This is a genomic window from Flavobacterium soyangense, assembly GCF_015277675.1.
In the GTDB taxonomy this organism is placed as follows: Bacteria; Bacteroidota; Bacteroidia; order Flavobacteriales; family Flavobacteriaceae; genus Flavobacterium; species Flavobacterium soyangense.
In genome coordinates this window covers 1-57,671 of the sequence record NZ_JADHEC010000020.1, presented here as the reverse complement: position 1 = coordinate 57,671, position 57,671 = coordinate 1, and the positions used below count along the sequence as shown (strand labels likewise).

Below are 57,671 nucleotides of genomic sequence, written 5' to 3'. Positions count from 1 at the left end.
CTATGATTTATAATAAAGTTTTAGATGGAAGTTTTATTGTGAGAACTGCAATTCCGGAAGATGCAATACGGATGGAATATGTTCAAGCGCAGTGTTTTCCAACTCTGCATGAATCAGAGTTGATGAATAGAGCGCATTTTGCTAATCATATCAAAGTGTTTCCAGAAGGTCAGCTGGTTGTGGAGAAAGACGGTTTAGTTATTGGTTCAGCCAGTACTTTTAGATGTGATTTTCCTGAGCATGAACACACATTTCTTGATTCCTGTGATAATTTATGGATTACAAATGCTCACAAATCAGATGGTGATTGGATGTATGGTTTTGATATGGGTGTTCTGCCTGAATATAGAGGATTAGGACTTTCCAGAGAAATGTACAAAGCACGGCACCAAGTTTGTCGAACATTGGGTATAAAAGTTCAAATAATTGCCGGAATGACCATTGGTTATGGAAAAGTAAAAGACCAAATGACCATAGAGGAATATTGTGAAAGATTAGAAAAAAAAGAATTTACTGATCCAACAATTACACCTCAAATGAGAGCTGGTTTTCGATGGATTAAACCTTTGTATGATTATATAAACGATCCTGAATCTGGTAATGCAAGCATCTTGATGTATTATCCGGTTGATGAGAATTTTAAATTAGAAGAAAAATATTTTAAATAAATAATGATTGGCTGCGGCTTTCGCCAAAGGTCTAAAAACAAAAAAAATGAAACATATTAAGAAAGTATCAGAAATTCCTGGTCCAAAAAGCGCATTAATATTAGCAAGAAGAATGGCAGCTTTGCCAGCGGGTTTGGGGAAATCTACCGAAGTGGTTGTTGAAAAAGCAGAGGGAGCTTTGGTGTGGGATGTTGACGGAAATCAATTAATTGATTTTGCCGGTGGAATTGGGATGGTGAATTTGGGTCATAGACCTGAAGGAGTTGTCAATGCCATCAAAGATCAAATGGAGAAATACATTCATACTGGTGCATTAGTAACTACTTTCGAGCCGTATATAGAATTTGCCGAAATGCTTAACGCTATAACTCCAGGCGATTTTCCAAAGAAAACTTTATTAGCTTGTTCTGGTTCTGAAGCAGTTGAAAACGCTATTTCTACAGCTAAATATTTCACAAAAAGACCAGCTATCATTTGTTTCGAGGGCGCTTATCACGGGCGTACGATGCTTACTTTGAGTTTGACCAGTAAATACGGTTTGTTTAAAAGAGGTTTCGGAAATTTCGCACCAGATATTTACCGTTTTCATTCACCAAATGTGTACAGAAAACCGGATTCTATGACCGAAGAAGAATATATTGATTTTTGTATCGAACGTTTTGACCAAAATCTAATTTCCCACGTTGATCCTTCAGCAGTGGCAGCAATTATCATTGAGCCAGTTCAAGGTGAAGGTGGATTTATCCCGGTTCCAAAACGTTTTCTTGAAAAGATAAGACAAGTTTGTGATCAACACGGTATTGTTTTCATTGCCGATGAAGTGCAGGCTGGAGCAGGAAGAACAGGAAAATTCCTTTCTATCGAACATTCTGGCGTAATTCCAGACATTGTAACAATGGCAAAATCTATCGGTTCAGGAATGCCAATTAGTGCAACTACTGGTAGAGCTGATATTATGGACGCACCGCATTTAGGTGGAGTGGGAGGAACTTATTCCGGAAGCCCGCTTGCAGTTGTAGCGGCTTTAGAAACCGTAAAACAAATCAATACACCAGAATTTTTGGCAAAAGCCACAAGCGTTGGGAACATCATTACAAGTCGTTTGACAGCAATGAAAGACAAATTTTCAATCATTGGTGATATTCGTGGAATAGGAGCAATGCTTGTCGTAGAATTTGTAAAAGACAGAAAAACCAAAGAACCAGATATGGATTTTGCAATGGCAGTAATCAAAAAATGTGTTTCTAATGGTTTGATTTTGATCCGTGCAGGTTTATACACAAACTGTATCCGTTTCTTGCCTCCTATTGTAATCACTGACGAACAATTAAACGAAGGAATGGACGTAATTGAACAAGCAATTGCTGACGTTTTAGCCGAAAGAAAATAGATTCAAATAACTTAAATACTCGACTTCCCTTTCCTTTGATGAGGGGTTGTGAGTGAAAAAAAAATGAATTTCAAGTTAATATATAACGCCAATATTATTACTATGGATGATGCTTTTCCAAAAGCAAATGCTATGGTAATTAATAATTTGGGCAAAATCGAAGGCATTGGAATTGAAAACGAATTGCGAGATAAATTCTTTTCTTTTTCTGCAGCAATAGATTTTCAAGGCAAAACTATCGTCCCAGGTCTTAATGATGCTCATATCCACGTATGGAAAATCGGTCATCTTCGCACTTATATGCTGGATGTTCGTGGCATAAAATCGATCGTTGAATTCAAAGAAAAATTAAAAGATTTCTCAGAAAAAAATCCAAATACCAATTGGATTATGGCTCGTGGAATCAACGAAATGGTGCTCGAAGAAAAACGATTGCCAACCAAAGAAGATTTGGATGAAGTGATTTCCGACAGGCCTGTTTTTGTTATAAGAACCTGTGCTCACATAGGTATTGCCAATTCAAAAGCCATTGAGATTTCGGGAGTTTCAGAAGCAACTGAAGTTCCTTTTGGTGGAGAAATTCGCAAAAATAAAGACGGAAGTCTACAAGGCATTTTTACCGAAAGAGCGTTGGGATTGATTATGAATAATATTCCCGCTTTTACTTTCGACGAATACAAAAATATGATTCTCGAAGCACATAATTATTTATTGAGTTTGGGAATTACAAGCGCTACGGATCCTGCTGCAAATGAAGAACTTTTGGATGCTTATATCCGATTGGATAAGGAAGGTTTGTTAAAAGTGAGAATGAATGTTTTCCCGCTCAGAATTCCTGACGGAAGTGACGAAATTCAGGTTTTGCCAGAAATTTATGAATCGGAATTTTTGCAAATAAAAACCGTAAAGTTCTTTTCTGACGGAGGTTTAAGTTCTGCAACAGCAGCCTTGAATGTTGCTTACAAGAATACGGATGGATACAAAGGTGTTTTGCGATTGGATTACGATAAATTTTATGAAACTGCCAAAGAAGCCGTTGACAAAGGATTTTCAGTGGCAACACACGCCATTGGCCATCAGGCAGTCGACTTGACTTTAAAAGTGTATCGCAATTTATTCAAAATTGACAACACTTTAAAACACAGAATAGAACACGTTGGATTTTTGTCCAATGAAAACATAAAGGATTTCCAGACGATGAATATGACTGCCGCAATGCAGCCGATTTTTATCTACGAATTGGCAAATAATTTCAAAAGTACCTTGCCGGACGATTTATTGGATGTAGTTTATCCTTGCAAAACCGTTTTGGATAACGGAATAAACTTGGCATTATCAACTGATGGTCCTGTTGTGAAAGAAATAAATCCGTGGGTCAATATGGAAACTGCTGTAACACGAAAAGCTGCCGATGGTTTTGTCATTGGCGAAACCCAAAAAATCACTTTCCAGCAAGCTTTAAAAGCTTACACGCTTGGAAGTGCCTTTGCCGATAATTTGGGACATATAAAAGGAAGTCTTTGCAAAGGGAAATTTGCCGATTTTATTGTTTTGGATAAAAATCCTTTTGAATTAGAAAATGTTTCTGCCGTTGAAGCCAGTGAAACCTGGATACACGGAGAATTAAAATATAAAAAATAGTTGTTGGTTGACAGTTGTTGGTTTATGGAAAATTAACAAGAACAACTGTCAACCAATAACCAACAACCAACAACCAATGAGCGCACTCGACGACGAATTAGATTACCAGATATTGAAACTGCTTCAAAAAGACGGCAGAATGTCATTTACGGAAATTTCGAAAGAAATTAATGTAGCTGTGAGCACGATTCGACACCGTTTTATAAATTTGGTCGAAGATGGCACTTTGAAAATAATTGGCAGGATTGATCCCAATAAAATTGGATTTAATGCCTATGCAAGTGTCTTAATTTCGGTTAAACCAAAGACGTTTATGAACTCTATTTTTGAAGAATTAATAAAGTTGCCGGAAATTAGTTTTTTGGCATTGGTATCCGGCGATTTTGACATTGAAGCCAATGTAATGTGCCGCGATATGGAACATCTCAATGAATTGATTGGCAAAAAAATACACGTTTTGGACGGTGTTTTTGATACCAAAACCAATATGTATATGAAAATATATAAAATTTCACAACCCAATTTAGAATTAGCAAAATTATCAAGCAAAAACAATGAATAATACAGACAAATTATACGAGAGAAGAAAAAAAAGTGTACCAAACGCTTTGGGAATTTTCAATCCTTCCAGCATTCAATCAGCCAAAGGAGCGATAGTAATTGACGCCGATGGTAGAGAATTAATAGATTTCGCAGGAGGAATTGGAGTAAATAACGCAGGACACGGTGTGCCCGAAATTATTGAAGCCATAAAAAATCAAGCTGATAAATTTATTCACGCTTCATTTAATGTTTCTGTCTATGAGCAATATCTGGACTTAACCGAAAAATTGTGCGAAATACTTCCTCACGGAGATTCCACCAAAGTAATGCTGACATTATCAGGAGCTGAATCTGTTGAAAACGCCATCAAAATTGCTCGTGCCGTAACCGGAAAATCAGGAATTATTTGTTACGACGGTTCGTTTCACGGACGCACAATGATGGCAATGACCTTGACATCTAACGTGAAATACAAAGAAGGTGCTGGACCGTATGCTCCTGAAGTGTATCGTTTGGAATATCCGTATTACAAACCGAGTATGAACGCCAGAATGACTCAGGATGAGTTTGATGATTTGATGATTATGAAGTTACACAAAACTTTTTCATCAACGGTTTCGATAACTCAAACGGCTACAATCATTATGGAATTGGTGCAAGGCGAAGGCGGATTTACCGTAGCGTCTAAAAAATATGTGCAGTATTTACGTAAATTCTGTACCGAAAATAACATTTTCTTGATTTTTGATGAGGTGCAATCCGGTTTCGGACGTACCGGAAAATGGGCAGCTTACGAGCATTTTGGAGTAACTCCGGATTTATCCACTTGGGCAAAATCTATGGGTGGCGGAATGCCAATGGGAGCTGTTATTGGCAAAGCCGAAATTATGGATGCTGTTAAACCTGGACTTATTGGAGGAACATACCCTGGTGGGCCATTGAGTTGTGTAGCTTCATTGGCAAGTATCAATTATATGCAAAATAACAACATCAATGCCGCCGGTCAAAAAGTGGGCGAAATTGTTCGTGAAAAGTTCAACCAATTGATGTCAAAATATCCAAATAACATTACTGATGTTCGCGGATTGGGCGCAATGTTGGCAATCGAATTTACAAATCCAACAACAGGAATTCCTGATGGAGTTTCAACAAAAGCAATTGTTGATAAATGTCTTGCAAAAGGATTAATTGTCATCACTTCCGGAACCTACGGAAATTGCATCCGAATATTGAGCCCTTTATTTATCGAAGACGAAATATTGGAAAAAGGGTTGGCTATTTTGGAAGAAACTATAAAAGAAGTGCTCTAATGAGAAAGCAATATATAAACGGAGAATGGTGTGACGCCATTGATGGTGCAACTTGGGATTTACAAAGCCCATCTACCGAAGAAATTTTAGACAAAGTTCCTTTCGGAAATGCTGCCGATTGTAAAAAAGCGATTGCTGCTGCCGATGCTTCTTTCAAAACTTGGAAAAACACGACGCCTTATTTTAGAGCTGAATTTCTGAAAAAGGCAGCCAATTATATGCGTGCCAATGTGGAGGCTTTCGCCAAAGAAACTTCGCTGGAAACGGGAAAACCAATGCTGGAATCCCGTGGCGAATGGCAAGTTTCGGCCAACCTTTTTGAATGGTACGCCGAAGAAGGAAAACGCAGTTATGGTCGAGTGATTCCGTCCAGCAGAATCGACAAACGTTCTATGGTAATTTACCAACCTTTAGGAGTTGTTGGGGTGATTACCGCTTGGAATTTCCCAGCTTATAATCCTGCAAGAGCGGTTGCGGCTGCTTTAGCAGCGGGTTGTAGCGTGATAATGAGAGGTTCAGAATTTACGCCCTTGTCTAGTTTTAATATGGCAAAAGCTTTGCACGAAGCCGGAATCCCAAAAGGAGTTTTCAACTTAATCAACACAGAACCTATTTCTACAGGAACAGAGATGGTTGAAAACCCATTATTAAAAAAAATAAGTTTTACGGGAAGCACCAGAGTTGGAAAAATTCTGATGGATGGCGCTTCAAAAACATCGACTAAATTGTCGCTTGAATTGGGTGGAAATGCTCCGGTAATTATCGAAAAAGATGTAGATGTGGAAGCAATTGCACATCAGGCTATTGTTGCCAAATTAAGAAATTGTGGTCAGGTTTGTGTTTCTCCACAACGTTTTTATGTTCATTCGGATATATTTAATCAATTTGTTTCCATTGTAAAAGATGATATTTCGAAATTGAAAACCGGAATTAATGGCGACGATATTGATTTTGTTGGACCATTAATTAATAAAACGCAGCAAAAACATTCCTTGGCAATGCTCGAAAAAGCAAAAAGGGAAGGAGCAACAATTCATATTGGTGGAGAAGCTTCGGATAAAGGATTTTTCGTTAATCCGGCTCTAATTGAAGCCAGACAAAATCAAGAATTCATCAAGACCGAAGTTTTTGGACCATTGATGATTGTAATTCCTTTCGAAACCAAAGAACAGGTGCTCGAATGGGCGAATGACACTGAATTTGGTTTGGCTTCTTACGTGTTTACGAATCACATCAAAACCGCTAATTTCTATGCTGAGAATCTAGAATTTGGAATGGTGGGAATCAATGAATGGGCGGCTCACGGAACAGAATTACCTTTTGTTGGAATAAAAAGTAGCGGAATTGGTCACGAATCGGGTTCTGAAGGATTGAAAGAATACCTAGAATTAAAATTAATCAGTTACGGAAATATGTCTTAATACAATGCCTGACAGGTTTTTAAAACCTGTCAGGTGTAAATACATCAAATTATGAAAAAAGAAATTTTGGGCAAATATATATTGCAAACAGCTACTCCAGAATATGCAAAACAAGAAGCTGAACTTCAAAAAATTGTTTTTCCAACTTTGTCGGAAGAGGAATTAATGACAGAAGCGCAATATAAAAGGCATATTGAAATTTTTCCTGAAGGACAAATGATTGTTTTAGATGGAGATAGAGTTATTGCTGCAACAACTACTTTGATGCAAAATTACCACAAAGGACATCATACTTTCTTAGAGATTTCAGATAATTTATGGCTAGGAACGCACGACCCAAAAGCGGATTGGCTTTATGGATTAGACGTTTCAGTTCATCCTGATTATCAAGGAAAAGGAATTGGACGGGAAATCTATAATGCGCGTCAGGAAGTTGCTAGAGCCATGGGAACTAAAGGCCAAATGACAGCCGGAATGCCTATTGGATTTGACAAAGTGAAAGACCAAATGAACATTGCCGAATATTGCGACAAATTAATCAAAGGCGAAATTATTGACCCAACGGTTACGGCTCAAACCAAATGTGGATTCATTTTGGTGGAACCATTATTCGATTATTTAGACGATCCACGAAGCGGAAATTGTTCGGTATTAATGTACTGGCCTTTGGATCCAAATACTAAATTAAGCGAAAATCACTAATTATTTTTCTATTAACAATAACCAATAAAACTAAAAAAATGAAAAAAATCGTAGTATCATTACTATTAATTGCTGGCTTGGTTTCAAGCTGTGGCAAAAAAACGGAAGAAGCTAAAACATTAGATTTAGCGGCATTAAAAGGTTCAACTTTGAATATTCTAGCTTGGGAAGGCTATGCCGATGCTTCGTTTACCAAAGCATTTGAAGAAAAATATGGAGTTACTGTCAAAGGAACTTATTTTGGTTCTTCGGATGAATTGGTTTCTAAATTACAAAGTGGTGGTGGCTCGAGTTATGATGTTATCACACCGTCGTCTGATGTTGCTGGTTATATTGTTGAATCTGGTTTGGTAGAGCCAATTGATGAAAGTCAAATTGCAGCTTGGAAATCACTTTCTCCAGTTCTCGTGGGAATGAAAGATGTTCAAAAAGACGGTAAAACTTATGGTATGCCTTTTACTTGGGGACCAGATTATTTAATCTATGATGCCGATGTGATTAAAGAAACTCCAACATCTTGGGATTTGTTTATGGATCCAAAATACAAAGGAAAAATTGCCTTGTACGATGATATTTCGACTATTTATTTAGCAGCTCAAATGTTGGGCTATGACAAAACAGACCAATCTGTTTTGTACAATATGACTGAAGAACAATTAGCTGCCTGTAAAGCAAAATTGGTTGCAATGAAACCTCAAGTTCGTAAAAACTGGGCTTCGGCAGGGGAATTAGATAACCTTTTTAAAAACAAAGAAATTGTTGCTGCTGTGGGTTGGCCGTTAACTCCAGCTAACTTAAACAAACAAGGAATGAATATCAAATCTGTGATTCCAAAAGAAGGAGCAACAGGTTGGATTGACCGTTTGATGATTGTAAAAGATGCTAAAAACAAACAATTGGCGCAACTTTGGTTGGATTATGTTTCTTCTCCAAAAGTTATGGCTAAAGTTGCTGAATTTACCCAATATTATGTTTCAAACCCAGAAGCTAATGCACTTTTGACTCCTGAAACCCAAAAATTAATGGGCGTGGCAAGTATGGATTCTATGTTTAAAACCTTGAATTTCTGGCAACCTGTAAAAAACAGAAAACGTTACAACGAAATTTGGAGCGAAGTAAAAAATCAATAAATTTTTTTTGATTCCATTATTTCTAGATGCAAAAACAAGAATTGTTTGCTGATTTAAAAGTAGTTGAGCTTGCAGGAGTTTTGGCTGGTCTAGCTGTTGGAATGTTCTTTGCTGAACTTGGAGCAAAAGTTCTAAAAGTTGAAAACCCTTCAAATAATGGAGATATAACGCGAAGTTGGCGTTTGGAAACAGAAAAAGAAAACCTTCAATCTGCCTATTATAGTAGTGTGAATTACAACAAAACTATTCTTTGGGCAGATTTAAAAAAGGCTGCAGATTTCGAAATGGTGTTGAATCATATTGCTTCGGCAGATGTCGTGATTTCTAATTTCAAGCCTTCATCAGCAAAAAAATTAGGATTGGATGCGATTGCTTTGCGCAAAAAATTCCCAAAACTAATTTATGCCCAAATTAGTGGTTATGGTATTGATGATGAAACTCCAGCTTTTGATGTAGTTCTTCAAGCCGAAGCCGGTTTTATGTACATCAATGGCGAAGCGGATGGGGTTCCATTAAAAATGCCAATTGCATTGATAGATGTTTTAGCTGCGCATCAGTTGAAAGAAGCGATTTTGGTGGCTTTATTGCAACGTTCCAAAACTGGTTTGGGAGCAACGGCTCACATTTCGTTATATAATGCAGCACTTTCGTCATTGGCAAATCAAGCGACGAACTATTTAATGGGTGGTGAAATTCCTCTAAGAATGGGAAGTTTGCATCCGAATATTGCTCCTTATGGAGAAACTTTTTATACCAATGATGGTAAAGCGATTGTGCTTGCTGTTGGGAATGATAAACAATTTTCATCGCTTTGTAAATGTCTGAATATGGAAAATATTAATGCTTTAGATTTATTTAAATCAAATTCTATTCGGGTTCAAAATCGAAAGAAATTGGGAAAAATATTGGCGAAAGCATTTTTAAAATTTGATAGTAAAACACTATTAAAGGAGCTAAAAAACAACAATGTTCCGTGTGGAGATATTCGTTCGATGGACGAAGTTTTAGACAATGAAACCGCACAAAAATTGATTTTATCAGAAACCTTGAAAGACGGCCAAATCACAAAAAGAATGGCTACGGCTGTTTTTGATATTTTTTAAATTACTAAAAGATTATAATGAAAAAAGCAAACAAATACTTCCTTCTGACACCGCTTTTACTGTGGTTGTTCCTGTTTTTGGTTTTACCCTATTGTTTTATTTTAACGCAAAGTGTTTTGACAACCGATGATTTTGGTAAAGTGATTTATCATTTCAATTTGGATTCGTATATCAAAATATTTACTAATCCGTTGTATTACGAAACGCTCACAAGAACCTTTATTTATGCCATAATCGTAGCTTTGGTTTGCATTTTGTTGAGTTTGCCATTGGCTTATTTTATTGCATTCAAAGTGCAAAAGCACAAATCATTTTATTATACACTTATAGTTTTGCCTTTTTGGATGTCTTACATTGTGAGGGCGTATGCTTGGAAAATCATTTTGGGAGAACAAGGAATTTTTAATTCTTCACTAATGAATTTGGGGATAATAGACAAACCCTTGAGGTTCGTTTTATATTCCGATTTTTCTGTAATTCTTTGTTTGATTTATATCTTTTTGCCATTTGTCTGTATTCCAATTTATACTTCATTTGAGCAAATTTCAAAATCATTGGTGGAAGCCAGCAAAGACTTAGGGGCCAATTCCTGGAAGACATTCTGGAAGGTGATTTTTCCTTTGATCTTGCCGGGAGTAATTTCGGGAGGAACACTAGCGCTGGTCTTAACCTTGGGCGATTTCCTTGCAGCATCACTTTTGGGAGGACCAAACACATTATTTATCTCGAATATTGTCCAAAATTTATTTGGAACATCCAATGATAAACCATTGGGTTCGGCAGTAGGAGTGGTTTTATTGGTTTTGGTTTTTCTATTATTGGAATTCTCATCGCGCTATGAAAAAAAACACGAAACACAATAATTATGAATAAACTTAGATCCTTTATCGTTTCCTTTTCTGCATTTTCAGTGTTGTGGTTTTTATATTTCCCGATACTCATTATTATTTGGTTTTCATTCAACAAAGAGTCGGTGAGTTCCTTTCCTATCGAACATTATTCGTTTGATTGGTACGTAAAATTGTTTCATAATAAATCAATGATTCAGGCAGTTCAAATTAGTTTTTTTATTGCTATTTCAAGTACAATTGCCGCTTTAATTATTGGAATTCCATCGGCTTATGCTTTGCATAAATACAATTATTTTGGAAAAAGTTTATTGTTAAAAATCATTTTATTACCAATAACCTTGCCTGGAATTGTAACTGGTGTGGCGATGTTGAGCTTTTTTCCAATGATAGGAATTCCGCTTTCGTTGACAGCGGTTTTAATTGGTCACACGACCTTTTTGATAGCAATTATGATTACGCAAATCTTGGCTCGATTCAAAAAATTAGATCCGTATTTAGAGATGGCGGCTTTCGATTTGGGAGCAAATCCATTGCAGGCTTTCTTCAAGGTGATTTTGCCAAACATAAAAACGGCCATAATTGGTGCTGTTTTATTGTCTTTGGTACTTTCGATGGATGAAATTCCGGTTACTTTTTTCTTGATTTCAAGAGAAAATACCCTGCCAATCGAGATTTACGGGATGATGCGTCGCGGAATAACACCTGAAGTAAATGCTGTGGCAACATTAGTGTTTTTGGTTTCATCAACGGCTATTTTTATGTCGTTAAAATTTAATAAAGAAAAGTAATAATAATTATAAATTTAAAATTGAATACAGTTGTAAAATCAATATTTATAATTCAAAATTTAAAATAATTTTTTAAAATGAGTAAATTAGAATTAAAAGCCATTAATAAATCGTTCGGGAGTTCTCATATCGTCAATAATTTGGATTTACAAATTAAGGATGGGGAATTCTTAACCATTTTGGGACCCAGTGGATGCGGGAAAACTACCACTTTGCGAATGATTGCCGGTTTTGAAATGCCTGACAGCGGGCAGGTTTTACTAAGTAATCTGGATATTACGAATTTGCCTCCTTATAAAAGGAACGTGAATACGGTTTTTCAAAACTATGCTTTGTTTCCACATTTGAACGTGGCAGATAACATTGCTTTTGGTTTGCACCAATTGAAATTGAGTAAATCGGAGATTAACAAAAGAGTAGATGAAATGCTGGAATTGGTTCAAATGGAAGCTTTCAAAACCAGAAAACCTTTTGAAATGTCTGGTGGACAACAGCAAAGAGTTGCCATTGCCAGAGCGATTGCTCCCGATCCTGAAATCTTATTGTTGGACGAACCGCTTGGCGCATTGGATTTAAAATTAAGAAAGCAAATGCAATTTGAATTGAAACAATTGCACAAAGATTTAAATAAAACCTTTGTTTATGTGACACATGATCAGGAAGAAGCACTAACGATGTCTGATCGAATTGCAGTGATGAATCAAGGAATTATTGAACAATTGTCTGATAGTCAGACTTTGTACAATCATCCAAAAACAAAATTTGTTGCCGGTTTTATAGGTGAAGCTAATTTGATTCCCGTGAAAACTGGAAATACGTCTTCGTTTACTTTCGAAGATAAAACATTTGATTTTGATCACAAAATCAATTCAGCTACAGCTATTTTGTTCATCAGACCTGAAAATGTTTCTTTCGATTCAATGACTAATATTTCTTTAAAAGTTACTATTGAAGACGTAATTTTCGTAGGGAATCATAGAAAATACAAATTGGTAACAGCTTCTGGACAAAAAATTATCAAAACCGAAGATTCATCAGTGGCATTGACAAAAATTATTGGACAGTCGGTGACTATTTATTTTTCACCTAATTTAATTCAGATTTATAATTAATAAAATAGAAAATATGTATAAAATGTATATCAACGGAGCATTTGTAGATTCTGTTTCCAAAAAAACACGAAACATACTAAATCCTGCTACAAAAGAGGTGATAGCAACCGTTCCGGAAGCACAAATTGAAGATGTGAATAGTGCTGTAGATGCCGCCAGAGCGGCTTTTGATGGTTCAGCATGGAAAAGTAAAACGGCGCAAGACCGTCAAAAAATATTGTTCTCCATTGCTGGAAAAATAAGGGAAAATTTCGAAGATTTAGTGAAACTAGAAGTTAAAAACAACGGTAAACCAGTTCGTGAAGCCGAATTTGATATTGATGATGCCGCTTCCTGTTTTGAGTTTTATGCAGGATTAACCACAAAAATTCACGGTGAAACAATGAATGTTCCCGGAAATTCTTTCAGTTATGTAACCCGCGAAGCGATTGGTGTTTGTGCGCAAATTATTCCGTGGAATTTTCCGTTTTTAATGTGTGCTTGGAAACTAGGGCCAGCAATCGCAGCAGGAAACACGGTGGTTTTGAAACCATCGGAAGTTACACCATTGACGGCTTTATTTTTGGCTAAATTAATAGATGAATTAGATATTCCAAAAGGAGTAATTAATATTGTAACCGGAGATGGTCCAATTGCTGGAAATGCTTTAGTCAGCAATACTAAAATTGATAAAATTGCTTTTACCGGCGGAACTTCGACAGGAAAATACATTGGAAAAATTGCTGCCGAAAATCTTAAAAAAGTAACCTTAGAATTGGGCGGTAAAAATCCAGTTGTGATATTTGATGATTGCAAAATGGATTTGGCTATAGATTGGGGATTGTTTGCGGCTTTCGCCAATAGCGGACAAGTTTGTACAGCGGGTTCCCGAATATTAATTCAGGATACGATTTATGATGAGTTTGTAAAACAATTTGTTGAAAGAGCAAAAAATATAAAAGTTGGTGATGGTTCAAATGCTGAAATTACGATGGGACCAATCGTTTCTCAAAACCATTTTGACAAAGTAAAAGCCTATATCGAAGTTGGGAAAGGTGAAGCAACCTTGGCTTTTGGAGGAAACTCTGATGATAGTAAAGGCTTTTTTATTGAGCCCACTATTTTTACAAACGTGACTCCAAATATGCGAATTGCCAGAGAAGAAATTTTTGGACCAGTTGTAGCGTTGCTAAAATTCTCTACCGAAGAAGAAGCTATTGCTATGGCAAATGACACAGAATATGGATTGGGTTACGGATTATTTACCCAAGATGTTACTAGAGTTCATCGCGTGATGCCAAAAATAAGAGCTGGAATTGGGTGGGTAAATTTCTATCATCCTACGTTCAATGAAATGCCTTGGGGTGGTTACAAACACTCTGGAACAGGTCGAGAATTAGGTCTGTACGGAATAGAAAACTATCTCGAAGTAAAACAAGTCAACATCAACTTAGATACGGATCCAGTGGGTTGGTATTAAATAAATTATGAATTAAAAATGTTTTAGAAGAAATTTTAAAATTTAAATTAAATAAAATGATAATCAAATCTGTTAATCCATATTCTCAAGCAGTAATTGCTGAACACGAAATTTTGACCAATGCACAATTGACTCAAAAAATTGAACTTTCGGAAAAGGCTTATAAAAGTTGGAGAACAACCACTTTTCATGAAAGAGCAGACAAAATGAAAAAATTAGCCAATATCCTTCGAGCTAGACAAGAGGAATTAGGCTTGTTGATTACTAATGAAATGGGTAAAATATTGTCCGAAGGTATATCTGAAGTGGATAAATCGGCTGGAAACTGTGATTTCTATGCGGAGAATGCGGAAAAAATGTTGAAAGAGGTGCATTATGACACGCCTTTTAAAAGTATGTCGGTTTATGATCCATCGGGAGCTGTTTTTGCTGTGATGCCTTGGAATTATCCTTTTTGGCAAGTTTTGCGTTATGCTGCACCGGCAGTTATGGCTGGAAATGTAACGATTTTAAAACATGCTTCAAATGTGCAAGGTTGTGCCAAAGCTATTGAAAGTGCTTTTTTGGAGGCTGGATTTCCTGAAGGGGTTTTTCAACAGGTTACTATTAGTTTAAGTCAGGTTGAATCAATAATTGCCTCTGATATTGTAAGCGGGGTAACACTGACCGGTAGCGAAATGGCAGGTTCTTCAGTTGCTTCATTGGCAGGAAAACATATCAAAAAAACGGTTATGGAACTTGGCGGATCTGACGCTTTTATAGTGTTAGACGATGCTGATATTGAAAAGGCTGCAACAATTGCTACCCAATCGAGAATGCTTAATGCAGGTCAGGCTTGTATTTGTGCCAAAAGATTTATTGTTACCGAAAAAATTGGTGACGAATTTGCTCATTTATTTGCTCAAAAAATAAATGCTTTAAATCAAGGTAATCCTTTGCAAAATGGAATCAATATGGGGCCTTTGGCTAAACTAGAGTTTGCAAATACATTGAGTTTTCAATTGGAAAAATCATTGCAACAAGGAGCTAAAATTTTAGTGGGAGGTGAGCAGGATAATTGCAATTTTCAACCGACATTATTAGATTTTGTAGACTCAAATAATATTGCTTTTCAGGAAGAAACATTTGGACCATTGGCAACTATAATTAGAGCAAAAGACGAAAATGATGCGATTGCAATAGCAAATAATCATCGTTATGGGTTGGCTTCAGCCATTTGGACAGAAGACAGACAAAAGGCTTATAGGTTAGCCAGAAAAATTGAAGCGGGCAATGTTTTTATCAATTCATTAGTGCGTTCTGATTCCCGTATTCCTTTTGGAGGAATAAAAAAATCGGGCTATGGAAGAGAATTGTCTGATATTGGAATGAAAGAATTTATGAATATGAAATCGATAATTATTGAATAATTAGTTGTTGAATAGTTGGGCTAAAATTCAATTTAATAATAACAATGTTAAAACACCCCCTTATTTTAGGGGTATAGAATATTAAAAAGTATATTTTAAATGCAATTAAATCATTTTTTTTACAATAAAATTTATTATTTGCACAAATAGCAGGGGTGTATTCAAATAATTTAATTATGAATATAGTAAAATTTGAAACTTTAATTATGGATTATCAATTTTTTTTAAATGATTTTTTGTAATTAATAATTCGAAGCGATAAAAGTCAAAAAAAATCTTTTTATGAGTTCAATTTAGATAAAAGGCAATAAATTCGCAGAATAATAGTGGTATTAATAATAAAAAAATAACAAAAAATAAAGAAAGTAAAACAATCGAATAACTAAAATAAAATTAATAATCAAAACCAATTTAATAATGAAAACTAATTTAAACATGAAAAAAATCGTAATTATTTTAGCCTTAGTGCTAACGAGTACAATGGCATTTGCTCAAGATGCACCTCCAGCTGCAGCACCTGTCGCAGACGCACCAGCTAGTAAATTTACTGCTTCTGTGGATGTTGTTTTGCCTTATTTATGGAGAGGGTTTTTACTTAATTCTACAAAAAAAGTAGCATTTCAACCTTACGCATCTTATGCTTTTACAGATAAGTTGACCGTGGGTGTTTGGGGGTCAACTAATTTAACAACTGATTCAACTCCAAATAATTTGTCTTACAATGAATTCGATTGGTATGTATCGTATCAAGTTTCTCCAATTGTAAAATTGATGGTAAGTGACTATTACTATGATTATCCTACAGCTAGACACAGTTATTTTGATTATCAAAAAACAAATCAAGCATTAGATTTATCTGTATTGCTTAATTTTTCTAGCAAAGGAGTGCCATTAGATTTTCAGTGGAATACTTTAGTTGCTGGCGGGGATTATAAGAGTAATGGAAAAAGAAATTTTTCTACTTATTCAGAATTGGGGTATACATTATCAGCTAAAAGTATTGGAGTTGATTTCAGACCATTTGTGGGAGCAGTTATAAATGGTTCTGGTGCAGGTGAGGCTTATTATTTAACAGATGGATTTAAGTTTACTAATGTTGGATTAAATGTTGCTAAATCAATTAAAATTAGTAGCAGTTATAGTATTCCAGTTTTTGTTAGATATACTTACAATGAAAACGGTAATTATAATACTAGCGGAGATTTAAAGAAAAATTTTATTTCTGGAGGTATGACTTTCAAAGTCTTTTAATATTAAAAATATTTTTTTTACTGCCAAAATGCTTTTTAGTGTTTTGGCAGTTTTTTTTGTAAAAGAAAAAGACTTTTTGAAAGAATCAAAAAGTCTTTTTTATTGTACTCCATAAAGAAAACTATTGCTTCATATAAATATTATAAATAGTATTGATGGTTTTTTCATCTAAAACACTATCAACTTCAGTTTGAATATAATGAAGTTTGAAGGCTGAGATAGCCGAAGGAAGATTTTTAGTATTATATCCTATGATTCGCAATGCTTGTTCCACATTGAAGTTAGCTGGTGCAAGTTCCAAAACTTGATCTGGCCAAATACCAAAACCATTTAAAGCTAAAATTTTCCAAGGGAATAACTTACTTGGATCTGTTTTTCGACTTGGCGCAATGTCTGAATGACCAATTATGTTTTGAGTTGGAATATTATAATCTTTTTTAAGTTTTGTTAGCAAAGCCAAAAGACTTATGATTTGCTTGTCAGAAAAAGGTTCAATGCCATTATTGTCTAATTCGATTCCTATTGATGCCGAATTAATATCAGTATTTTTACCCCAAGAAGCAGTTCCTCCATGCCAAGCTCTGAGGTAATCATTTACCATTTGAACCACCCTGCCATCATCAGCAATTACATAATGAGAGCTCACCTGAGTTTTTGCAACTGTGAAGGTTTTTAATGTTTGAGCTAACGAATCTTGGGCAGTATGATGAATAATAATAAAATTTGGTTTTCTAAGATTGAAGTTTACAGCACTAATCCATTCAGTACTAATGCCATTTTGTAAAGCAATAGGTGCTTTTATGGATAGAGTATCCTTGTAAAGAATTAGAGGGTCAATAGGAGCCAGTTCAGGAGTTGGCAAAATAGTAGTACTGCTGGTTTCCAACTTTGCCGATTCCATATTTGAAATCGTTTTTTTATAATCATGAAGCTGCTCTTTATATGATTTTTCGCTTGCTTTATATGGATTTGTTGAGCAGGAAGTCATGATAATTGCTATTATCAGGAAATAAAAAAAGGATGTAGAAAAATGTTTCATACCGTTTAATCGTAGGTGACTTTTTGAAAAAGGAATTATTTCTTTTTTTCTTTAGATTTTGATTTTTTAGGATTCTTTCTATCTTCTTTAAAAGCGAGGTATTTTTCTTTTTGAACTGTATTCAAAAAATTCATTATCTGTCTGTCTGTATTTTCTGAAAGAGCTTGAAAATCTTTCAGTTGTTCCTCTTGAGTAGTATCTTGCTTTAGAATTCTACCTTGTGTGTTGAGACTTTCTATTAGGACATTTGATATGGCTATTACTTGAAGTTCGTCAAGTTCAACGGCAGGTTTCATGTCTTCCAATACTTTAGCTACAGTTACTTCTGCAGGGATTTCTTTTGGTTTTTCGGGTTCACTTCTTTGGTTTATCCCTCCGCCACTTCCATATCCATTTCCTCCGTAACCATTGCCATATCCATTGCCACCGTATCTATTACCACCGTATCCACTATTTCCATATTGTGCAGAAATTGTTGTAATTGATAATAGCATAAATATGCTTGCTAAAAATGTTTTTGTAGTTTTCATATTTAGAATATTAAAATTGTAAATTTAAACAGGTTCTGCGAATAAATCAAATTCAGTTGCATCAGTAATTTTTACCATTACAAATTCTCCAGTTTTCACATAATGTTTTGAAGCTTCTATAAGTACTTCATTGTCAACATCTGGACTGTCGAATTCTGTTCTTCCCACAAAATGCTCACCTTCTTTTCTGTCGATAATGCAACGAAAGGTTTTGCCGATTTTTTCTTGGTTTAAATCCCAAGAAATTTGAGATTGAATTTCCATAATTTCGTTGGCACGATCTTGTTTCACATCTTCGGGAACATCGTCAACCAAATCATAAGCACCTGTATTTTCTTCGTGAGAATAGGTAAAACAGCCCAGCCGCTCGAATTTCATTTCCTGAACCCAGTCTCTCAAAATTTCAAAATCTTCTTGAGTCTCGCCAGGATAACCCACAATTAATGTGGTTCTAATGGTCATTCCGGGAACAGCTTTGCGAAATTCTTGCAATAATTTAGTCGTTTTTTCTTTCGTAGTTCCTCGTTTCATTGATTTCAAAATAGAATCTGAAATGTGTTGCAACGGAATATCGATATAATTGCAAATCTTTGGTTCGCGCTTCATAATTTCCAAAACATCCATCGGGAAACCACTAGGGAATGCGTAATGCAAACGAATCCATTCGATTCCTTCCACTTTTACCAAAGCCTCTAATAGTTCGCCAAGATTCCGTTTTTTGTAAATATCCAAACCGTAATACGTCAAATCCTGCGCAATCAATATTAATTCTTTCACACCGTTTTTAGCCAAACCTTCGGCTTCTCTTACCAGTTTTTCGATGGTTTGTGAAACGTGTTTGCCTCTCATTAATGGAATAGCGCAAAAACTGCAAGGTCTGTCGCAACCTTCGGCAATTTTTAAATAAGCATAGTTTTTTGGAGTCGTAGTCAAACGTTCACCAAGTAATTCGTGTTTATAATCAGCTCCCAAAGCTTTTAACAATGCAGGTAATTCTGTTGTGCCAAAGAATTGATCAACATTTGGGATTTCTTTTTCTAAATCAGGCCTGTAACGTTCAGATAAACAACCGGTAACAAAGACTTTGTCGACTAAACCGCGTTCTTTTTTGTCTGCATATTCAAGAATCATATTTACTGATTCTGCCTTGGCATTGTCAATGAATCCACAGGTATTGATAACAACAATATTTCCTTCTTCTTCGTGTACAACGTCTTTTCCGCTGGCTTTTAGTTGCCCCATTAGGACTTCGCTATCATACACATTTTTTGAACACCCAAGGGTGATCACGTTGATTTTATTCTTTTTTAAAGACTTGGTTCTCATAGATTTATATTCCCGATATTTTGAGAAGTTGGCAAAATTACGATTTTTATTTTTAGGAGCATAAATCTTTGGTTATTTATGAACTTTCGAAATCAAAAAACCACTTCAATAAATGAAATGGTTTTCTATTAATTTTTTTAAGTTTATTGTTTAAAAGGCTATATTTCAAATAACAAAGTCATTGAGAAGTTGTTGTTTTTTGTGTTGAGATGTGCGCCATCGGTAAAACCTTGATTAAAAAAACCTTGGTGCGAATCCCGATGTGCACGAGAATATGAAAAATCTAATTTGAACATACCAAAATTATAACCTAAACCTGCAGAAAAACTATTTAAATCACCAATAGTTGTTTTGTTTTTGTATGGACTTTCTTCAAAACGATATCCGCCTCTAAGGCTCCATTCCTTGATTTTATATTCACCACCTATTCGCAATTCTCCTGATGTGGATAGAATATTACTGATTTGGTTGTTCACGTCTCTAAAATAAGGATCGTTTGCTGGTCTAAAACTTGTGTTTCCATAATCTTTTATGGAGTAATCAATACTTATTAATCCGGTTTTTCCAAAGACGTAGGCAAAACTTCCTGTAAACTTCCCTGGAGTATCTAATTGATAAGGAGCATAGTAATTTACAATATTCGGATCAACTATATCAGGTGGTAATACTTCAATTGTATTGGCACTCACGGCAACTAGTTTTTGCGAAAACTCATCACTCAAATTATACCACACAGGCGAATCATATGCTAATCCTAAACGGATTTCATTCGTGACTTTTGCAATGGCGCCTATTTGAAATGAAAATCCTGTGCCGTAGGTGTGTAAGTTATTATCAAAGCGCAAATTTTTTACGGTATAATCAGCGTTCACAGAGTTGTTATTGTATTCATAAAAACTTGAAGATTGTGTAAAATCTGTGAAATGCGAATTTAAATTGATACCTATATACAATTTATCTTTGTACGAAGTGGCAGCATTAAAAGATAATTTCCCATTATATCCATTAGAATATACGTTGTTTTCCTGATTGTAATTACCTCCGGCAGTTACATTTGAGTTATATTGTACATTACTTGGAAGGTTAGTAGCGGGATTGATAACATACCCTTGATATCCCAAATAAGCTTGTTGACCACCATGATCCAATTCTCCATAAGAGGAGTTTTGTATAACATCTAGAGGAACACCATTCGCATAACTCACAAAATAATTGGCAACAGAATTAGTTGGATTTGTTCCTGCAGAAAATACAGAATTGTCATAATTATTCATATTTTCATAGTTGATTGCCAATGAAAACTTTTTCCAATCGCCAGATGGATTTTGGTTTTTAAAAACAAAAACACCTCCAGTTTGGTTCAAGTCAAAAGAATTTTTTGATGCTGAGGTATTCGTTCCATAATAGTTTGAATTGTTTTTTGTGTTGAAATTACTTAGTGTTATCGTAAGTTGATTATTTGCAAAAACTGCAGAACCTGCAGGATTTATATTTATGGATGATAAATCTCCACCAAGTGCTCCAAAAGCACCACTCATCGCTCTAAAACGAGCCGTTCCGCTTAAGTTATCTTGTGCATAACGTATGGCGTCAGGAATTTCTTGTGATTGAGCAACACTAAAAGTGAAACCAGCAAATAAAAGTAATATATAATTTTTCATCTTTTTTCAATTAAGGTTTTATATTTTATTTAAAAGAACGGAAAAGTAATTATCTTCTTCCGCCGCCGCCGGATGATCTTCCTCCACCTCCAGATGATCCCCCGCCATTATATCCCCCTCCAGATGATCGACTGCTACTGCTACCACTATTATAGTTTGAGTTATTATTGCTATATGAACTTGGACTATAAGATCTTGTATTGGTATAGTTAGAACTTCGGGTGTCGTTTGTATTAGTATTAGTTCTTGTTCTTGTCGAATTATAGTTAGAATTATTTTGATTCTGCGTATAATCTCTTGTCATAAATGAGGAACTGCTTCTAGTTGCGCTATTGGTAGAACTTCTTCTAACATTAGAATAATTTGTTCCCCTAGTAGCATTGGTTTGGGTTTGAGAATATCTACCACCATTGACGCCATTTGCATAAGAAGAACCTCTTCGGCTTGAATTATAGGAGTAATTATTGTTGTAGCCATAGCTGTAATAAGGATAGTATCCACCATAGTAAGGGTAATCCCAACCATATCCATAATAAGGATATCCCCAGCCGTAACCATAATTTGGGTAACCATAACCATAACCATAATTTGGGTAACCATAACCATAACCATATCCGAAACCTATTGATATATTCCAAGGAGATGCATATACATTTACTGAAGTTTTCGATGGGTTGCTTCCCCAATCAGGATAGTCTTGGGTTGAAACTACTGTCGAGTCATTTATGGTATTATTTTCATTTTGCAAAGAGTTAAAATACTGTTTGTAATGATTGCTTGAACTGGTTTGAGTTACATTTGCGGAAGCTCCGTAGATGCCGTCATTGTTATAATAGGAACTATTTTGATAAGACCCACAAGATGTTAGCACAACACTTAAAAATCCAATCAAGGAAAAAAGTGTAGCTTTTTGGGAGGAAAAAATATTAGTTTTCATATTCAATAGGATTTTTTATTGTTGCACATTACAAAAATAGTTAGTTTTGCGGAACTATTTAGTTAAAATTATCAAAACAAAATTTGTGCCAAACTATTCAATATGAGCAAGAACCTAACCACACGAGAAGAAGATTATTCAAAATGGTATAACGAGCTGGTTGTAAAAGCCGATTTAGCCGAAAATTCAGGAGTTAGAGGATGTATGGTTATCAAACCTTACGGCTATGCAATTTGGGAAAAAATGCAAGCAGAATTAGACAAAATGTTTAAAGAGACAGGGCATCAAAATGCCTATTTCCCTTTGTTTGTTCCAAAAAGTATGTTTGAAGCCGAAGAAAAAAATGCAGAAGGCTTCGCTAAAGAATGTGCTATTGTTACTCATTATAGATTAAAAAATGACCCTGTAAATCCGGGAAAATTAATGGTAGATCCTAATGCAAAATTAGAAGAAGAATTAATTGTTCGTCCTACAAGCGAAGCCATAATTTGGTCCACTTATAAAGGATGGGTTCAATCCTATAGAGATTTACCTTTATTAATTAACCAATGGGCAAATGTTGTTCGATGGGAAATGAGAACACGATTGTTTCTTAGAACGGCTGAGTTTCTATGGCAAGAAGGTCACACGGCTCACGCTACAAGAAGTGAAGCTATTGAGGAATCTGAAAAGATGATGAATGTATATGCTGATTTTGCCGAGAATTTTATGGCAATTCCAGTTATTAAGGGTTTAAAAACTGAAACCGAACGTTTTGCAGGAGCTGATGAAACGTATTGCATCGAAGCCTTAATGCAGGATGGCAAAGCATTGCAAGCTGGAACTTCACACTTTTTAGGGCAAAATTTCGCAAAAGCTTTTGATGTGAAATTTGCCAATGCCGAAGGGAAACAGGAATATGTTTGGGGGACTTCTTGGGGAGTTTCCACCAGATTAATGGGTGCATTGGTTATGACTCACTCAGATGATAAAGGATTAGTTTTGCCTCCGTCTTTGGCACCTATTCAAGTGGTTATTGTTCCTATTTATAAAACAGAGGAACAATTAGAAGAAATCTCTGTTGTCGTGAATGGATTAACAACGGAATTAAAAAAACTTAATATTTCTGTGAAATTTGATAATAGAACAACTCAAAAACCAGGGTTTAAGTTTGCTGAATGGGAATTAAAAGGTGTTCCTGTTCGAATTGCAGTAGGGCCAAAGGATATAGAAAATGGAACTTTTGAGGTTGCAAGACGCGATAATTTGTCTAAAGAGATTGTTTCTAAGGATGGAATTGCGATTTATATTAAAAATCTATTGGAACAAATTCAAACCGATTTATTCAATAAAGCTTTAGATTATCGCGATACCCATATTACAGAAGTGAATAGTTTTGAGGAGTTTAAAGAGGTTCTTGATGGCAAAGGAGGGTTTGTTTCTGCACATTGGGACGGAACAGCTGCAACCGAAGAAGAAATTAAAAATTTGACAAAAGCAACCATTAGATGTATTCCTTTAGATAGGGTTGAAGAGTCTGGAAGCTGTGTGTTTACTGGTAATGCTTCATCCGGAAGAGTCTTGTTTGCTAAGGCATATTGAAAAAAATAAAAAAAATATACATCTGCTATTGTGCGAATAAAAAATAGTTGTATTTTTGCATCCGCATTACAGAAGGATGGTCCCTTCGTCTATCGGTTAGGACGCCAGGTTTTCATCCTGGTAAGAGGGGTTCGATTCCCCTAGGGACTACAAAACTCATTGATTTGAGATAATAATTAGTAACGTAGAAGAATAATGGTCCGTTCGTCTACCGGTTAGGACACTTGGTTTTCATCCAAGAAATGGGAGTTCGATTCTCCCACGGACTACAATTAGTTGTAAATAAGTTTTATAAAATAAAGATTAGTGTCTCTTGTTTTTATTTTATTAGTTAAAACCAAAGTGGTTGTGAAAACAATTGTGGGAGGTTTTTCTTTTTTAACTGATAGTTTATAACAATTAAAAAATAAAAAAAAATGGCAAATCACAAGTCCGCTTTAAAGAGAATAAGAAGTAACGAAAAAAGAAGAGTTCTAAACAGATATCAACATAAAACTACTCGTAATGCAATTAAAGCATTAAGAATAGCTACTGATAAAGTTGATGCTACTTCTAAATTGTCAAGCGTAATATCTATGATTGATAAATTAGCTAAAAAGAACATTATTCATGATAACAAAGCGTCTAATTTAAAATCTAAATTAACGAAGCACGTAGCTAAATTGTAATAATTTACAATTTTGTTATTATATATAAAGCCCTGCATTGCAGGGCTTTTTTTATGGGCTAGTCAAGTATTAAATTTTATCTTTTAAGTATTCAAGCATTTCTTTAGAAATGGGTTTTGATAAAAAATCGATTACCATTGGATATTTTTTTGATTTTTCTAAATCTTCCGGATCAATTGTTGAGGAAAGAATGATAACTTTTATTTTATTATAATCAGAATACTCTGTGGTACTAAAACTTTCCAAAAAATCCCAGCCTCCCATTACTGGCATATTTAAATCTAAAAAGATTAATTGAGGATGTTTTTTTAATTCATAATCAGAATTAGTTTGATTGAGTGTATTGAAGTATTTAAGAGCTTCTTCTCCGTTTTTGGCTGTAGCTATTTCTTTTGAAAACGACGCCTTGGTAATGACCATTTTGCATAACATAAGAGTTATGGGGTCGTCATCAATGCATAAAACTGTTTCTAACATTTTATCTATTTTTAAACGTTAATGTAAATGTAGTTCCAATATCAACTTTACTTTCTATACCAATAGTTCCTCCCATTGTTTCCACTTGGGATTTTACAAGATATAACCCTAATCCTTTGCTGTCAGGATAATCATGAAATCTTTGATAAAGGCCAAAAATTTTATCTCTATTCCTTTCCAAGTCGATACCAATTCCATTATCTTTAAAAATCAATACAACATCGTGATCTAATTGCTTGGCTGTTATATTTATTTTTAATTTTCGGGTTTCAGATTTGTATTTTATGGCATTTGTCAATAGGTTTAATAAAATACTCTCTAAATAAGACTTGTTTGTGTTTAAAAATGAAACTTGTTCAAAATCAAATTTTATTATGGGTTTGTGTGTGCCAATTAGAAACTCAAGTTGACTAAAAACGTCTTCAAAAATGTCTTTTAGCATCAGATTCTCCTTTTCAATTGAAGGATTGTCTTTAATGATTATTACTTTTACCAAGTCATTAATTGTGTCGTTTAATAAATGAGTAGATTTATTGAACCCATCCAAAATTTCTTTTAGTTCTGGATTTTTTATGGGAATATCATTAATTAAATTCAGTAGCCCAGTTAAGTTTGATAATGGTGCTCTAAGATTGTGTGAAGTAATATAGGAAAATTGTTGTAAATCTTTATTGTTTTGAGTTAGTTCCTTGATTAGCTGCTCTTTTTCAACTTCTTGTTTTTTATCTTCTGAAATGTCTCTTTGTATCGAAACCCAATGCGATAATTCTCCGTCTGAATCAGAAACAGGCAACATTGAGAAGTTTACCCAATATTCATCTTTGTTTTTTTTGTAACTAAGAGTTTCTACTTGACATTCTTCTTTGTTTTTTATGGCGTCAATTAGTTTTTTATATTCAAGGCTATCAGAATTTGGACCCTTAAAAATATTTGGTGATTTTCCTATAATTTCATCAGAATTGTATCCTGAAGTAACTGTAAATGCTGGATTTACATATACAATATTAGGTATTTTTCCCTCATTTAAATCGGCTTCAGTAATAATCACAGAATCTTTGGTGTGAGTAATTACGGTTTCTAAGAGCTTAAGTCGTTGTTCTTCTTCTTTCTGTTTAGTTATATCTTGGATTGCTCCAATCATTCTCAAGGATTTACCATTTTCATCCTTTAAGATAAATCCCCTATCTAGAACATATTTATAAGAACCATCGGCGCATTTAAATCGATATTGATCTTGCCATTTTTCTGTTTTTTGTTCTATAAAAGAATATAGTTTTATTGACATTTTGATACTGTCCTCAGGATGAATATTATCAAACCACCATTTTGAACTTTCCCCTACCTGATCTTGTTTATAACCAAAAACATTTTCTATTCCCTTGTTCCAGGTCATTCTGTCTTCCTGAATTTTCCAGTCCCAAATGGTATCGCTCGTTGCTTTTGATACAATATCATACCTTTCATTTGACTCCTTAATTTCATTATTTGTATTCTTTAACTTTTTAAAAATTTCAGAATTTTTGATGTCATTTTTGTTTAAAAAATATTTAAGAATTATTCCGGAAAGTAGTATAAATATGGCGTTATTTATAAAGCTGAATGAATGATGATGTACCGGTGGAATGTGTTTTAATACTTCACGATAAATAACCGCCAAAAATATGGATACAAGTATATAAATTATGGTTATTTGATTGGTCTTGTTTTTCATTATTCAAATATAATTAAATTATTAGGTAATTAATAAAAATCAATTAAAACTTATTTTGTAAAATTTCATGAATGCTATTTTGTTAACAAATTGCAAACAATTACATAAAGATTTTTTATATGAAAATAAAGTGTACCTTTGCAACCTTAAAAAAAATCAGATGGAAGCTATTAGAAACATTGCAATTATTGCCCACGTCGATCACGGTAAAACCACTTTGGTTGATAAAATCATGTATCACTGTCAATTATTTCGTGACAACGAAAATACCGGTGACTTAATTCTTGATAACAACGACTTGGAACGTGAAAGAGGGATTACAATTACTTCTAAAAATGTTTCAGTAGTATACAAAGGAACAAAAATCAATATTATTGACACTCCTGGTCACGCTGATTTTGGTGGAGAAGTTGAAAGAGTACTTAATATGGCTGACGGAGTTTGTCTATTAGTAGATGCTTTCGAAGGGCCAATGCCACAAACACGTTTTGTACTGCAAAAAGCACTTGATCTTGGTTTGAAACCTTGTGTTGTTATTAATAAAGTGGATAAAGAAAATTGTACTCCTGAAGAAGTTCATGAAAAAGTTTTCGATTTAATGTTCGAATTAGGAGCAGAAGAGTGGCAGTTGGATTTTCCAACAGTTTACGGCTCGGCCAAAAATAACTGGATGTCTGATCATTGGGAAAACGTAACTGATAATGTTGAGGCATTGTTAGATATGGTTATTGAAAATGTTCCAGCTCCAAAAGTATCTGAAGGAACTCCACAAATGTTGATTACTTCATTAGACTTCTCAGCATTTACTGGTCGTATCGCTATTGGTCGCCTTGAAAGAGGTGTTTTAAAAGAAGGTATGCCAATCTCTTTGTGCAAAAGAGAGGGTGTAATCGTAAAATCACGTATTAAAGAATTACACACTTTTGAAGGATTAGGTCGTAAAAAAGTGCAAGAAGTTATTGCTGGAGATATTTGTGCAATTGTTGGTGTTGAAGGTTTTGAAATTGGAGATACAATCGCTGATTTTGAGAATCCGGAAGCTTTACAAACTATTTCTATTGATGAGCCTACAATGAGTATGTTGTTCACCATTAATGACTCTCCTTTCTTCGGTAAAGAAGGTAAATTTGTAACTTCTCGCCATATTAGAGAACGTTTGACAAAAGAATTAGAGAAAAACTTAGCAATGAAGTTAGGTGAAACTGATTCTGCCGATAAATTTATGGTTTTTGGTCGTGGTGTACTTCACTTATCTGTTCTTATCGAAACAATGAGAAGAGAAGGTTACGAAATGCAAATTGGTCAACCACAAGTTATTATCAAAGAAATTGACGGTAAAAAATGTGAGCCAATTGAAGAATTAACAATCGACTTACCGGAAAATCTTTCTGGTAGAGCGGTAGAATTTGTTACTATCCGAAAAGGTGAAATGCTTTCTATGGAAACTAAAGGTGACCGTATGATTGTAAAATTCAATATTCCATCTCGTGGAATTATTGGATTGCGAAATCAATTGTTAACTGCTACAGCCGGTGAGGCTATTATGGCACATCGTTTTATAGGATATGAACCTTATAAAGGAGAAATTTCTGGACGTAACAAAGGTTCATTAATCTCAATGGAAAAAGGAAAAGCAATTCCTTATTCTATCGATAAATTGCAAGATCGTGGTAAATTCTTCGTTGAGCCAAATGCTGAAATCTATGAAGGTCAAGTAATTGGAGAAAATTCTCGTGCAGACGATATGTGTGTGAACGTGACTAAAGAGAAAAAACAATCTAATGTTCGTTCTTCTGGAAATGACGAAAAAGCAAGGATTATTCCTCCGATTATTTTCTCATTAGAAGAAGCTTTAGAGTACATTCAAAAAGATGAATATGTTGAGGTAACTCCAAAATCTATTCGTTTGAGAAAAATTTATTTGACAGAAACAGACAGAAAAAGATTTAAAATCTAATTCTATATTTTATAATAAAAAAGCCATTCTGAAGAATGGCTTTTTTTATGCGTTTTAGTTCTGTAAATACTTATTCCGAAAAAAGCTGGTCTGATTCAATAATTTAGCCACAAGGAAAAGATTTAAAGGAATTTTTGAGCAAATTTTAAGGAACACAGATGAATTATAAAAAAAAATGATTTATCTTTTTAATGAAAAATGGCCTCTTATTATTTTTCCGTCACCAGAGTTTAAATTGAACCAGTAATCTGTGGCGGGCATTTCATTTCCAATGTAGGTTCCATCCCATCCGGAATTCTTTGAGTCAAGTTGCTTTAATAATTTACCATAGCGGTCAAAAATGGTTATTGTTGCCTTCGGAAACAAATCAAAGATTTTAATTTTCCAAATATCGTTGTATCCATCACCATTTGGGGTAAAAAATTGGGGGTAATCAAGAATGTCCACGAGATACGTTAAGTATTCGCAATTGTTTAAATCTCGAATGTAGGCGGTATAATTTCCAATTGCTAAATTTGTAAATAAAGGGGAAACTTGGTAATTGGTTCCGTCCAATGAAAATTCATAAGAACCTCCGGTATCTGGAGGGATTAATTGGACTGAATTTCCATCACCGGAAAAATCATTTACAACTGGAGGAGTTAAAGGAAGTGCTGATGGCGTGCTTACCATAGTTTTTAACGTTATTTTAGCGGTCTCGATACAGCCATAAGTTTTACTTGTCAGTTTTGCAAATACAGTTACATCGTTTGAGGTTGTCTTGGGAAAAGAGACAGGATTTAAGATTGGTTTTGATAAAATAGTTCCCGTTTGTGTTTCAAAATAATCAATTTTAGCCAGGCTTGGATTGTTATTTTTAATGGTGGCTTCGGCTTTGGTTAAATCAAAAAATGCAGTATCAGATAATTTAGTGACACATTTTATTAAAGTGGCATCGTTAAGTTTTATTTCGGGAGCAAATTCTATCTTAATTGTTCCAGTTGCGATACATCCAGCACCTAAATCTACTTCTACTTTGTATGTACCTGAATCAACTGCGTTGTAGGATGGGAATGTTTCTCCAGAAATTGGAGTAAGCGAGCTATCTTTAAACCATTTATAAATATAGGCGGGTGATAATTGGGTGTCAATTGTATATCTGTCACCAAAACATATAGGATTATTTGTAATTAATCGATCTGGACCCAAGTCTATTTTTGGAGAAAAGCTTCCTGCTTGCAAAAATACTGCTGAGTCATAATCTTTGGTAACATCGTCGGAAATTACCAATTTTATGTGATAGGTTTTTCCCACTACCACATTGGTTTGTGCATTCATTACAATAGTTTGTCCTGCGTAGTTTATTGGGCTGGTATTGGTTGGTGAAGTATTGGAGCTTCCAAAATAGTTTTCATTTTTTGCAGGGCAACTTTTTAAATTTCCAAAACTGTCTGTAAAACTTATTGCTTGGTGAATGCTTGTGGAAGATACAGGAGTTGTTGAGGCTGGAATTACAGCTAAGTTTTGATAATTTGCGGAACCCCCTTTTTCTTTAATTAGAAAAGCAAAACCATCAGAAAATCTACAGGGAAAATCATCCTGATATTCATTTGACGCAAAAATATAATTAAAGCTCAAGAAACTGGTCAAGGGTATGAAATCAAACTCCAAAGACGTTGCATTGATAGTAGTGGTAATGTTTAATGCCTTATTTAAATCGGCATCGCCTAACCAAGAAGTGCTTCCTTGCCCTTGATTTCTAACAAATGGCCCTATTGAATTTTTGCTACTCCAAGTGCTTAAGACTATTCCATCTTCAAGAGGAAAGCTACTTCCGTTTTTAGTAAACTCGCCATAACTATTATATCCAGAAGTGTAAATATCGCCACTTACGGAAAAATTAGTGAAGTTGGCGCAAGCACTGTTTACCAATTTTTCGACAAGTTGTTGGACTGTTTTAGTGTCATCAACAGTAATATTTTGTGCAGATACGATAAGTGTATTGCAACATATAAATGCGAAAAATATAATTGTTTGTTCCCATTTCATAGTATTACAAATATAATATAAATGAATGTTTTTTAAAAACTATTAAATATTGACTTTAATGATATAGAGAATTCAGGTTTTTCAATAATAAAAAGGTAGTTATTTTATAGCTTAAGTTTGAATTAACAAACGATATTAATGTAAATTTGTATCAAATGTTTTCAAAATGAGCGAAGAACCAATAATGGTTTTTAAGAAACCTACTTATCCTATAAATAATTCATTATTAGATTATTTAGAGCGTTTTGACCGTATATCCAAAGTAGCAATTTCGTATGATGATTTATTGCGGTTTTCGGGCTCTGTAACGGTATATGATAAACAAAATCAGGATACATTATGGATTCGAGTATATTATAATGAATACGAAAGAATGGAAATAGATTTAGTATTAAAAAAAATCTATTCTCTTTTGCTTTCTGATGGGAATTTAAACATAATTAAATTTTTGAATGTCGATTCAATCGACTACTGTACTTTTGGAAACTCAAAACCTTTTAGAATTAAAGTTAGAAATATTCTAAACGATAATTATACTCACTTTTATGTAAAAAAAGCGGATGCTTCCAGAGTTTATGGACTTGAATTAGAGCATATTCTGTCTCCTGATAAAATAAATTTTTTGGTTTATAATGATACTTTAATTGAAGAGCATATTATCGGAATTCCAGGAGATGTTTTTATTAATAAGCTTTTAAAGGATTGTACCGAAACAGAAAAATCTCAAATTGCAAAAGAATTTGTGAAGTTCAATGAGCGCAGCATGATTCGATTACTTGGAGACATGAGAGCTTATAATTATGTGATTGTTCCAAGTCATGACTTTGATCAGGTTGTGTACAAAATTCGCCCTATCGATTTTGACCAGCAATGTTACGAAGGAAATTTCAAAGTGTATCGACCACAATTTTTTAAGGAAAATTATCCAATGGTAAAATTGGTCAAAGATAAACTTCAGAATAGTTCAATAGAGCAATATAAAGATGAAGAAAGAGCAGTTTTAGCCAAAAGAATTTTTTCGGCGGAATACCGTATCAAAAAATTATTGCAAATTATGGGCAATGATGTCATTGCTCCAGTGGAACATATAGAACAGCTAAAATTAGAAATGTTTAATTACACTCATGATGTTAACTTTAAAAGAGCAAAATCTATGGGTAATGTTTTAAGCTCTGCGTTCGATTTTGTTACTCGGAATTATAAATCCATCAATATTTTTAAATAGTATTCAAAATACTATAAAGGCAAATCAATCTCCGAAATTCGTGCAATACGTTTCCTATTCACAGTTTGTTTTAACATTAATAGGCTTTTTATAAGTAGTAGTAATAACATCTTTTTAGGGGCTTTAGGGATGAGATTCTTAAATGGAGAAGTGTTTTTTTATGTATAGACTGTTTAATGTTTCATTAATGTCTTTGAGCTCGGGAGTCAAAAATGTTTTATGGCCTTTAAGGTCATTTGTCAATTCTAAACCACATACGGAACATTTATATTCCCGGAAGTGATTTGTTACATTTCTGGTGGTGATAATTTTATGTCCGAAAAAAGAACACAAAATTTTACTGGAGAGATTTTTTTCTCTGATTTTGATAGTGTTCATATTAAGTTTATTATGATTTGGGATAGTAAATATAGATTATTACCGTTTAAAATGCAAATAAAATCGACTAAGCACACAGTACTGTTAAAATTGCATAAAAAAACTTACAAATAGGTATTTAAAAATAAATATTTTGGTAAAATTCTGAGTATGATCAATCATAAAAATGGAAATCCCCAATTATTTTACTAATTGAGGATTTAATTATATATTATTTTGACAAAAATATTCTTTGAATAGCAAATTAGTTTTTCACTTCTTTATTGAAATAAACTAAGTAATAATACATTTGTTTCTCCTCGTCCCAGCCTTTTTCTACATATTTTTCGGCACTTTCCGGGTTGATGAAATCCATTTTTATTTGAATATTCGTGTCAAGACTGATAATGTTTTTGATGGATTTTCTGGCATCAGAAACAGCCGCATTGGCAATTGGGAAAGATGTAACGTCTTCGATGCTATATTTTTCGCCTTTATCAACTTTGTAGTTTTTAAACTCAGGAAGTAAATCTGGATTATCTAAAACCTCGTTTAAGAAGTTGGTTTCTTCAAACTGGTCATTTTTTGCAAAATAATTTACCGACCGGTTCATAAACATTACTTCTTCTTTTTTGTCTTCGGCGGGAAAAACGACATCTTTGGCAAAACCTTGGCAAAATTTCAAGTATTTTTTGGTAATAAAATTCTCGTCTTCAAAAGCATCGACCGAAAGGAAATGTTCTAACCAATAACGTGCATCATAACGATTGCTGTCGACGGTCAGAATCTTATAGCCTTCTTCTTTTTTATAATTAAAAATCAAACAGCCTTTGTCCAATTTGCTGAGGTTGATACCGTGTTGTAAAATCATTTCCAGGTTGGTGTCCTTTTCTTCAAACTGCAAAAAATCAGATTGTAATTCACTTTTAAAAATTCCAATAGCATCTACTACATTGTTGTCGATATTTACATTAGTCAAATGTGCTACATAAACTTCTCCGTTTTTGATGTGCGGGTGATTAGATTGCTCAAATAAATGAGTTGTGATTTTCTTGGAAACTTCGTGTAAACTGTTCGGATTTTCGAATATTTCAGTTGCGAATTTAAACATATCATTGTAATCTAAATCAACTTCGTGGGCAAACTGAAAGTAGTTTTCCTCTTTATCTCTAAAAGGTTTAAAGAAATATTCTTTTATCAAAGGCACAATTTCATCGTTTAAATTAATGGATTGTTCTGATAAGAAAATAGCCTCGTTACGGCTTTTGTTTCCAACTCTGTGAATTGATAAAGTTTCAATATGAGTATTAAATAAGTTGATCATTTTTTTTTATTTTTTAGAAGAAAAAACCAAGATTAAAGACAGAACTAATGTCTCAAATCTTGGTTCTAAATTAATATTTTTATTTTGTCTCTGGTTTTTACTAGTTCCAATTTTCTTCAAAACCATAGTCTTCAAAACTATCGTCTCCTTCAAACATGTCAAGATCTTCCTCGTCGAGGTCATCTTCAAATTCGTTATAATTTTCCTCTTCATCATCAGCAATGAAATGTTTTTCCATTGCTTCGGCGGGCATTTCACCAACTGAGAAAATAGTTTCAGGATAGGTATTTCCAGCAGAAATTTCTTCTACAGCGGCCAGTTCTACAAGAAAAGTCCACATATTGATAAAATCATAAACATAAATTATTTTGGTATTTTCTGTATCCAAAATGTCCGAAAGCAAGTAATCGCTCATTGTTTTTTGTTCGCCTGGAACGTCACCGGAATCAAACATTGGAATTTCATCTTCCTGATTCCAAGTGTCATCACAAGTGTAAAAAGAAGCTACTTCCATCCCGTCAAATCCAAAAGAGTTGAAAATAGCATTGTGAAAATCTTCTAAGGTATCGTCGGCAAGTATTGCAATATCTCTAAAAATGTCCTCTTCGGCATCGAGAATTACTCTAAATTTATAAACCATAATTTTGTTTTATTGAAAGGGTAAAGGTAAAATATAATTTTAGATTTTAGATTTTAGATTTCAGATTTGTTGAAATTTTTTTGGTTATTGTAATTATGGATTCAGTTTCTTAATCACTTTCGCAGGGTTTCCAACTACCAATGAATTATCGGGAATGTCTTTCGTTACTATTGAACCTGCTCCAATTACGCAGCCCTTTCCGATAGTAATTCCAGGAAGTATAATGGAGTTACCACCAATCCAACAATCGTCTCCTATAGAAATGGGTAACGCATTTTCAAGTGTTTTTCTTAACTCTGCTTCTAAAGGATGATTTGCAGTATACAATTGAACTCCCGGCGCAAAAAAAACATTCGAACCGATTTTTACGGGAGCACAGTCTAAAACAACACAATTTACATTAAAATAAACATTATCACCACAAACAATATTGTAACCATAATCACAATGAAAAGGCGGTTCGATGTAAAGATTTGCACCAGCATTAGGGATTAATTCGGTTATAATTTCTTTTGCTTTTTTGGTCAAGCGGTATTCAGTTACATTCAATCTGTGGAGTAAAATTTTCGCTCTTCGACGTTCTTTTACGAGAATTGGATTACCAGCTAAATAATATTCTCCGGCAATCATTTTTTCTTTTTCGGTTTTCATAAAATAACTTGTTTGTCGTAAATATAAAAGAAATCAAGCAAAGGATGCAATTCATCCTCAAAATTCCACAGTTCGGTGAACTAATATTCTAAGACTCTAATTGTAGCAATACATTTGCTGCATCAAAATCTAATACTATGAAATCATTTTTGTCCATTACCATTTTCTTTTTCACTCTAATTTCATTTTCTCAAACCACAATTTCCGGGAAAATAGTAGACGAAAAAAACAAACCAATTCCTAATGCAAATATTTATATTTATGGATCCTATGATGGCGCAACATCAAATAATACAGGCGATTTTAGTTTTGCAACTACAGCCGAAGGAAACCAAACGTTGATCATTAGCGCTTTGTCTTTTGAAATTAAAAAGCTTGAAATTGTCATGAATAAATATCAAAGTCAAACCTTAGTTTTAAAACGTATTGCAACCGAACTAAACGAAGTTTTAATTACGGCAGGAACAATAGAATCTGGCGGAAAATCTAGGGTCTCTGTTTTAAAGCCGCTGGACATACTGACAACGGCAGGAAATCCGGGTGATATTGTTTCGGCTTTTAAAACATTACCGGGAACACAAATTGTTGGCGAAAGCGGAAAACTTTTTGTTCGAGGTGGAGAAGCAAACGAAACCCAAACCTTTATTGATGGGATTCGAGTGGCACAACCGTATCTCCAGACAGCGAATAATGTGCCTACAAGAAGTACTTTTTCGCCTTTGCTTTTTAAAGGAACTAGTTTTTCTACTGGCGGTTATTCAGCAGAATATGGCGAAGCGCTTTCGAGTATTTTAGTGATGAATACCATTGATGAACCTGATTTAGAAAAAACGGATGTTGGTGTTATGACCGTTGGATTGGGACTTGGAAATACTCAAAAATGGAAAAGCAATTCCTTGAGCGTGAATACTAGCTATATCAATTTGCAACCTTATCAATCGTTGTTGCCTGACAATATTGAATGGATAAAACCTTATGAATCTATTGGTGGAGAAACCGTTTTTAGACAAAAATTAGATAGAGGGTTGCTTAAATTTTACGCTTCCTATACAGCAGCCAATTTCGATTTGAAGCAAGATGATGTTAATTATCCAAACAAATTGCGTACCCAAAACAAGAACAATAATTTATATTCCAACCTTTCCTATAAAGGTGGTTTTGGAACTAATTGGAACATTTTTGCCGGAATTAGCTTTGCTAAAAGTAGTAATAAAGGGATTTTTGATGTCTATAATTATGACTCTTCTGAAAATGCGAGTCATTTAAAACTGAAATTGACAAAACCCATTTCCGATAAAATTAAAACCAGTTTTGGAACCGATTTTTTTTACACCAATTTTTCGGAATCGATTACCAATTTCAATAGTGGATTTCATTCGAATATTCTTGCTGCCTTTTCAGAAACTGACTTCTTGTTTACCAACAATTTAATTGCGAAAGTAGGTTTCCGATTTTCAAAAAACTATTTGTTAGACGAAAGTTCTATTGCTCCAAGATTGGCTTTAGCGTATAAACTTGCTAAAAATCAGCAGTTTTCTATGGCTTACGGAACTTTCGAACAAGCACCAAAAAACGATTATCTCAAATACACCACTCATTTGCAAGATGAAAAAGCACAACATTATATTTTGAGTTATGAATTTAATAAAGACAAGCAAATTTTTAAAGCGGAAGTTTATTATAAAAGCTATGATAATTTGGTAAAATACGATACAAAATCGCCAGTTTACAATAGTAATTTCAATAACAGCGGGACAGGATATGCCAAAGGTTTAGAGTTGTTTTGGAGAGACAACAAGAATATTAAAAACTTGGAATATTGGATTTCCTATTCCTATATCGACACAAAACGAGATTATCAAAATTTTCCAAAACAGGCGACCCCAAGTTTTGTTGCTGATCATACCTTGTCTTTGGTGACTAAATATTGGATTCAAGATTGGCGTTCGCAAATTGGAGCGACTTACACTTTCAGTTCTGGAAGACCATATAATAATCCGAATGAAGCCATTTTTATGGACGGAAAAACCAAAGCATACAATAATTTAAGTGTGAATTGGGCGTACTTGATTTCGCCTCAAAAAATACTTTTTTTCTCTGTAACCAATGTGGCTGGGATCAAAAATGTTTATGGATACAATTTCGCAAACACACCCAATTCAGTAGGAATTTATGAAAGTCAAGCGATAGTTCCTACAGCGGATCGGTTCTTTTTTGTGGGTTTCTTTTGGACAATAAGCAAGGATAAAAAAACGAATCAATTGGAGAATTTATAGTTATTACAATTCATCCTCGAAATTCTACAATTCGGGAAGTATAAATTTTAAAACTGCAACAACCAATATAAATTTGTACAAGAATTAATTAACCAATTTAAAACTAGAAATTATGACAAAAATTATCATTGCATTCGTATTATTTATTACCAGTTTAGTATCAGCTCAAGGGCAATTTGAGCAAGGAATGGGGAAAGCGTTCCAACTTTGGGGAGAAGGAAAAAATACCGAGGCATCGGCAATATTCGAAAGAATTGCGGCTGCCGAAAAAACTTCTTGGTTGCCAAATTATTACGTTGCTTTGGTAAACACAACATCGGCTTTTGGGACAAAAGATGCAGCACAAATAGACTTATTGTTGGCCAAAGCTCAAAATGCATTAGATATTGAATTGATAAAAAATCCTAACAATGCTGAACTTTTGGTTGTTCAAGCTATGATTAATACTGCCTGGATTGCTTTTGATCCAATGACCAACGGACCAAAATTATCAGGAACCGTTATGGGATTATATGGTAAAGCTGAGGCAATAGCACCAGAAAACCCAAGAGTTATCTTTGAAAAAGCTGAATTTGAAATAGGTGGTGCCAAATTTTGGGGAACAGATACCAAACCAATGTGTGCTCAAATTGAAAAAGCTATCGGACTTTTTGCTACTTTTAAACCTGAAACACCATTTTCTCCAAAATGGGGATTGGATAGGGCAAAAATTGCTTTAAAAAACTGTAAATAAATTTAGATTAAACTAGAACAATGAATCGATTTATAAAAGAATTACCTCGAAACCTCATACTTGGAGTTGTGATATTTTTTGTGTTACTGCTTTTGAATGCTGTTTTTGGAGCTAAAATCGAGTTTAATCGAGAGCTTGCGTTTGCATTTGGACAGACCATGTTGTATACTTTGTCTCTTTCTTATGCTAATTCATCGGTTTTTTGCTATATGGATGCCTATTTTGGAAAAGATAATTTCTCGTTAAAACGTTTGGTTTTTGGATTTCTTGGTTCTTTTTTTATATCCATTTTGGTCGTTTTTTTATTGCGAATTTTTCAAGAAGTTATCGTTAATGCTAAAACTTTTGAAGATTATTTAGCACACGAAACACCTAATTATTATGTGGTTTCAACATTAATTACGTTTGTTGTTAGTTTGGTCTTTTATGCCATTAATTTTTATAAATCCTATCAGGAAAATAAAGTAAAAGAACAAAAAATCATTGCAGGAACAGCTTCGGCAAAGTTCGAAAGTCTTAAAAACCAAATCGACCCGCATTTTCTCTTCAATAGTTTAAATGTTTTAAGTTCTTTGATTGAAGAAAATCCTGAAAACGCACAGAAATTCACTACTTCATTGTCCAAGATTTACCGTTATGTTTTAGAACAAAAAGACAAAGAATTAGTTTCGGTTGAGGAAGAATTGGCTTTCGCCAAAACCTATATGAATTTGTTGAAAATGCGTTTCGAAAATAGTCTGTTTTATGAATTACCAGCAACTGTAAATATTCCGGAGGCTAAGGTTGTGCCACTTTCGTTGCAATTATTGTTAGAAAACACAGTCAAACACAATGTGGTTAGCGAACAAAGACCCTTGCACATTAGGATTTTTATCGAAAAGGATTATTTAGTAACTGAAAATGATTTTCAAAAAAAAGAAGTATTGCAGGACAGAAAAGGGGTAGGCTTGCAAAATATTATCAATCGTTACGGAATCATTACCAACAGAAAAGTGTTGATTGAACAAAACGAAAAGACATTTAGTGTCAAAATCCCAATTTTAACAAAACAAATTGCAGTTATGGAAACAACTGCAAATTATAGCGAAAACACGGTTTATTACAGAGCCAAAAAACGAGTAAACCAACTCAAAGGGTTTTACGGGAGCTTAATTTCTTATTGCATAGTAATTCCAATTTTAATTTTTATAAACCTTCGGTTTTCACCGCAATTTCAATGGTTTTGGTTCTCAGCTGCCGGTTGGGGTTTTGGATTAATCATGCATGCTTTTAAGGTTTTTGGATACAGTTCGGATTGGGAAGAACGAAAGATTCAAGAGATTTTAAATAAAGAAGATAATAAACAAACATGGAAATAATTAAGAATATAAAAAAATGAGACAATCAAGAAGAGTGTTTGACGAATATCAATCAGAATATGATAATCCAGACGGAAGATATAATTTGGCGTATAAACGAGTAAAAAGAATCAAAGGATTCTATGTTCACGCAATGGTTTATGTTCTTGTGAATTTATTTATTATCGCTTCTAGTTACACAAAAAGTTCGTTCGATGCAGGAGATTTTTTTAGATGGGAAACTTTTTCAACTGCACTATTTTGGGGAATTGGTTTAGCTGCTCATGGATTATCAGTTTTTGGCAGAAACCTGTTTTTTGGAAACAATTGGGAAGAAAGAAAAATTCAAGAATTTATGGATAAAGAAAAAAGCGAGAAATGGGAGTAAATTAATACACGCTAAAATTTCTAGAGTTCAGTTCCGAAACTTTAAATTTTTAAATCTTAAACTAAAAAATTTGACAACAATAATTATCGAAGACGAGAAACCAGCTGCAAGATTGCTTCAACGTAAACTCGAAAAGCTAGACATTAAAGTAGGAGTGATGCTTCATTCTGTAGAGGAATCAATCGAGTGGTTTTCTAAAAATGAACATCCCGATTTAATCTTTCTGGACATTCAATTATCGGATGGTTTGTCGTTCGAAATTTTCGAAAAAGTGGACATTAAAAGTGCAGTAATTTTCACAACCGCTTATGATGAATATGCTTTAAAAGCATTCAAATTAAACTCGATTGACTATCTCTTAAAACCTATTGATGAAGATGATTTAGCAGTGGCAATTTCTAAATTTAAAATGCGTTTGCCAAAACAAGAAAACAGCTTGCAATTGGATTTTGAACAAATAAAAAAAATGTTCCAAAATCCATTCGATAAAAATTTCAAAACTAGGTTTACGGTGAAAATTGGGCAGCATCTCAAAGTGATTTCAACTGAAGAAATTGAATGTTTTTTTAGCGAAAATAAGGGGACTTATATTCATACTTTCGACAATAGAAATTATTTAATAGAATATACTTTGGAGGCCTTAGAGCAAGAAATTGACTCGAAAGAATTTTTCCGGATAAGCCGGAAATTCATCATTCCCTTAAGGGCAATTAAAGAAATTGTTGTGTATTCTAACTCAAGATTAAAAGTTATTTTACCTACTTATAAAGAGGATGAAGTGATTGTAAGTAGAGAAAAAGTCCAAGAATTTAAAAATTGGATTGGATGATTTTTAATTAAACTATTAAAATAAATAAGCAGTATTAAAAACAATGGTGTTTAATAACTTATAAATTCAATATAGATTATTTCTATGGTAATTTAAGCTCTAAAAAATGACTTTCTTACGCCTATTAAGACAAAAATTAACGAGGAATAAATAATAAAAAAAGGAACGATATATTCTATCAGATTCATTGGAAGCATAACGGCAATAATCAGCAATTGAAATCCCAATCCATAGATAGAAACGAATGTCATAAACCAATTTGGAAACGTTTTTACCTTATAAGCATCAGTGTCTAAAGCATGAATTATTTTATCAAAAATGCCATAAACAATTGTGTAAATTATAAATAATATATCGACCGATTTTTGGTTTTCTCCTGGCAAAGCACGAGGTGATTTATACTCAAAAATCTTACTTGTTGTGTCTCCGCCAACCGATTTATTTCTTAAAATCACATAGTAATAATTGTATAAAGTACCTTGTAGTTGAATACAAAAAAAAGCTAAAATTGTAAGCCAAAATGATGTTTTAGAGACATAACAAATTGTCATAAAAAACAGAAAATTCAAGACAATATCAAATACGCTATCGAGGTATCTTCCGACATAAGAAGGGGTGTTTTTTATGCGTGCCAATTCTCCATCTGCAGCATCAATAATAGACTTTAAAATAATAAAAAAGCTGGCAAAAAAGTAATGATTTTGCAAGATACAATAGATGGCAATCAAGCCGGAAACACCAAAAAGCAGGGTAACATGAATAGGGGTAAATCGGGTATTTTTTAATTGATTGGCAAACAGTTTTCCAATCGTTCTTCCGTAATCTGATAGATCCAAGAATCTATCTTCAGCAGCAAGTTTTGACATTTATATTTATTAAACAATGAGATTTGACAATATAGTCAGGTATAAATATAGTTAAAATATTATTTTGATAATCGGTGTAAACTATAGGTCATTGTAGTCAATAAAAAGAAAGCTACAACTTGATGTGTTAATCCTAGCCACAAAGGGACGCTATAAAGTAAAGTAAAAACTCCCAGTGTAAATTGTATAAACACAATTGCAACTAATGCATTCAGGCCATTTTTTTGTTGCTGTGTAAGTGAATATTTCTTGCTTTTAAAGAATAAAAACAAAATTAACCCAACCACAACATAGGCTAGTGTTCTATGTACAAACTGAACGCCACTTTTTCCTTCAGTAAATCTTTGAAACCAAGTGTCTTTTTCTAAAATCACACTTTCGTGAAGGAATTGTCCGTCGCTCATCAATGGCCAATGATTATGGATTAGACCAGCATTTAAACCGGCAACGAACCCGCCGTAAATAATTTGTAACAACAGAAAAATCAAGGCAAAAATCGCAATTTTTTTGAGTGGAAGAATCGCTTTGTTTTTAATTGGATAAATCAAATCCAAGGCTACCCAAAGCGTATAAGCAAAGGTTATAAATGCAAAAGTCAGGTGCAAAGACAAACGAAAATGACTCACATCTGGGTTGTCAATTAATCCGCTTCTTACCATAAACCAACCCAAGAATCCTTGCAAAGCTCCCATTCCCAGCAGAATGTAGCATTTATTTAATGTGTTTTTGTCAATTTTTTTCTTAATCAAAAAATAGACAAACGGAATGATGAAAACAAATCCAAGAATTCTCCCAATTAATCGATGAAACCATTCCCAGAAGTAGATAAATTTATAATCAGACAGCGTAAAATCGTTGTGAATATTGATTTTTTGGTATTCTGGAAATTGCTTGTATTGTTCAAAAGTTTCCTGCCATTTTGCTTCAGTAAGCGGAGGGAAAGTATCAGTTACCAAATGCCAATCCGTCATTGATAAACCAGAATTTGTCAATCTGGTGATTCCGCCTACAACGACCATTACAAAAACTAAAAAACAACCTGAAAGTAGCCAGATTATTACTGATTTATTCTCTTTTTTCATTGTTAGAAATTAATTTTTACAAAGATATTTTAAATACTATTAAATGTTAATTCAACAAGCGTTACTCTTTAGCCCTAATTTAGCGCCTCTTTTTAATACAAAGTCATAAGCAGCCTGATATTCATTGGGGATTTCACCTTCCATTATGGCTTCTTTTACGGCTTCTTTCAGAATCCCGATTTCACGTGAAGGTTGCAAATTAAAAATCGCCATAATTTCTTCTCCTGAAATTGGAGGCTGAAAATTGCGAACGTGATCGCGTTCTTCAACTTCCACAATTTTCTTCCGAACAATCTCAAAATTCTGATGGTATTTCTTGAATTTATTTGGGTTTTTGGTCGTGATGTCGGCTTCGCACAAAGTCATCAAGCTTTCGACATCTTCGCCAGCATCAAAAACCAAACGACGCACGGCCGAATCTGTGACCAAATCTTGAGAAAGTACAATTGGACGCGAACTCATCATCACCATTTTTTGCACAAATTTCATTTTGTGGTTCAGTGGCATTCGTAATCTTTCGAATATTTTCTTGGCCATTTTTCCGCCAAGGAATTCGTGACCGTGAAATGTCCAGCCTTGTTTTTTGTTGAAACGTTTTGTTGGAGCTTTCCCAATATCGTGCAACAAAGCAGACCAACGCAGCCAAACATCATCAGTATTCGGGCAAATATTATCGACTACTTCCAGCGTGTGATAAAAATTGTTTTTGTGGGTCTGTCCTTCTATTTCCTCCACCTGATTCAAAGCGGTTAATTCAGGAAGAATGATGTCTAAAAGACCAGTTTTATAAAGCAATAAAAATCCAACAGAAGGTTTCTCCGTCGAAAGGATTTTATTCAATTCATCAACAATTCTTTCGCCTGAAATTATGTTGATTCTATGGGCATTTTTTGTAATAGATTGCAAAGAATTTTCTTCGATTTCAAAACCCAATTGGTTGGCAAACCTTATGGCACGAAGCATTCGCAAAGGATCATCAGAAAAAGTAATATCCGGATCTAGGGGAGTTCTGATAATTTTATTTTTCATATCTTCCAATCCATTGAAAGGATCAGAAAGTGTGCCAAAATTATCCTTGTTTAAAGATAAAGCAAGTGCATTGATGGTAAAATCACGACGATTTTGGTCGTCTTCCAATGTTCCGTTTTCGACAACAGGATTTCGACTTTCAAAATGATAGGATTCTTTTCGGGCACCCACAAATTCGATGTCGATTTCTCCAAATCGCAACATTGCAGTTCCGTAGTTTTTAAAAACCTGGACTTTTGGGTTTTTTGGAAGTAATTCTGAAACTTTCAAAGCGAGTTCGATTCCGCTGCCAACAGCGACGATATCAATGTCTTTTTTGAAATCTCTTTTAAGAATTAAATCCCTTACGAAGCCACCAATCACATAACTGTCGATATGAAGTTGTTGGGAAGCTTGTGATATGACTTCGAAAATTTTATTATGTAAGGCTTTGTTATAGTTATTTATTGTAGCCACTGATTCACTGATTTTTTTAAAAAATTATTTAATAATTCTTTTGTATTCAAGAGAAGTTTTGTTGAAATTCACTAAAATAGCGAGTCTATGCCCAGAAACGTGCAAGTAGTTTAAGCATTGTGAAATATGCTTTTCGTGTAATAATTCTGTTGATTTTATTTCAATAATAATTTTATCTAATATAACAAAATCAGCATAAAATTTATGATTTAATATAATATCTTTATAATGAACTAAATATTCTTTCTCTCTTTCAAAATAAAAATTAATTCTTTTCAACTCATATTCAAAAGCATCTTTATAGACAATTTCAGAGAAACCTTTGCCCAGATTTTTATGGACTTCTATTAAAGCACCAATAATTTTATATGTATCATCTTCGTATAAATAGTCTGACATAATAATCTGTGAAATTTAATTTTTTAAAATGAAATCAGTGAATCTGTGGCGAAAAAAATTATTTTCTTATCACTTTTACCTGAGAATCGTTCGTCAATTTTATAATTGTCGAAGGTTTTCCTGCAATTTTATCGTGGTGCAAATTTACAACATAGTCAACACCTTTTATAATTTCTGGACTAATATCTTTGAAGGCAATAGGAGTGGGCTTTCCTGAGATATTTGCTGAGGTGGAAACCAAAGGTCTTTTCATTTTTTCCATTAATTTAAAACAAAAAGGCTCTTTTACGATTCGGATTCCTAAAGTATTGTCTGCAGCTATTAAATTGGGTGCCACATTTCGAGGTTTATCCAAGATTAAAGTAGTTGGTTTTTCGGATAAATCCATAATTTGCCAAGCCACTTCTGTAATGTCCTTGAAAACATTGTACATCATTTTTTCGCCATTCATCAAGCATATCATCGATTGAGTTTCTGCTCTTTGTTTGAGTTTATAGATTTTGGCAACCGCTTCAGGATTTGTGGCATCACAGCCAATTCCCCAAACGGTATCCGTAGGGTAAAGGATAATTCCGCCTTGTTGTATTATTTCGAATGCTTTATGTACTTCTTCGTTTATCATAAGTCGATTATTTTATAGGAAGGAATTCCTTTGATTTTGAAATTGTTATGATATACATATAGGTTGATTAGTCTTTCCGAAATAAAGCCAAAAACCCGTGCTTGGTATTGATCTTTTGGAGTATCAATTTTGGATTCTAATTCAAATAATATTGAAAATAGCCAAGTTTGATATGCGTCAAATTTTTCTTTAGAACAAATCATCATATTTCCCATATGAAACAATCTTCCCTCATCTAAGTATTTAAGGATGCTTTCTTTGTATTCGGGGTATTTTTCTGAAATTATTTTTTTAACTAAATACCAATCTTCTTCTCTATGATCTGCACAATAGTTTTGTGTTATTGTTAGGTCTTTAAATTTATAAGGTCTGCCTAGAATAATATCGTATTTTTTTAAAACACTAGTGATTTTATTCTGCGTCTTTTCCGCATCTGAATGGAATGTTTTGCTTTTTTTGAAATCAGCAGTATTAATTTTTTTTTGTGCTGAGGGGCTTAAATTATAAAGCGGATTGTAAAAATTAAAATACCTCCTATAATGACAGATGCCTATATATTCTGCATCTTTTATATTTTTCCAAATCCAATAGGTAGCACTTAATTCGCAATAATTACTGTTTTTATTTGCTATATTTTCTAAAATATTATCTCTTAAAATACTTGGATAAATGGTGTCATTATTTCCAACTTGAATCGGAATTAATAACTCATTGGACAGTATAGGATTTTCTTTATGTGTAACCACAAATATTTTAACCATTTTCTAATTCTTTTTTTGATCTTGTTAAGGCTAAAGCTATCACTTGGTGCATATCATAATATTTGTATTCCGACAGTCTGCCTCCAAAAATCAAATTTTTTTCCTCCAAAGATAATTTTTTGTATTCATCAAACAAGGATTGATTTTTGACGTCGTTTATGGGATAAAAAGCTTCTCTGCCCGGATTCCATTCTTGGGGATACTCTTTTGTGATAACCGTTTTATTTTGTTTTCCAAATTCAAAATGTTTGTGCTCAATAATTCTTGTAAAATCGTAATTGGCATCGTTATAATTAACGACAGCATTTCCTTGAAAATTGTCAGTTTCCAGAATTTCATTTTCAAAATGAAGAGATCTGTATTCCAAAATTCCTAATTTATAATCGAAATATTCGTCTATTTTTCCAGAATAGACAATTTTATTGGATAGTTTATTAAATTTATTCCTATCTGAAAAATAATCAGTTTTTGTTATAACCTCGATGCCTTCCAGCATTCCTTCGATAAGTTTGTTGTATCCGCCAATGGGAATTCCTTGATAAATATCATTAAAATAATTATTATCGAAAGTGAATCTCACGGGGAGTCTTTTTATAATGAAAGCGGGTAATTCAGAGGCCTTTCTGCCCCATTGTTTTTCGGTATATTCTTTGATAAAATGATCATAAATATCTTTTCCGACTAGACTTAATGCTTGTTCTTCTAGATTTTTCGGATTTTCGACTCCATAAATAGCAACTTGTTCATCGATTTTTGCCTTGGCTTCATGAGGAGTTTTTGTCCCCCAAAGTTGGTTAAAGGTATTCATGTTAAAGGGCAAATTGTATAATTTACCTTTGGATAATGACATTGGAGAATTGGTAAAATTGTTGAATTCAACAAATTGGTTTACATAATTCCACAAACTTTTGTCATTGGTATGAAAGATGTGGGCTCCGTATTTATGAACATTGATTCCTTCAATATTTTCGCAATATACATTTCCTCCAATATGTTCTCTTTTGTCAATTACCAAGCATTTTTTTCCGGCTTTTGTGGCTTCGTAAGCGAAAACACTTCCAAAAAGTCCTGAACCAACAATTAAATAGTCATATTCATTTTTCATTTCGCAAAAGTAGATATTAATTAGTAAATTGCAACAAAATTTATATAGCATCAATGTCAGGGAAAATTCAAGTAGGTTATTTAGTTTCATATGATTATGAATTATTAAAAAATTCGTTACCAACAATATACAAAGAATCAGATACTATTTTTTTGGCCATTGATAAAAACAGGAAAACCTGGAAAGGAGATGCCATCGAAATTAATCCTGATTTTTTTGATTGGATTAAGGCTTTTGATGTAGATAATAAAACCGTTATTTATGAAGATGATTTTTATGTCCCAACATTAACAACAATGCAATGTGAGGTAAGAGAGCGAAAAATGCTTTCAGCAAAAATGGGAATTGGGAATTGGTTAATTCAAATTGATGCCGATGAATATTTTGTTGATTTTAAGAGTTTTATTTCCAATTTAAGAAAATATGACTCTTATTTAAAAAATCCAAAAAAACATCCGATTCAATTTTGTGCTTTTTGGATAATGTTATATAAATATACTCCAACGGGTATATTATATGTTGATAAACCGCTAAAAGCTATTTTTGCAACAAATTATCCTGAATATTCGATGGGGAGACGAATTAAAGGACGTCAAATTTATACAAATAATATTGTTTTACATGAATCACTATCTCGTTCTGAGGAAGATCTTAGGTTTAAATTAGAGAATTGGGGACATAATGTTGATGTACACAAGGATTTTTTAAGTAAATGGCTTAAAGTTGATGAAAGTAATTATATGAATTTCACTAATTTTTATTACTTGCAACCAGAAAGATGGAAAAGACTTGGCTTTTTTCCAACAAAAGATATAAGTAAATTGAAAAAAATAATTCAAGAAGAAAATAAATTGAATGTTTTAAATTTTAAATTGTTTTTTAAAAATTTTGGACAATGGTTTAAATATTTAATAAAATCTTAATAAATGCATTTTTGCTGTAATTAAATAAATATTGCTTTGAAAACTATAAAAAAAATTCACTCCAATTTTCATTCCAATCAAATTGATAGTATAGTTAATAATTTTCAGTTTTCAGGAATCCTTTTTGGTGACGGACAGAGAAATAAAATCAAACTTTTTGAATTAGAAGGTAAAACTATAAATATCAAATCCTTCAAAATTCCTCATCTTATTAATAAAATTGCATATAAATATTTCAGAAAATCCAAAGCGAGACGCTCTTTTGAATATGCGACCACTTTATTGGAAAAAGAAATTGGAACGCCGCAGCCTATTGCTTATTTTGAAAATTTCGATGCTCTAGGACTCAAGGATAGTTATTATGTAAGCGAGCATCTTCAATGCGATTTGACTTTTAGGGAATTGGTAGAAATTCCAAATTTTCCGGATCACGATACTATTTTAAGACAATTCACCCAATTTTCTTTCGATTTACACCAAAAAGGAATCGAGTTTTTAGACCATTCACCAGGAAATACTCTGATAAAAAAAACTATTAAAGGAAACTATGATTTTTTCTTGGTCGATTTAAATAGAATGGAATTTCACAAAACAATGCCCTTTGAACTTCGAATGAAAAACTTATGTCGATTAACACCTGTAAAAGAAATGGTTGCAGTAATGAGTAACGAATATAGTAAATTATCAGGAGAATCAGAACAGCTAATTTTTGAAACGCTTTGGAAAATGACCTCCGATTTTCAGGAACATTTTTACAGAAAACGAAGACTGAAAAAGAGACTTAAATTCTGGAAGAAATTTTAAATTACTTTGACTTCATTTTGTTGATATAATTCAGGTGCTTTTAAATTGCTCTTTAAGAAATAATCAATTTTGTCTTTGAATAATTCAGGTGTAAATTCTTGATAGAAAGTGTTGTAGTTTTTCTTTATTTCATCATGATGTAAAGAAGAAAGTAATTCTGGTTTATAATCATTTAAATGAACCGATATATTTCTTAATCCATCTTCAAAAGTTGCCCAAATTTTCTTTTCCACAAAAGGAGAGAAAATAGTAAATGCAGGTTTGTTTAATGCTTTTGCCATATTTATTGCTCCTCCATCATTTCCTACAATTACATCGCACTGGTTCATTATGGCTACAAACGACCTTAAATTACTACCCAATAAATCAAAACGTATTTTTTCTTGAGTCTCTTTTGAACATAAATTATATATTTTTTTAGCATCTTCAATTTGATCTTCAAAATAATTGAAAAGCATCGTTACGTCTTTGTTGTTAGCAATGTATTCAACTACTTTTGCCATATACTCCAACGGATACGTTTTGTTCTGCTCGCTTCCCAACAGGCTAATCATTATGATTTTACTGCTTTTATTTATGTTATATTGTTCCAAAAGAGAAATTATCTTATTATTTTCTTCGGGGCTTATAAATAATTTTGGATATGGGTCAATTTCATTTTTGTCAAAGTCAAATGGATCCAATAATAAAAGTCTATTTTCAATAGCAAGACCATATTTAGTGTTTTTTGAATTGTCAAAACGCTTTAAATTATGGGTGTAAAATATAGAAGTGTGCCATTTGTGATAAGCAATTTTTATATTTACTCCTGTAAATAAGGTAATTAAATTTGTTTCTAATTTATTGTAAGCATCAATTATTACATCGTATTTTTTTGCTTTAATTTCAAAAATAAATTTAAATAATGAAAAATAGGATTTTCTTACTTTATGTGATAAAACAATTATGTTATCAATGTTTGGATTTCCAACCAGCACATCAACGCTATTGGTATAACACATAAAGTCTATAGTGGAATTAGGATACTTTTTTTTTAAGTTGTTGCAGATAATTGTACTAATCAATACATCTCCAACTCTTTTTTGTTGAATGACTAAAAATCTCATTATAGATATTGTTAATTATATAAAAAAAATTACTTTTGAAGATTCAACAAAACTACAAAAAAAATATATAAATGTCGAAGTTGCCAATTTTAATGTACCATAATGTCGTTGTAGATGAGGCAAAATCTTTAAATTTAAGTATTTCCATATCTAAGTTAGAATCACATTTTAGATTTTTAAATGATAATAATTACACTACGTTTCATTTTAAGGATTTAGAAAACTTAAAATATTTACCCAAAAAAAGTGTCATTATTACTTTTGATGATGTTACAGAATGTCAGCTTAAATATGCGGTTCCATTACTTGAAAAATATCAATTAAAATCCTCTTTTTTTATACCATTTTCTTTCGTTGGGAATTTTGATTATTGGATAGAGGGAAAAGAAAAAATAATGAGCGTTGAACAATTAAAAGAGTTAGATACTAAACTTATTGAGCTTGGGTATCATTCTTTTGAACATAAAAGATATAGTTCATTATCTAAAGAAGAATTAGAATCAGATTTTAGTAAGTCTAACAATTTTATATCTGAAAATCAATTAGATATGAAACCTATTTTAGCATATCCTTTTGGTAACTATTCGAAAAAAAACGCTCAATTTTCAGTTTTTGAGAAAATAATGCGAGATAATGGCATTAAGTATGGTTTGCGTATAGGAAATAGGGTAAATAGTTTTCCGTTTAAAAACGATTATTTGGTAAAAAGAATAGATATTAAGGGCGAGGATACGCTATTCAAATTTAGATTGAAATTGAAAATTGGAAAGCTTAAATTATTTTAAAAAAAGAGTATGAAAATTAGTGGATTGGTAATAACCTATAACGAAGAAAAGCATATAGGAAAATGTATAGATGCTCTTTTTAAAGTATGCGATGAAGTCATTGTTGTTGATTCACTAAGTGTTGATAATACTGTAAAAATTGCCGAAGAAAAAGGAGCTATAGTTATTTCTCAAGTTTTTTTGGGTGATGGGCCTCAGAGAATATATGGACTTCCTTATTGCAAAAATGATTGGATTTTGAATCTAGATGCAGATGAGATTTTAGCCACAGATGCCGAAGAATTTATCTTGTCAGGAAAATATGAGCATCAGGATTTTGATGTATATGCTTTTAGAATGTACAATTTTATGGGCGATAAATTAATCAATTTTGCGGGTTGGTATCCTGACAGGTCAGCTCGGTTTTTTAATAATAAGACGGCATCACCCTCAAAAGCAATGGTACATCAAGTGGTTTCAGGAATTAATAAAACTGATTTAAAAGTTCATATAAACCATTATCCTTGGGAGAATTTCGATCAATTAATTAGTAAAAAAAATTTATATTCTACGTGGCACGCTCAGCAACTTTTTAATCAAGGAAGAAGAATTAATAGTTTCAAGCCCATAATTAATGGGCTGGTATCTTTTATCAGATGTTATTTTTTTAAAAATGGTTTTTTAAATGGATTAGATGGTTTGACATTTTCTATGATTCAAGGTTTTTTTTCATATTTAAAATATGCTAAACTCATTAAACTGCAAAATAAAAAATAATTGTTTTGCTTTCCCCATTTAGTACAGTATTCTAAACAAAAAATCCAAATTACAATCGATTCAACAATTGCAATTTGGAATTTTAGTTATTTAAATTTAGAATTTAAACGGCAACGTCATATTCGCGCAAGGCATTATTCAACGATGTTTTCAAATCAGTTGAAGGTTTACGGGTTCCAATAATCAAGGCGCAAGGCACTTGAAAATCACCGGCAGCAAACTTTTTAGTATAGCTTCCAGGAATTACCACGGAACGAGCAGGAACAAATCCTTTTCTTTCTACAGGAGTTTCTCCAGTTACATCAATTATTTTTGTCGAAGCGGTCAAACATACATTTGCACCAAGAACGGCTTCTTTACCAACGTGAACTCCTTCAACAATAATGCAACGTGAACCAATAAAAGCACCGTCTTCAATGATTACCGGTGCAGCTTGTAAAGGTTCTAGAACACCACCAATTCCTACACCGCCAGAAAGGTGAACGTCTTTACCAATTTGCGCACAACTACCAACAGTTGCCCAAGTATCCACCATTGTTCCAGAATCTACATAAGCACCAATGTTCACATAACTTGGCATCATAATTACACCGCTTGCAAGAAAAGCACCATAACGTGCGGATGCTCCAGGAACCACGCGAACTCCTTTTTTTGCATAATCTCTTTTTAGCAACATTTTGTCGTTGTATTCGAAAATTCCAGCTTCTAATGTTTCCATTTTTTGGATTGGAAAATATAGAACAACGGCTTTCTTTACCCATTCGTTAACCTGCCAGCCTTCGCCAACAGGCTCAGCAACACGTAATTTTCCAGAATCTAATAATTCGATAACTGCTCTGATAGCATCAGTAGTTTTTGTTTCTTGCAACAAAGCGCGGTTTTCCCAAGCTTGTTCTATTATGGATTGTAATTCGTTCATTATAGTTAAATTTTGGCAAATATACCATTTTTAACGCAAATCAAAAAAGAGAAATGTATTGAAAATGTTATATATTTGTATTTTAAATCTATATTATTATGGAATCAATTAGATTAGAATTTCAGCCCAACATCAAAGCCAAAATTTTGGAACTATTGAGTTCGTTCTCCTCGGATGAATTAAAAATAGTTCAAGAAGATCCTGATTTCAATGAAAATAAACGAAAATTGGATATTGCTTACGCTAAACTAAAAAGCGGTACTGAGACAATGTATTCAATAGATGAAGTTGATGCAATTTTGGATAAAACGTTTTCGAAATATGATAGTTAGTATTTCGAATGAATTTCTAAAATTATTAACAAGTCAAGTTCTTTTTATTTATAAAGATAAACCCCGAGCAGCATTAAAATTCAGGAAAGATTTACTTAAAAACATCAAAGAAGACTTAAAACAACCATTTCATTTCAAAAAATCAAGATATTTTGAAAATGAAAATATAAGGGATTATGTTTTTAAAGGATATGTTGCCGTCTATGAGGTTGATGTAGAAGATAAAACAGTTTTCGTCTTCGGTTTCATAAAATATAAAGACTCCTTATAAATGCCAAGAATTCTCGCCATAGATTACGGACAAAAACGCACCGGAATAGCCGTTACCGATGAACTGCAAATCATCGCTTCGGGTTTGACAACCATTCCGTCTGCAACTGCAATCGCTTTTTTGAAGGATTATTTTTCCAAAGAAAAGGTAGAAGCGGTTATCATTGGAGAACCCAAACAAATGAACGGAGAGCCTTCGGAAAGCGCTTCTATTATCAAAGGATTTGTGACTCATTTTACCAATCATTTTCCAGAAATGAAAGTCATTCGAGTGGATGAGCGTTTTACTTCAAAAATGGCTTTCCAGTCAATGATTGATAACGGAATGAAAAAGAAACAACGTCAAAATAAAGCGTTGATTGACGAAATATCGGCAACTATAATGTTGCAGGATTATTTGACCAGAAAAATTTTCTAAAAACAATACTATCTATTGTTCTTAAGATTGCATCAGAAGTTTTGTTGTTTTTACAATGTTTTCAGATAGATTGACGAGCCAAATTAGTTGCTCGATGATCAATTGTGCTTCTTGCATTTTTAATTGAAAGGCTTCTTCATCAATAGGAATTCCTTCTTTTAATTCTCTTTCACGAATGTTTTTTAATTCGGTAAATCGGAGAGCCAAGTCGTATTTGTTTATGTTTTCATTGACATCGATGGGTTCTTCTTTCAAAATAGAGATGGCATTGTCTAAATTTTTAGTGACGGCATCTACTACAACATTAAAGGCTTTTGAAGCCGATGAAGTTTTATGTGATTGAATGTAAGTTCCCAATGAGGCAGAAGAAGACAGCAAAGTATGATTGAGTACGGCGAGTTTATAAACTTGTGGTAGTTGTTTTTGTTTTGATTTTGGTTCTTGTGCCATTCTAAGAAAGGATGCCATAAGATTTCCGATTTCTATAAAAGCATTTTTTCTCGCTAATCGATACGAAGTGGACACTTCCCCTTTTTTGTTATAAAAAATTGAGATTTGCTTTAAATAATTCTGATTTGCTTTTATTGATTTTTTTAAATAAATTGGAATGTGTAAAAATTCCCAAGAGGGCCATAAAAAGTGATTGGCAAGAAAAGCTAAACTAGTTCCTACAAGTGTATCTATAATTCGGTATTGGATAACTTCACCAACATTTGGCGTTAATATCCCATAAATAAAGACGATATACATCGTGACAAAAGTTGCACTAATCTTGTAATTGGTGTTAGTAAACGAGAAGCCAAGGAGTATAGAAAGGATGGCTAACGAACTTATTACTATATTGTTGTGAACTAAATAAAGAATTCCAAAAGCAATTAATCCGCCTGTAATTGTTCCGAAAATCCTATCAAATGATCTCGTTTTTGTCAATCCATAACCAGGACGCATAATAACAACGATTGTTAGTAAAACCCAATATTCGTTATGGAAGGAAAAGGCTTTACTGATTATGAAACCAATTAAAATAGTGATGGTTAACCTCAAGGAATGCCTGAAAAGTGTTGAAGAGAAACTTAAATTTTCAATTAATGTGCTCCAAAGATAATATTGAGGAGTCAGGAATTTTTCTAAATCTTTATCTCGTCCTTTAAGATCATAAGAGCTGATTGCCGTAGAAAATGCTCGTTGAACAATTTTGATTTTTTCTACCTGCTTCTCTGCATATTGCAACATTGTGGTTAGCATAAAAACTCCTTCTGAAGCTTTGATTTTGCCTAAATTTGTACTGTAATCGGCAATAGCAAGCTCTAATGAATTCAAATCTTTAATTAAGGTGTTTTTTGGCACAAACTTATTTTTGTTTTTTACACTTTTGGAAAGTCTTTTTAAACTAGCCGCAAGATTATAGGCCAAGTTTTGATAAGAAAGTAATACTTGGGGATGTTTTTCAAATTTTTTGTGTAATTTATTATGGTCAAAAGACGTTGATAGTGCGAGTTCTAAGATTTCAACTAATGAAATAAAAACAATCAGAAGCCTCCGGTTTTGGTTAGAAGAACCAGAATAATCGCTAATCAATACTTCTCTGATGTTTTGATGAATGTCATTTAGTTCTACCTGAAGATATAATTGTTTTTCGATAATCGCTTTTCTGTCGGCATTGGGAACCCAAAGATCTCCTCTTAGTTTTAAATATTTGGCAGTAAGTTTGATGCATTCAGCAATTTGTATTTCGAGATAACGATACGGTCTGATAAAATTAAAAATAAGTGAAATCAAGAGGTAAAACAACCCCCCTGCAAATAGAAGTGAGGAATGCAAAACCATTTCCCAACCAGTATTTATATGAGCAAATGCCAATGAAACCGAAAGTAAAGCAGAAAATGAAACCATTGTAGCCCGTTTTCCAAAGACGGAAAGCATCGATAGGAAAAAAATTGATAATACAAAAAAAGGATAAAAGATCCAGGAATATGGATATACAATATTAACCAATAAATTTGCGCCAGAAATAAGAAAAGCAGTGACGGTAACTCCTTTGATTTTGTCTTTTAGACTACTGGGGATATCGCTGGGATAGGTAAAAAAAGCGCCAAGTGCAATGGTAAATCCTATTTGGAAATTCCCAAAAAAAGAGAACAATAAAACAGGAATAACAGCCGCTATTGTAATTTTTAGAGCATTGGTAAAATAGGAGGTATCGGTAAATTTTTGAATTTGGTTAATCATACATTTACATTAAATACAAAGGTAAGAATTGTGTTAAATTATATCTAGAATAAATGGATTTGATTTTGATACTGAATTTAATTATCAATCGAGGATATTTGGATGTCTATTTTTTACTATTTTTGCAAACTGAAATTTAGTAAAGAGATTTTGAATTTACAGTAGATAATACTTAATACAACAATAATGATTTTACCAATTGTAGGATATGGCGATCCAGTTTTAAGAAAAGTCGGAGAAGTTCTTTCATCAGAATATCCAAACTTGAAACAAACCATTGCCGATATGTATGAAACGATGTATAATGCTTATGGCGTGGGGCTTGCAGCACCACAAGTAGGATTGAGCATTCGTTTATTTGTAATTGATACAACGCCTTTTGGTGATGATGAAGACTTGCCAATTGAAGAGCAAGAACAATTAAAAGGTTTCAAACGCACTTTTATCAATGCCAAAATGTTGAAAGAAGAAGGCGAAGAATGGGGTTTTAATGAAGGTTGTCTCAGTATTCCTGACGTTCGTGAAGACGTTTACAGAAACGAAAAAATCACGATTGAGTATTGCGACGAAGATTTTAACGTTAAAACTGAAGTGTTCGATGGCTTAGTAGCGAGAGTTATTCAACACGAATACGACCATATTGAAGGAATTTTGTTTACTGATTTGATTTCGTCTCTAAAAAGACAATTAATAAAAAAGAAATTACAAAACATAATGGATGGTAAAAGCCGACCAGATTATAGAATGAAATTTTGCAATAAAAAAGGAAGATAAAAAATTTCGATTTCACAAATAACCAAACAAACGAATAATTAAATACACATTTATAAAAATGAATTTAGAAAAAATATTATCCATTTCAGGCAAACCTGGTTTGTACGCATTGAAAGTTCAAACACGTTCAGGTTTCTTAGCAGAATCGTTAGTTGATGGAAAAAAAATCAGCGTTGGATTGAAAATTAACGTAAGTTTATTATCGGAAATTTCAATTTACACTTATAATGAAGAAAAACCATTGACCGAAGTAATGCGAAGTATCGCCATTAAAGAAGATAATGGTCCTGCTATTTCTCACAAGGAAGAAAATGCCACACTTATTGCTTATTTCAAGGAAATTCTTCCGGAATATGATTCAGAAAGAGTGTATCCTTCGGATATAAAGAAAGTTTTGAGTTGGTACAATTTGCTGCAATCAAAAGGGTTGGTTTCTAAAGAAGAGCCAATAATTGACCCGAGTGAAAACGAACAGGCGAAGCAAAATGCAGAAGAAGTATTGGAGAAAGTTGAAGAAGAAGTTGTTGCCGAAAAAGTAAAAGCTCCAGCTAAAAAAGCAAAAGCTAAAAAAGAATAAATTTTTCTTTTTAAAACATATTTTAATCCTGTCACGATGTTTTTCCTGACAGGATTTCTTATTTTTACAAAAAACCAAAATACGATGAATTCCAAACAAACTCAACTCCAAGCTTTCGAACGATTATTGAATATTATGGATGATTTGCGCGAGAAATGCCCTTGGGACAAGAAGCAAACAATCCAATCTTTAAGACATTTGACCATCGAAGAAACCTATGAATTGGGTGATGCTATTTTGGATAATAATTTAAACGAAGTTAAGAAGGAATTGGGTGATTTGTTGTTGCACATTGTTTTTTATGCCAAAATAGGAAGCGAAACCAATGATTTTGACATTGCCGATGTGTGTAATGAAATTTGCGAAAAACTCATTCACCGTCATCCTCATATTTATAGCGATGTCGTGGTAAAAGACGAGGAAGAAGTAAAACAAAATTGGGAAAAACTAAAGCTAAAAGAAGGAAAAAAATCCGTTTTAGAAGGTGTTCCAAAAAGTTTACCCGCATTGGTGAAAGCCAGTAGAATTCAAGACAAGGTAAAAGGCGTAGGTTTCGATTGGGAAGAGACGCATCAGGTTTGGGATAAAGTTCAGGAAGAAATCGAGGAATTTCAAGTTGAAGTCGAAGCGGGTGATCAGGACAAAATGGAATCCGAATTTGGCGATGTGTTGTTTTCTATGATAAATTATGCGAGATTTTTAAACATAAATCCCGAAGACGCTTTGGAACGCACCAATAAAAAATTCATCAAAAGATTTCAATATTTAGAAAGTAAAGCAGGGGAATTAGGAAAACCATTAATGGATATGACTTTGGCTGAAATGGATATTTTTTGGAACGAAGCCAAAAAATTGTAATTGAAAATCTATGATTTTCAAATATTTCAATTTTGGAACGAAGCCAAAAAATTGTAATTGAAAATCTATGATTTTCAAATATTTCAATTTTGGAACGAAGCCAAAAAATTGTAATTGAAAATCTATGATTTTCAAATATTTCAATTT

Annotated in this window: 56 protein-coding genes and 2 tRNA genes; 36 read left to right on the top strand and 22 right to left on the bottom strand. The window is 33.3% G+C overall.

The features are described from left to right. The first annotated feature begins 2 nt into the window (after positions 1-2). The 15 genes from IR213_RS10095 to IR213_RS10025 all read left to right on the top strand — a co-directional run bounded on the left by IR213_RS10095 (position 3) and on the right by IR213_RS10025 (position 16,778). Positions 3-668, top strand: a complete 666-nt coding sequence (locus IR213_RS10095; protein WP_194312193.1) for a GNAT family N-acetyltransferase — start codon at positions 3-5, stop codon at positions 666-668. Between the two features lie 46 nt (positions 669-714). Beyond that, positions 715-2,058 (top strand): aspartate aminotransferase family protein, encoded by a 1,344-nt coding sequence (locus tag IR213_RS10090; protein ID WP_194312192.1) that lies wholly within the window; start codon positions 715-717, stop codon positions 2,056-2,058. Positions 2,059-2,121: 63 nt separating this feature from the next. Continuing rightward, positions 2,122-3,699 carry an amidohydrolase gene (locus IR213_RS10085; RefSeq protein ID WP_194312191.1) on the top strand — a complete coding sequence of 526 codons (1,578 nt, stop codon included), beginning with the start codon at positions 2,122-2,124 and terminating at the stop codon, positions 3,697-3,699. Positions 3,700-3,775: 76 nt separating this feature from the next. Further along, the gene (locus IR213_RS10080) at positions 3,776-4,261 is read left to right on the top strand and encodes an Lrp/AsnC family transcriptional regulator (RefSeq protein WP_194312190.1); all 486 of its coding nucleotides are present in this window, start codon (positions 3,776-3,778) and stop codon (positions 4,259-4,261) included. Further along, entirely contained in the window at positions 4,254-5,552 is a 1,299-nt protein-coding gene (locus IR213_RS10075; RefSeq protein WP_194312189.1) for an aspartate aminotransferase family protein, read from the top strand. The genes IR213_RS10080 and IR213_RS10075 overlap by 8 nt, the downstream gene beginning before the upstream one ends. Next, positions 5,552-6,973 carry an aldehyde dehydrogenase family protein gene (locus IR213_RS10070; protein WP_194312188.1) on the top strand — a complete coding sequence of 474 codons (1,422 nt, stop codon included), beginning with the start codon at positions 5,552-5,554 and terminating at the stop codon, positions 6,971-6,973. The genes IR213_RS10075 and IR213_RS10070 overlap by 1 nt, the downstream gene beginning before the upstream one ends. A gap of 51 nt (positions 6,974-7,024) precedes the next feature. Then, a complete protein-coding gene (locus IR213_RS10065; protein WP_194312187.1) occupies positions 7,025-7,675 on the top strand; it encodes a GNAT family N-acetyltransferase in 651 nt (216 codons plus the stop codon). A 38-nt stretch (positions 7,676-7,713) separates the two neighbouring features. Beyond that, positions 7,714-8,805: an ABC transporter substrate-binding protein gene (locus IR213_RS10060; RefSeq protein ID WP_194312186.1), complete on the top strand. Its 1,092-nt coding sequence runs from the start codon at positions 7,714-7,716 to the stop codon at positions 8,803-8,805. A 26-nt stretch (positions 8,806-8,831) separates the two neighbouring features. Then, a complete protein-coding gene (locus tag IR213_RS10055) occupies positions 8,832-9,908 on the top strand; it encodes a CaiB/BaiF CoA transferase family protein (protein WP_228479158.1) in 1,077 nt (358 codons plus the stop codon). A gap of 17 nt (positions 9,909-9,925) precedes the next feature. Continuing rightward, positions 9,926-10,771 (top strand): ABC transporter permease, encoded by an 846-nt coding sequence (locus IR213_RS10050; protein WP_194312185.1) that lies wholly within the window; start codon positions 9,926-9,928, stop codon positions 10,769-10,771. Positions 10,772-10,773: 2 nt separating this feature from the next. Further along, positions 10,774-11,547 carry an ABC transporter permease gene (locus tag IR213_RS10045; RefSeq protein WP_194312184.1) on the top strand — a complete coding sequence of 258 codons (774 nt, stop codon included), beginning with the start codon at positions 10,774-10,776 and terminating at the stop codon, positions 11,545-11,547. Between the two features lie 77 nt (positions 11,548-11,624). Beyond that, positions 11,625-12,659 (top strand): ABC transporter ATP-binding protein, encoded by a 1,035-nt coding sequence (locus IR213_RS10040; protein ID WP_194312183.1) that lies wholly within the window; start codon positions 11,625-11,627, stop codon positions 12,657-12,659. Between the two features lie 13 nt (positions 12,660-12,672). Then, complete coding sequence (locus IR213_RS10035) at positions 12,673-14,118, top strand: aldehyde dehydrogenase family protein (protein ID WP_194312182.1); 1,446 nt, start codon at positions 12,673-12,675, stop codon at positions 14,116-14,118. Positions 14,119-14,174: 56 nt separating this feature from the next. Then, positions 14,175-15,527, top strand: a complete 1,353-nt coding sequence (locus IR213_RS10030; protein ID WP_194312181.1) for an NAD-dependent succinate-semialdehyde dehydrogenase — start codon at positions 14,175-14,177, stop codon at positions 15,525-15,527. Between the two features lie 435 nt (positions 15,528-15,962). Further along, positions 15,963-16,778: a hypothetical protein gene (locus IR213_RS10025; RefSeq protein ID WP_194312180.1), complete on the top strand. Its 816-nt coding sequence runs from the start codon at positions 15,963-15,965 to the stop codon at positions 16,776-16,778. Between the two features lie 121 nt (positions 16,779-16,899). On the opposite strand, the gene IR213_RS10020 is transcribed toward IR213_RS10025, so the two are convergent. The 5 genes from IR213_RS10020 to IR213_RS10000 all read right to left on the bottom strand — a co-directional run bounded on the left by IR213_RS10020 (position 16,900) and on the right by IR213_RS10000 (position 22,271). Further along, entirely contained in the window at positions 16,900-17,766 is an 867-nt protein-coding gene (locus IR213_RS10020) for an N-acetylmuramoyl-L-alanine amidase (protein WP_228479157.1), read from the bottom strand. A gap of 86 nt (positions 17,767-17,852) precedes the next feature. Further along, on the bottom strand, positions 17,853-18,311 hold the full coding sequence (locus tag IR213_RS10015; RefSeq protein ID WP_228479156.1) for a hypothetical protein: 459 nt from the start codon (positions 18,309-18,311) through the stop codon (positions 17,853-17,855). A gap of 60 nt (positions 18,312-18,371) precedes the next feature. Beyond that, on the bottom strand, positions 18,372-19,673 hold the full coding sequence (rimO, locus tag IR213_RS10010; RefSeq protein WP_194312177.1) for a 30S ribosomal protein S12 methylthiotransferase RimO: 1,302 nt from the start codon (positions 19,671-19,673) through the stop codon (positions 18,372-18,374). 158 nt (positions 19,674-19,831) lie between these two features. Then, positions 19,832-21,334, bottom strand: coding sequence for an OmpP1/FadL family transporter (locus IR213_RS10005; RefSeq protein ID WP_194312176.1), 1,503 nt, complete (start codon positions 21,332-21,334; stop codon positions 19,832-19,834). 49 nt (positions 21,335-21,383) lie between these two features. Next, the gene (locus IR213_RS10000; RefSeq protein WP_194312175.1) at positions 21,384-22,271 is read right to left on the bottom strand and encodes a hypothetical protein; all 888 of its coding nucleotides are present in this window, start codon (positions 22,269-22,271) and stop codon (positions 21,384-21,386) included. A 102-nt stretch (positions 22,272-22,373) separates the two neighbouring features. On the opposite strand from IR213_RS10000, the gene proS reads away from it, so the two are divergent. The 4 genes from proS (at position 22,374) to rpsT (ending at position 24,520) form a co-directional block, all read left to right on the top strand. Continuing rightward, positions 22,374-23,852 (top strand): proline--tRNA ligase, encoded by a 1,479-nt coding sequence (gene proS, locus IR213_RS09995; RefSeq protein WP_194312174.1) that lies wholly within the window; start codon positions 22,374-22,376, stop codon positions 23,850-23,852. 78 nt (positions 23,853-23,930) lie between these two features. Continuing rightward, a tRNA-Glu gene (locus tag IR213_RS09990) sits at positions 23,931-24,002 on the top strand. A 47-nt stretch (positions 24,003-24,049) separates the two neighbouring features. Then, positions 24,050-24,121 (top strand) — tRNA-Glu (locus IR213_RS09985). A 147-nt stretch (positions 24,122-24,268) separates the two neighbouring features. Then, a complete protein-coding gene (rpsT, locus tag IR213_RS09980) occupies positions 24,269-24,520 on the top strand; it encodes a 30S ribosomal protein S20 (protein ID WP_039109573.1) in 252 nt (83 codons plus the stop codon). Between the two features lie 69 nt (positions 24,521-24,589). On the opposite strand, the gene IR213_RS09975 is transcribed toward rpsT, so the two are convergent. Next, complete coding sequence (locus IR213_RS09975; RefSeq protein ID WP_194312173.1) at positions 24,590-24,997, bottom strand: response regulator; 408 nt, start codon at positions 24,995-24,997, stop codon at positions 24,590-24,592. A gap of 1 nt (position 24,998) precedes the next feature. After that, positions 24,999-26,708 carry a PAS domain-containing sensor histidine kinase gene (locus IR213_RS09970; protein WP_194312172.1) on the bottom strand — a complete coding sequence of 570 codons (1,710 nt, stop codon included), beginning with the start codon at positions 26,706-26,708 and terminating at the stop codon, positions 24,999-25,001. Between the two features lie 160 nt (positions 26,709-26,868). On the opposite strand from IR213_RS09970, the gene typA reads away from it, so the two are divergent. Further along, a complete protein-coding gene (gene typA, locus IR213_RS09965) occupies positions 26,869-28,665 on the top strand; it encodes a translational GTPase TypA (protein ID WP_194312171.1) in 1,797 nt (598 codons plus the stop codon). Between the two features lie 180 nt (positions 28,666-28,845). On the opposite strand, the gene IR213_RS09960 is transcribed toward typA, so the two are convergent. Further along, on the bottom strand, positions 28,846-30,693 hold the full coding sequence (locus IR213_RS09960; protein WP_194312170.1) for a T9SS type B sorting domain-containing protein: 1,848 nt from the start codon (positions 30,691-30,693) through the stop codon (positions 28,846-28,848). Between the two features lie 166 nt (positions 30,694-30,859). Here IR213_RS09960 and IR213_RS09955 point away from each other — a divergent pair, with 166 nt between their 5' ends. Next, complete coding sequence (locus IR213_RS09955; RefSeq protein ID WP_194312169.1) at positions 30,860-31,918, top strand: hypothetical protein; 1,059 nt, start codon at positions 30,860-30,862, stop codon at positions 31,916-31,918. Between the two features lie 138 nt (positions 31,919-32,056). Here the strand turns inward: IR213_RS09955 and IR213_RS09950 are convergent, their stop codons facing one another. The 4 genes from IR213_RS09950 to IR213_RS09935 form a co-directional block, all read right to left on the bottom strand. After that, positions 32,057-32,296 carry a hypothetical protein gene (locus IR213_RS09950; protein WP_194312168.1) on the bottom strand — a complete coding sequence of 80 codons (240 nt, stop codon included), beginning with the start codon at positions 32,294-32,296 and terminating at the stop codon, positions 32,057-32,059. Between the two features lie 244 nt (positions 32,297-32,540). Next, positions 32,541-33,599, bottom strand: coding sequence for a nucleoid-associated protein (locus IR213_RS09945; RefSeq protein ID WP_194312167.1), 1,059 nt, complete (start codon positions 33,597-33,599; stop codon positions 32,541-32,543). A 100-nt stretch (positions 33,600-33,699) separates the two neighbouring features. Further along, positions 33,700-34,239 carry an IS1096 element passenger TnpR family protein gene (locus IR213_RS09940; protein ID WP_194312166.1) on the bottom strand — a complete coding sequence of 180 codons (540 nt, stop codon included), beginning with the start codon at positions 34,237-34,239 and terminating at the stop codon, positions 33,700-33,702. A gap of 93 nt (positions 34,240-34,332) precedes the next feature. Next, positions 34,333-34,890, bottom strand: a complete 558-nt coding sequence (locus tag IR213_RS09935; protein ID WP_194312165.1) for a sugar O-acetyltransferase — start codon at positions 34,888-34,890, stop codon at positions 34,333-34,335. A gap of 137 nt (positions 34,891-35,027) precedes the next feature. Between IR213_RS09935 and IR213_RS09930 the strand changes: the two genes are divergently transcribed. The 5 genes from IR213_RS09930 (at position 35,028) to IR213_RS09910 (ending at position 40,453) form a co-directional block, all read left to right on the top strand. Next, entirely contained in the window at positions 35,028-37,166 is a 2,139-nt protein-coding gene (locus tag IR213_RS09930) for a TonB-dependent receptor (protein ID WP_194312164.1), read from the top strand. 112 nt (positions 37,167-37,278) lie between these two features. After that, complete coding sequence (locus IR213_RS09925; protein ID WP_194312163.1) at positions 37,279-37,899, top strand: hypothetical protein; 621 nt, start codon at positions 37,279-37,281, stop codon at positions 37,897-37,899. Positions 37,900-37,919: 20 nt separating this feature from the next. Beyond that, a complete protein-coding gene (locus IR213_RS09920) occupies positions 37,920-39,257 on the top strand; it encodes a histidine kinase (protein WP_194312162.1) in 1,338 nt (445 codons plus the stop codon). A gap of 16 nt (positions 39,258-39,273) precedes the next feature. Beyond that, positions 39,274-39,624: a 2TM domain-containing protein gene (locus IR213_RS09915; protein ID WP_194312161.1), complete on the top strand. Its 351-nt coding sequence runs from the start codon at positions 39,274-39,276 to the stop codon at positions 39,622-39,624. Positions 39,625-39,694: 70 nt separating this feature from the next. Then, on the top strand, positions 39,695-40,453 hold the full coding sequence (locus tag IR213_RS09910; RefSeq protein ID WP_194312160.1) for a LytR/AlgR family response regulator transcription factor: 759 nt from the start codon (positions 39,695-39,697) through the stop codon (positions 40,451-40,453). A 92-nt stretch (positions 40,454-40,545) separates the two neighbouring features. On the opposite strand, the gene IR213_RS09905 is transcribed toward IR213_RS09910, so the two are convergent. From IR213_RS09905 to glf, 7 genes are read right to left on the bottom strand one after another with little or no spacing between them, the layout of a single operon-like run. Next, the gene (locus IR213_RS09905) at positions 40,546-41,319 is read right to left on the bottom strand and encodes a CDP-alcohol phosphatidyltransferase family protein (RefSeq protein WP_194312159.1); all 774 of its coding nucleotides are present in this window, start codon (positions 41,317-41,319) and stop codon (positions 40,546-40,548) included. A 59-nt stretch (positions 41,320-41,378) separates the two neighbouring features. After that, positions 41,379-42,401 (bottom strand): COX15/CtaA family protein, encoded by a 1,023-nt coding sequence (locus tag IR213_RS09900; RefSeq protein WP_194312158.1) that lies wholly within the window; start codon positions 42,399-42,401, stop codon positions 41,379-41,381. 51 nt (positions 42,402-42,452) lie between these two features. Further along, complete coding sequence (locus IR213_RS09895; RefSeq protein WP_194312157.1) at positions 42,453-43,886, bottom strand: CCA tRNA nucleotidyltransferase; 1,434 nt, start codon at positions 43,884-43,886, stop codon at positions 42,453-42,455. Between the two features lie 24 nt (positions 43,887-43,910). After that, positions 43,911-44,285 (bottom strand): GxxExxY protein, encoded by a 375-nt coding sequence (locus IR213_RS09890; RefSeq protein WP_194312156.1) that lies wholly within the window; start codon positions 44,283-44,285, stop codon positions 43,911-43,913. 58 nt (positions 44,286-44,343) lie between these two features. Further along, the gene (locus tag IR213_RS09885) at positions 44,344-44,907 is read right to left on the bottom strand and encodes an L-threonylcarbamoyladenylate synthase (protein WP_194312155.1); all 564 of its coding nucleotides are present in this window, start codon (positions 44,905-44,907) and stop codon (positions 44,344-44,346) included. Continuing rightward, a complete protein-coding gene (locus tag IR213_RS09880; protein WP_194312154.1) occupies positions 44,904-45,668 on the bottom strand; it encodes a DUF4422 domain-containing protein in 765 nt (254 codons plus the stop codon). The genes IR213_RS09885 and IR213_RS09880 overlap by 4 nt, the downstream gene beginning before the upstream one ends. Then, positions 45,661-46,773 (bottom strand): UDP-galactopyranose mutase, encoded by a 1,113-nt coding sequence (gene glf / locus IR213_RS09875; protein ID WP_194312153.1) that lies wholly within the window; start codon positions 46,771-46,773, stop codon positions 45,661-45,663. Before glf ends, IR213_RS09880 begins: the two co-directional genes overlap by 8 nt. 53 nt (positions 46,774-46,826) lie before the next feature. On the opposite strand from glf, the gene IR213_RS09870 reads away from it, so the two are divergent. Next, positions 46,827-47,696, top strand: coding sequence for a hypothetical protein (locus IR213_RS09870; protein WP_194312152.1), 870 nt, complete (start codon positions 46,827-46,829; stop codon positions 47,694-47,696). A 45-nt stretch (positions 47,697-47,741) separates the two neighbouring features. Further along, positions 47,742-48,500, top strand: coding sequence for a Kdo domain containing protein (locus tag IR213_RS09865; RefSeq protein ID WP_194312202.1), 759 nt, complete (start codon positions 47,742-47,744; stop codon positions 48,498-48,500). Here IR213_RS09865 and IR213_RS09860 read toward each other — a convergent pair. After that, a complete protein-coding gene (locus IR213_RS09860; RefSeq protein ID WP_194312151.1) occupies positions 48,497-49,606 on the bottom strand; it encodes a glycosyltransferase family 9 protein in 1,110 nt (369 codons plus the stop codon). The genes IR213_RS09865 and IR213_RS09860 overlap by 4 nt on opposite strands. 71 nt (positions 49,607-49,677) lie before the next feature. Between IR213_RS09860 and IR213_RS09855 the strand changes: the two genes are divergently transcribed. Next, positions 49,678-50,391, top strand: coding sequence for a polysaccharide deacetylase family protein (locus tag IR213_RS09855; RefSeq protein ID WP_194312150.1), 714 nt, complete (start codon positions 49,678-49,680; stop codon positions 50,389-50,391). 9 nt (positions 50,392-50,400) lie between these two features. Next, positions 50,401-51,147 carry a glycosyltransferase family 2 protein gene (locus IR213_RS09850; protein WP_194312149.1) on the top strand — a complete coding sequence of 249 codons (747 nt, stop codon included), beginning with the start codon at positions 50,401-50,403 and terminating at the stop codon, positions 51,145-51,147. Between the two features lie 103 nt (positions 51,148-51,250). Here the strand turns inward: IR213_RS09850 and IR213_RS09845 are convergent, their stop codons facing one another. Next, complete coding sequence (locus IR213_RS09845) at positions 51,251-52,066, bottom strand: 2,3,4,5-tetrahydropyridine-2,6-dicarboxylate N-succinyltransferase (RefSeq protein ID WP_194312148.1); 816 nt, start codon at positions 52,064-52,066, stop codon at positions 51,251-51,253. A 98-nt stretch (positions 52,067-52,164) separates the two neighbouring features. On the opposite strand from IR213_RS09845, the gene IR213_RS09840 reads away from it, so the two are divergent. The 3 genes from IR213_RS09840 to ruvX are packed head-to-tail and all read left to right on the top strand — an operon-like array spanning position 52,165 to position 53,086. Beyond that, on the top strand, positions 52,165-52,398 hold the full coding sequence (locus IR213_RS09840) for a hypothetical protein (RefSeq protein ID WP_194312147.1): 234 nt from the start codon (positions 52,165-52,167) through the stop codon (positions 52,396-52,398). Beyond that, positions 52,388-52,669, top strand: a complete 282-nt coding sequence (locus IR213_RS09835; RefSeq protein WP_194312146.1) for a type II toxin-antitoxin system RelE/ParE family toxin — start codon at positions 52,388-52,390, stop codon at positions 52,667-52,669. Before IR213_RS09840 ends, IR213_RS09835 begins: the two co-directional genes overlap by 11 nt. Further along, entirely contained in the window at positions 52,670-53,086 is a 417-nt protein-coding gene (gene ruvX, locus IR213_RS09830) for a Holliday junction resolvase RuvX (RefSeq protein WP_194312145.1), read from the top strand. Positions 53,087-53,107: 21 nt separating this feature from the next. On the opposite strand, the gene IR213_RS09825 is transcribed toward ruvX, so the two are convergent. After that, entirely contained in the window at positions 53,108-55,315 is a 2,208-nt protein-coding gene (locus IR213_RS09825; protein ID WP_194312144.1) for an FUSC family protein, read from the bottom strand. 186 nt (positions 55,316-55,501) lie between these two features. Here IR213_RS09825 and def point away from each other — a divergent pair, with 186 nt between their 5' ends. The 3 genes from def (at position 55,502) to mazG (ending at position 57,524) form a co-directional block, all read left to right on the top strand. Then, positions 55,502-56,089, top strand: coding sequence for a peptide deformylase (gene def, locus IR213_RS09820; protein ID WP_194312143.1), 588 nt, complete (start codon positions 55,502-55,504; stop codon positions 56,087-56,089). A gap of 58 nt (positions 56,090-56,147) precedes the next feature. Beyond that, on the top strand, positions 56,148-56,666 hold the full coding sequence (locus IR213_RS09815; protein ID WP_194312142.1) for a DUF5606 family protein: 519 nt from the start codon (positions 56,148-56,150) through the stop codon (positions 56,664-56,666). 84 nt (positions 56,667-56,750) lie between these two features. Next, a complete protein-coding gene (mazG, locus tag IR213_RS09810; protein WP_194312141.1) occupies positions 56,751-57,524 on the top strand; it encodes a nucleoside triphosphate pyrophosphohydrolase in 774 nt (257 codons plus the stop codon). Positions 57,525-57,671: the final 147 nt, after the last annotated feature.

What these genes read in the sequence shown, in the direction of transcription:
- IR213_RS10095 (WP_194312193.1), top strand. Translation starts at nt 3, where the DNA reads ATGATTTATAATAAAGTTTTAGATGGAAGTTTTATTGTGAGAACTGCA.
- IR213_RS10090 (WP_194312192.1), top strand. Translation starts at nt 715, where the DNA reads ATGAAACATATTAAGAAAGTATCAGAAATTCCTGGTCCAAAAAGCGCA.
- IR213_RS10085 (WP_194312191.1), top strand. Translation starts at nt 2,122, where the DNA reads ATGAATTTCAAGTTAATATATAACGCCAATATTATTACTATGGATGAT.
- IR213_RS10080 (WP_194312190.1), top strand. Translation starts at nt 3,776, where the DNA reads ATGAGCGCACTCGACGACGAATTAGATTACCAGATATTGAAACTGCTT.
- IR213_RS10075 (WP_194312189.1), top strand. Translation starts at nt 4,254, where the DNA reads ATGAATAATACAGACAAATTATACGAGAGAAGAAAAAAAAGTGTACCA.
- IR213_RS10070 (WP_194312188.1), top strand. Translation starts at nt 5,552, where the DNA reads ATGAGAAAGCAATATATAAACGGAGAATGGTGTGACGCCATTGATGGT.
- IR213_RS10065 (WP_194312187.1), top strand. Translation starts at nt 7,025, where the DNA reads ATGAAAAAAGAAATTTTGGGCAAATATATATTGCAAACAGCTACTCCA.
- IR213_RS10060 (WP_194312186.1), top strand. Translation starts at nt 7,714, where the DNA reads ATGAAAAAAATCGTAGTATCATTACTATTAATTGCTGGCTTGGTTTCA.
- IR213_RS10055 (WP_228479158.1), top strand. Translation starts at nt 8,832, where the DNA reads ATGCAAAAACAAGAATTGTTTGCTGATTTAAAAGTAGTTGAGCTTGCA.
- IR213_RS10050 (WP_194312185.1), top strand. Translation starts at nt 9,926, where the DNA reads ATGAAAAAAGCAAACAAATACTTCCTTCTGACACCGCTTTTACTGTGG.
- IR213_RS10045 (WP_194312184.1), top strand. Translation starts at nt 10,774, where the DNA reads ATGAATAAACTTAGATCCTTTATCGTTTCCTTTTCTGCATTTTCAGTG.
- IR213_RS10040 (WP_194312183.1), top strand. Translation starts at nt 11,625, where the DNA reads ATGAGTAAATTAGAATTAAAAGCCATTAATAAATCGTTCGGGAGTTCT.
- IR213_RS10035 (WP_194312182.1), top strand. Translation starts at nt 12,673, where the DNA reads ATGTATAAAATGTATATCAACGGAGCATTTGTAGATTCTGTTTCCAAA.
- IR213_RS10030 (WP_194312181.1), top strand. Translation starts at nt 14,175, where the DNA reads ATGATAATCAAATCTGTTAATCCATATTCTCAAGCAGTAATTGCTGAA.
- IR213_RS10025 (WP_194312180.1), top strand. Translation starts at nt 15,963, where the DNA reads ATGAAAAAAATCGTAATTATTTTAGCCTTAGTGCTAACGAGTACAATG.
- IR213_RS10020 (WP_228479157.1), bottom strand. Translation starts at nt 17,766, where the DNA reads ATGACTTCCTGCTCAACAAATCCATATAAAGCAAGCGAAAAATCATAT.
- IR213_RS10015 (WP_228479156.1), bottom strand. Translation starts at nt 18,311, where the DNA reads ATGCTATTATCAATTACAACAATTTCTGCACAATATGGAAATAGTGGA.
- rimO (WP_194312177.1), bottom strand. Translation starts at nt 19,673, where the DNA reads ATGAGAACCAAGTCTTTAAAAAAGAATAAAATCAACGTGATCACCCTT.
- IR213_RS10005 (WP_194312176.1), bottom strand. Translation starts at nt 21,334, where the DNA reads ATGAAAAATTATATATTACTTTTATTTGCTGGTTTCACTTTTAGTGTT.
- IR213_RS10000 (WP_194312175.1), bottom strand. Translation starts at nt 22,271, where the DNA reads ATGAAAACTAATATTTTTTCCTCCCAAAAAGCTACACTTTTTTCCTTG.
- proS (WP_194312174.1), top strand. Translation starts at nt 22,374, where the DNA reads ATGAGCAAGAACCTAACCACACGAGAAGAAGATTATTCAAAATGGTAT.
- rpsT (WP_039109573.1), top strand. Translation starts at nt 24,269, where the DNA reads ATGGCAAATCACAAGTCCGCTTTAAAGAGAATAAGAAGTAACGAAAAA.
- IR213_RS09975 (WP_194312173.1), bottom strand. Translation starts at nt 24,997, where the DNA reads ATGTTAGAAACAGTTTTATGCATTGATGACGACCCCATAACTCTTATG.
- IR213_RS09970 (WP_194312172.1), bottom strand. Translation starts at nt 26,708, where the DNA reads ATGAAAAACAAGACCAATCAAATAACCATAATTTATATACTTGTATCC.
- typA (WP_194312171.1), top strand. Translation starts at nt 26,869, where the DNA reads ATGGAAGCTATTAGAAACATTGCAATTATTGCCCACGTCGATCACGGT.
- IR213_RS09960 (WP_194312170.1), bottom strand. Translation starts at nt 30,693, where the DNA reads ATGAAATGGGAACAAACAATTATATTTTTCGCATTTATATGTTGCAAT.
- IR213_RS09955 (WP_194312169.1), top strand. Translation starts at nt 30,860, where the DNA reads ATGAGCGAAGAACCAATAATGGTTTTTAAGAAACCTACTTATCCTATA.
- IR213_RS09950 (WP_194312168.1), bottom strand. Translation starts at nt 32,296, where the DNA reads ATGAACACTATCAAAATCAGAGAAAAAAATCTCTCCAGTAAAATTTTG.
- IR213_RS09945 (WP_194312167.1), bottom strand. Translation starts at nt 33,599, where the DNA reads ATGATCAACTTATTTAATACTCATATTGAAACTTTATCAATTCACAGA.
- IR213_RS09940 (WP_194312166.1), bottom strand. Translation starts at nt 34,239, where the DNA reads ATGGTTTATAAATTTAGAGTAATTCTCGATGCCGAAGAGGACATTTTT.
- IR213_RS09935 (WP_194312165.1), bottom strand. Translation starts at nt 34,890, where the DNA reads ATGAAAACCGAAAAAGAAAAAATGATTGCCGGAGAATATTATTTAGCT.
- IR213_RS09930 (WP_194312164.1), top strand. Translation starts at nt 35,028, where the DNA reads ATGAAATCATTTTTGTCCATTACCATTTTCTTTTTCACTCTAATTTCA.
- IR213_RS09925 (WP_194312163.1), top strand. Translation starts at nt 37,279, where the DNA reads ATGACAAAAATTATCATTGCATTCGTATTATTTATTACCAGTTTAGTA.
- IR213_RS09920 (WP_194312162.1), top strand. Translation starts at nt 37,920, where the DNA reads ATGAATCGATTTATAAAAGAATTACCTCGAAACCTCATACTTGGAGTT.
- IR213_RS09915 (WP_194312161.1), top strand. Translation starts at nt 39,274, where the DNA reads ATGAGACAATCAAGAAGAGTGTTTGACGAATATCAATCAGAATATGAT.
- IR213_RS09905 (WP_194312159.1), bottom strand. Translation starts at nt 41,319, where the DNA reads ATGTCAAAACTTGCTGCTGAAGATAGATTCTTGGATCTATCAGATTAC.
- IR213_RS09900 (WP_194312158.1), bottom strand. Translation starts at nt 42,401, where the DNA reads ATGAAAAAAGAGAATAAATCAGTAATAATCTGGCTACTTTCAGGTTGT.
- IR213_RS09890 (WP_194312156.1), bottom strand. Translation starts at nt 44,285, where the DNA reads ATGTCAGACTATTTATACGAAGATGATACATATAAAATTATTGGTGCT.
- IR213_RS09885 (WP_194312155.1), bottom strand. Translation starts at nt 44,907, where the DNA reads ATGATAAACGAAGAAGTACATAAAGCATTCGAAATAATACAACAAGGC.
- IR213_RS09880 (WP_194312154.1), bottom strand. Translation starts at nt 45,668, where the DNA reads ATGGTTAAAATATTTGTGGTTACACATAAAGAAAATCCTATACTGTCC.
- glf (WP_194312153.1), bottom strand. Translation starts at nt 46,773, where the DNA reads ATGAAAAATGAATATGACTATTTAATTGTTGGTTCAGGACTTTTTGGA.
- IR213_RS09870 (WP_194312152.1), top strand. Translation starts at nt 46,827, where the DNA reads ATGTCAGGGAAAATTCAAGTAGGTTATTTAGTTTCATATGATTATGAA.
- IR213_RS09860 (WP_194312151.1), bottom strand. Translation starts at nt 49,606, where the DNA reads ATGAGATTTTTAGTCATTCAACAAAAAAGAGTTGGAGATGTATTGATT.
- IR213_RS09855 (WP_194312150.1), top strand. Translation starts at nt 49,678, where the DNA reads ATGTCGAAGTTGCCAATTTTAATGTACCATAATGTCGTTGTAGATGAG.
- IR213_RS09850 (WP_194312149.1), top strand. Translation starts at nt 50,401, where the DNA reads ATGAAAATTAGTGGATTGGTAATAACCTATAACGAAGAAAAGCATATA.
- IR213_RS09845 (WP_194312148.1), bottom strand. Translation starts at nt 52,066, where the DNA reads ATGAACGAATTACAATCCATAATAGAACAAGCTTGGGAAAACCGCGCT.
- IR213_RS09840 (WP_194312147.1), top strand. Translation starts at nt 52,165, where the DNA reads ATGGAATCAATTAGATTAGAATTTCAGCCCAACATCAAAGCCAAAATT.
- IR213_RS09835 (WP_194312146.1), top strand. Translation starts at nt 52,388, where the DNA reads ATGATAGTTAGTATTTCGAATGAATTTCTAAAATTATTAACAAGTCAA.
- ruvX (WP_194312145.1), top strand. Translation starts at nt 52,670, where the DNA reads ATGCCAAGAATTCTCGCCATAGATTACGGACAAAAACGCACCGGAATA.
- IR213_RS09825 (WP_194312144.1), bottom strand. Translation starts at nt 55,315, where the DNA reads ATGATTAACCAAATTCAAAAATTTACCGATACCTCCTATTTTACCAAT.
- def (WP_194312143.1), top strand. Translation starts at nt 55,502, where the DNA reads ATGATTTTACCAATTGTAGGATATGGCGATCCAGTTTTAAGAAAAGTC.
- IR213_RS09815 (WP_194312142.1), top strand. Translation starts at nt 56,148, where the DNA reads ATGAATTTAGAAAAAATATTATCCATTTCAGGCAAACCTGGTTTGTAC.
- mazG (WP_194312141.1), top strand. Translation starts at nt 56,751, where the DNA reads ATGAATTCCAAACAAACTCAACTCCAAGCTTTCGAACGATTATTGAAT.